The organism is Roseibium sp. RKSG952, assembly GCF_009711355.1.
In genome coordinates, this window is record NZ_SMMF01000916.1 from 1 (window position 1) to 56,795 (window position 56,795).

Annotated in this window: 47 protein-coding genes; 26 read left to right on the forward strand and 21 right to left on the reverse strand. The window is 57.6% G+C overall.

Going from position 1 to position 56,795, the window contains the following annotated elements; genetic code table 11:
- Positions 1-173: 173 nt before the first annotated feature.
- A complete protein-coding gene (locus E1297_RS20040; protein ID WP_155141556.1) occupies positions 174-1,721 on the reverse strand; it encodes a trimethylamine methyltransferase family protein in 1,548 nt (515 codons plus the stop codon).
- A gap of 449 nt (positions 1,722-2,170) precedes the next feature.
- Between E1297_RS20040 and E1297_RS20045 the strand changes: the two genes are divergently transcribed.
- From E1297_RS20045 to E1297_RS20060, 4 genes are all read left to right on the forward strand, one after another.
- Complete coding sequence (locus E1297_RS20045; protein WP_155141559.1) at positions 2,171-3,781, forward strand: ABC transporter substrate-binding protein; 1,611 nt, start codon at positions 2,171-2,173, stop codon at positions 3,779-3,781.
- A gap of 180 nt (positions 3,782-3,961) precedes the next feature.
- Entirely contained in the window at positions 3,962-4,918 is a 957-nt protein-coding gene (locus tag E1297_RS20050) for an ABC transporter permease (protein WP_155141561.1), read from the forward strand.
- A gap of 10 nt (positions 4,919-4,928) precedes the next feature.
- Positions 4,929-5,993: an ABC transporter permease gene (locus E1297_RS20055; protein ID WP_155141563.1), complete on the forward strand. Its 1,065-nt coding sequence runs from the start codon at positions 4,929-4,931 to the stop codon at positions 5,991-5,993.
- 2 nt (positions 5,994-5,995) lie between these two features.
- On the forward strand, positions 5,996-7,648 hold the full coding sequence (locus E1297_RS20060; RefSeq protein WP_155141565.1) for an ABC transporter ATP-binding protein: 1,653 nt from the start codon (positions 5,996-5,998) through the stop codon (positions 7,646-7,648).
- Between the two features lie 89 nt (positions 7,649-7,737).
- On the opposite strand, the gene E1297_RS50810 is transcribed toward E1297_RS20060, so the two are convergent.
- Positions 7,738-7,860 (reverse strand): hypothetical protein, encoded by a 123-nt coding sequence (locus E1297_RS50810; RefSeq protein WP_256372742.1) that lies wholly within the window; start codon positions 7,858-7,860, stop codon positions 7,738-7,740.
- Between the two features lie 616 nt (positions 7,861-8,476).
- Between E1297_RS50810 and guaD (E1297_RS20065) the strand changes: the two genes are divergently transcribed.
- The 4 genes from guaD (E1297_RS20065) to E1297_RS20080 all read left to right on the forward strand — a co-directional run bounded on the left by guaD (E1297_RS20065) (position 8,477) and on the right by E1297_RS20080 (position 13,875).
- Positions 8,477-9,835, forward strand: a complete 1,359-nt coding sequence (gene guaD / locus E1297_RS20065) for a guanine deaminase (RefSeq protein WP_155141567.1) — start codon at positions 8,477-8,479, stop codon at positions 9,833-9,835.
- A gap of 6 nt (positions 9,836-9,841) precedes the next feature.
- Entirely contained in the window at positions 9,842-10,798 is a 957-nt protein-coding gene (locus E1297_RS20070; RefSeq protein ID WP_155141569.1) for an antibiotic biosynthesis monooxygenase, read from the forward strand.
- 284 nt (positions 10,799-11,082) lie between these two features.
- Positions 11,083-12,363 (forward strand): Nramp family divalent metal transporter, encoded by a 1,281-nt coding sequence (locus E1297_RS20075; protein WP_196223369.1) that lies wholly within the window; start codon positions 11,083-11,085, stop codon positions 12,361-12,363.
- Between the two features lie 54 nt (positions 12,364-12,417).
- The gene (locus E1297_RS20080) at positions 12,418-13,875 is read left to right on the forward strand and encodes an MATE family efflux transporter (protein WP_209015884.1); all 1,458 of its coding nucleotides are present in this window, start codon (positions 12,418-12,420) and stop codon (positions 13,873-13,875) included.
- A gap of 79 nt (positions 13,876-13,954) precedes the next feature.
- Here E1297_RS20080 and E1297_RS20085 read toward each other — a convergent pair whose 3' ends face one another.
- The 3 genes from E1297_RS20085 to E1297_RS20095 all read right to left on the reverse strand — a co-directional run bounded on the left by E1297_RS20085 (position 13,955) and on the right by E1297_RS20095 (position 17,774).
- Positions 13,955-14,992, reverse strand: a complete 1,038-nt coding sequence (locus E1297_RS20085; RefSeq protein ID WP_155141575.1) for a YHYH protein — start codon at positions 14,990-14,992, stop codon at positions 13,955-13,957.
- A 311-nt stretch (positions 14,993-15,303) separates the two neighbouring features.
- Complete coding sequence (guaD, locus tag E1297_RS20090; RefSeq protein WP_155141579.1) at positions 15,304-16,614, reverse strand: guanine deaminase; 1,311 nt, start codon at positions 16,612-16,614, stop codon at positions 15,304-15,306.
- An 83-nt stretch (positions 16,615-16,697) separates the two neighbouring features.
- The gene (locus E1297_RS20095; RefSeq protein ID WP_155141581.1) at positions 16,698-17,774 is read right to left on the reverse strand and encodes a cation diffusion facilitator family transporter; all 1,077 of its coding nucleotides are present in this window, start codon (positions 17,772-17,774) and stop codon (positions 16,698-16,700) included.
- Between the two features lie 98 nt (positions 17,775-17,872).
- On the opposite strand from E1297_RS20095, the gene speB reads away from it, so the two are divergent.
- Positions 17,873-18,835: an agmatinase gene (gene speB, locus E1297_RS20100; RefSeq protein WP_155141583.1), complete on the forward strand. Its 963-nt coding sequence runs from the start codon at positions 17,873-17,875 to the stop codon at positions 18,833-18,835.
- A 9-nt stretch (positions 18,836-18,844) separates the two neighbouring features.
- Here speB and E1297_RS20105 read toward each other — a convergent pair whose 3' ends face one another.
- Positions 18,845-19,438 carry a DUF6653 family protein gene (locus E1297_RS20105; RefSeq protein ID WP_155141585.1) on the reverse strand — a complete coding sequence of 198 codons (594 nt, stop codon included), beginning with the start codon at positions 19,436-19,438 and terminating at the stop codon, positions 18,845-18,847.
- A 374-nt stretch (positions 19,439-19,812) separates the two neighbouring features.
- Positions 19,813-21,618 (reverse strand): alpha/beta hydrolase, encoded by a 1,806-nt coding sequence (locus E1297_RS20110; RefSeq protein WP_155141587.1) that lies wholly within the window; start codon positions 21,616-21,618, stop codon positions 19,813-19,815.
- Between the two features lie 794 nt (positions 21,619-22,412).
- Here E1297_RS20110 and E1297_RS20115 point away from each other — a divergent pair.
- The 8 genes from E1297_RS20115 to E1297_RS20150 all read left to right on the forward strand — a co-directional run bounded on the left by E1297_RS20115 (position 22,413) and on the right by E1297_RS20150 (position 31,436).
- Entirely contained in the window at positions 22,413-23,630 is a 1,218-nt protein-coding gene (locus tag E1297_RS20115; protein ID WP_155141589.1) for an LL-diaminopimelate aminotransferase, read from the forward strand.
- Positions 23,631-23,666: 36 nt separating this feature from the next.
- Positions 23,667-24,992 carry a homoserine dehydrogenase gene (locus E1297_RS20120; protein WP_155141591.1) on the forward strand — a complete coding sequence of 442 codons (1,326 nt, stop codon included), beginning with the start codon at positions 23,667-23,669 and terminating at the stop codon, positions 24,990-24,992.
- A gap of 56 nt (positions 24,993-25,048) precedes the next feature.
- Complete coding sequence (gene glpX, locus E1297_RS20125) at positions 25,049-26,044, forward strand: class II fructose-bisphosphatase (protein WP_155141593.1); 996 nt, start codon at positions 25,049-25,051, stop codon at positions 26,042-26,044.
- A 51-nt stretch (positions 26,045-26,095) separates the two neighbouring features.
- Complete coding sequence (gene recJ / locus E1297_RS20130) at positions 26,096-27,916, forward strand: single-stranded-DNA-specific exonuclease RecJ (RefSeq protein WP_155141595.1); 1,821 nt, start codon at positions 26,096-26,098, stop codon at positions 27,914-27,916.
- 81 nt (positions 27,917-27,997) lie between these two features.
- Positions 27,998-28,189 carry a hypothetical protein gene (locus E1297_RS20135; RefSeq protein WP_155141597.1) on the forward strand — a complete coding sequence of 64 codons (192 nt, stop codon included), beginning with the start codon at positions 27,998-28,000 and terminating at the stop codon, positions 28,187-28,189.
- A 93-nt stretch (positions 28,190-28,282) separates the two neighbouring features.
- Positions 28,283-29,182, forward strand: coding sequence for a nitrilase-related carbon-nitrogen hydrolase (locus tag E1297_RS20140; protein WP_209015885.1), 900 nt, complete (start codon positions 28,283-28,285; stop codon positions 29,180-29,182).
- Between the two features lie 122 nt (positions 29,183-29,304).
- Positions 29,305-29,799 carry an NUDIX hydrolase gene (locus E1297_RS20145; protein ID WP_155141599.1) on the forward strand — a complete coding sequence of 165 codons (495 nt, stop codon included), beginning with the start codon at positions 29,305-29,307 and terminating at the stop codon, positions 29,797-29,799.
- A 110-nt stretch (positions 29,800-29,909) separates the two neighbouring features.
- The gene (locus tag E1297_RS20150) at positions 29,910-31,436 is read left to right on the forward strand and encodes an inorganic phosphate transporter (RefSeq protein WP_155141601.1); all 1,527 of its coding nucleotides are present in this window, start codon (positions 29,910-29,912) and stop codon (positions 31,434-31,436) included.
- Positions 31,437-31,480: 44 nt separating this feature from the next.
- Here the strand turns inward: E1297_RS20150 and E1297_RS20155 are convergent, their stop codons facing one another.
- The 8 genes from E1297_RS20155 to E1297_RS20190 all read right to left on the reverse strand — a co-directional run bounded on the left by E1297_RS20155 (position 31,481) and on the right by E1297_RS20190 (position 40,112).
- A complete protein-coding gene (locus E1297_RS20155; RefSeq protein ID WP_155141603.1) occupies positions 31,481-32,317 on the reverse strand; it encodes an extracellular solute-binding protein in 837 nt (278 codons plus the stop codon).
- Positions 32,318-32,453: 136 nt separating this feature from the next.
- Positions 32,454-33,218, reverse strand: a complete 765-nt coding sequence (locus E1297_RS20160) for an ATP-binding cassette domain-containing protein (RefSeq protein WP_155141605.1) — start codon at positions 33,216-33,218, stop codon at positions 32,454-32,456.
- Complete coding sequence (locus E1297_RS20165) at positions 33,211-33,918, reverse strand: ABC transporter permease (protein ID WP_155141607.1); 708 nt, start codon at positions 33,916-33,918, stop codon at positions 33,211-33,213. Before E1297_RS20165 ends, E1297_RS20160 begins: the two co-directional genes overlap by 8 nt.
- Positions 33,919-34,043: 125 nt before the next feature.
- Complete coding sequence (locus E1297_RS20170; RefSeq protein WP_155141609.1) at positions 34,044-34,802, reverse strand: endonuclease/exonuclease/phosphatase family protein; 759 nt, start codon at positions 34,800-34,802, stop codon at positions 34,044-34,046.
- 172 nt (positions 34,803-34,974) lie between these two features.
- Positions 34,975-35,550: a sarcosine oxidase subunit gamma gene (locus E1297_RS20175; RefSeq protein ID WP_155141611.1), complete on the reverse strand. Its 576-nt coding sequence runs from the start codon at positions 35,548-35,550 to the stop codon at positions 34,975-34,977.
- Positions 35,543-38,545, reverse strand: a complete 3,003-nt coding sequence (locus E1297_RS20180) for a sarcosine oxidase subunit alpha family protein (RefSeq protein WP_155141613.1) — start codon at positions 38,543-38,545, stop codon at positions 35,543-35,545. The genes E1297_RS20175 and E1297_RS20180 overlap by 8 nt, the downstream gene beginning before the upstream one ends.
- The gene (locus tag E1297_RS20185) at positions 38,542-38,847 is read right to left on the reverse strand and encodes a sarcosine oxidase subunit delta (RefSeq protein WP_155141642.1); all 306 of its coding nucleotides are present in this window, start codon (positions 38,845-38,847) and stop codon (positions 38,542-38,544) included. The genes E1297_RS20180 and E1297_RS20185 overlap by 4 nt, the downstream gene beginning before the upstream one ends.
- A gap of 11 nt (positions 38,848-38,858) precedes the next feature.
- Positions 38,859-40,112 carry a sarcosine oxidase subunit beta family protein gene (locus tag E1297_RS20190; protein ID WP_155141615.1) on the reverse strand — a complete coding sequence of 418 codons (1,254 nt, stop codon included), beginning with the start codon at positions 40,110-40,112 and terminating at the stop codon, positions 38,859-38,861.
- Positions 40,113-40,499: 387 nt separating this feature from the next.
- Here E1297_RS20190 and E1297_RS20195 point away from each other — a divergent pair, with 387 nt between their 5' ends.
- On the forward strand, positions 40,500-41,612 hold the full coding sequence (locus E1297_RS20195; RefSeq protein ID WP_155141617.1) for an S-(hydroxymethyl)glutathione dehydrogenase/class III alcohol dehydrogenase: 1,113 nt from the start codon (positions 40,500-40,502) through the stop codon (positions 41,610-41,612).
- 112 nt (positions 41,613-41,724) lie between these two features.
- Positions 41,725-42,552, forward strand: coding sequence for an S-formylglutathione hydrolase (gene fghA, locus E1297_RS20200; protein ID WP_155141619.1), 828 nt, complete (start codon positions 41,725-41,727; stop codon positions 42,550-42,552).
- 63 nt (positions 42,553-42,615) lie between these two features.
- On the opposite strand, the gene E1297_RS20205 is transcribed toward fghA, so the two are convergent.
- The 5 genes from E1297_RS20205 to E1297_RS20225 all read right to left on the reverse strand — a co-directional run bounded on the left by E1297_RS20205 (position 42,616) and on the right by E1297_RS20225 (position 47,796).
- Positions 42,616-44,016 carry a cytochrome P450 gene (locus E1297_RS20205; protein WP_209015886.1) on the reverse strand — a complete coding sequence of 467 codons (1,401 nt, stop codon included), beginning with the start codon at positions 44,014-44,016 and terminating at the stop codon, positions 42,616-42,618.
- 62 nt (positions 44,017-44,078) lie between these two features.
- Positions 44,079-44,480: a DUF423 domain-containing protein gene (locus E1297_RS20210; RefSeq protein ID WP_155141621.1), complete on the reverse strand. Its 402-nt coding sequence runs from the start codon at positions 44,478-44,480 to the stop codon at positions 44,079-44,081.
- A gap of 47 nt (positions 44,481-44,527) precedes the next feature.
- The gene (locus E1297_RS20215; RefSeq protein ID WP_368669624.1) at positions 44,528-46,570 is read right to left on the reverse strand and encodes a M3 family metallopeptidase; all 2,043 of its coding nucleotides are present in this window, start codon (positions 46,568-46,570) and stop codon (positions 44,528-44,530) included.
- Between the two features lie 53 nt (positions 46,571-46,623).
- The gene (locus tag E1297_RS20220) at positions 46,624-47,178 is read right to left on the reverse strand and encodes an AAA family ATPase (RefSeq protein WP_155141623.1); all 555 of its coding nucleotides are present in this window, start codon (positions 47,176-47,178) and stop codon (positions 46,624-46,626) included.
- A 9-nt stretch (positions 47,179-47,187) separates the two neighbouring features.
- A complete protein-coding gene (locus E1297_RS20225; protein ID WP_155141625.1) occupies positions 47,188-47,796 on the reverse strand; it encodes a pyridoxamine 5'-phosphate oxidase family protein in 609 nt (202 codons plus the stop codon).
- A gap of 542 nt (positions 47,797-48,338) precedes the next feature.
- Here E1297_RS20225 and E1297_RS20230 point away from each other — a divergent pair.
- From E1297_RS20230 to E1297_RS20260, 7 genes are all read left to right on the forward strand, one after another.
- Complete coding sequence (locus E1297_RS20230) at positions 48,339-49,694, forward strand: substrate-binding protein (protein ID WP_155141626.1); 1,356 nt, start codon at positions 48,339-48,341, stop codon at positions 49,692-49,694.
- A gap of 100 nt (positions 49,695-49,794) precedes the next feature.
- Complete coding sequence (locus E1297_RS20235; protein WP_155141628.1) at positions 49,795-50,826, forward strand: branched-chain amino acid ABC transporter permease; 1,032 nt, start codon at positions 49,795-49,797, stop codon at positions 50,824-50,826.
- Between the two features lie 3 nt (positions 50,827-50,829).
- Positions 50,830-52,032, forward strand: a complete 1,203-nt coding sequence (locus E1297_RS20240; RefSeq protein ID WP_155141630.1) for a branched-chain amino acid ABC transporter permease — start codon at positions 50,830-50,832, stop codon at positions 52,030-52,032.
- 13 nt (positions 52,033-52,045) lie between these two features.
- Complete coding sequence (locus tag E1297_RS20245) at positions 52,046-52,801, forward strand: ABC transporter ATP-binding protein (protein ID WP_155141632.1); 756 nt, start codon at positions 52,046-52,048, stop codon at positions 52,799-52,801.
- Complete coding sequence (locus tag E1297_RS20250) at positions 52,798-53,577, forward strand: ABC transporter ATP-binding protein (protein ID WP_155141634.1); 780 nt, start codon at positions 52,798-52,800, stop codon at positions 53,575-53,577. Before E1297_RS20245 ends, E1297_RS20250 begins: the two co-directional genes overlap by 4 nt.
- 87 nt (positions 53,578-53,664) lie before the next feature.
- The gene (locus tag E1297_RS20255; protein WP_155141636.1) at positions 53,665-54,624 is read left to right on the forward strand and encodes an ornithine cyclodeaminase family protein; all 960 of its coding nucleotides are present in this window, start codon (positions 53,665-53,667) and stop codon (positions 54,622-54,624) included.
- A gap of 13 nt (positions 54,625-54,637) precedes the next feature.
- On the forward strand, positions 54,638-55,738 hold the full coding sequence (locus E1297_RS20260; protein ID WP_368669625.1) for a calcium:proton antiporter: 1,101 nt from the start codon (positions 54,638-54,640) through the stop codon (positions 55,736-55,738).
- A gap of 53 nt (positions 55,739-55,791) precedes the next feature.
- Here E1297_RS20260 and E1297_RS20265 read toward each other — a convergent pair whose 3' ends face one another.
- Positions 55,792-56,619, reverse strand: coding sequence for a GNAT family N-acetyltransferase (locus tag E1297_RS20265; protein WP_244327822.1), 828 nt, complete (start codon positions 56,617-56,619; stop codon positions 55,792-55,794).
- Positions 56,620-56,795 lie beyond the last annotated feature (176 nt).

Below are 56,795 nucleotides of genomic sequence, written 5' to 3' on the forward strand. Positions count from 1 at the left end.
TGAAAGGCGTTCCGTGACCACTTCATCTCCGTCCCAAACAGATGACAATGTGCAGAATTGGCGGGTTCAGCCGCACAGACCGGCAATATGCAGAGGTCTCATTATACCATTCGCAGACCCGAAAAGCGGGTAGATCGTAAGGATCTATCCGCCATACGTTCTGTCTCTCCAGCTCAGTATTCCTGGTTCAGGGCGTCCATTGCCGGGATTTCGCGTTCCCGCCGGGCGATGTAGTCAAGGAGCGCCTCGTTTCTGGCGTCGTCGAGTTTGGGTTCCTGATACTCGCTCAAGAGCTTTTTGGCCTGGTTCAGCGCCCGTTCGGTGATCTCCACTTCACCTTCCGCTTTCCATTGCTCGATCGAGTTGTTGTCGAACATGTCGGGCATGAAGAAAGCGCGCTGAAAGTTTGCCTGAGTGTGAGGGTGGCCGAGATAGTGGCCACCGGGCCCGACATCCCGAACGGCTGCAAGGGCTTCGTCAAAATCATCCCAGCGCGGCCCTTCTGCCATCCGGTAGACCATGGCACATTGTTCGGCATCGACGATGAATTTGGCAACCGAACAATGCATGCCGGCTTCGTTCCATCCGGCTGCATGCCAAATGTAGTTTGCACCGGCATGGACCACCGCATTGAGTGTCGTGGCGCTTTCATAACCGGCCTGGGCATCAAAAGTCTTTGCGCCGCCGAGTGATCCGGATGTGCGCCAGGGAATGTTGTAGTGCCTTGCCATTTGCCCGATCAGGAAGTTCATCAGGCTGATCTCGGGCGTTCCGGCCATGGGCGCGCCGGATTTCATGGAAACCGTGGACAGATAGTGGCCGTAAATCGCCGGAGCGCCCTTGCGAATCAATTGGGTATAGGCAAGAGCACTGAGGGCTTCGGCATTCAGCTGGACAACCGCCGGAACCACGGAAGCCGGTGTATTGGCACCGCCGAGAACGAAAGGCGAGCAAAGCACCGGCTGGTTGCGGCGGCAAAAGGCGCGCATGGCGCCGAGCATCGTCTCGTCCCAGACAAGGGGGGAATTGCCGTTGCAGTTCCCGGTCGTGACCGGATGATCTTCCAGATAGTCTTCGCCAAACAGGATCGCGCACATCTCGATGACGTCTTCGGCATTCTTGGGGCTTGTCGTCATGCCCATGAAGGTCTTGTCGGAGTGCTTCATCGACGAATAGGTGATGCGCAGATGCCGGTGGCTGATCGGATGATCATACGGTTCCACGATGTGGTGGGCGCTGGAATGCAGCGCCGGCAACATGTGGCTCAGCTTGTGAAACATCGCGAGATCTGCAAGCGTCGGGTTGCGCCGCTCGTTTTCAAGATCCCGGATGAAGGGAGCGCCGGTCATGGGCACAAACATCGAGCGGTTGCCGCCCAGCGGGATGTTCTTGTCCGGATTGCGGGCATGATAGGTGAAGCTTGACGGGATGGTACTGATCAACTCACGGATTAGACCCCGGTCCAGGTAAACCCGTTCACCGTCTACTTTCGCCCCCGCCCTGGTCCAGTCTTCAAGGGCAATCGGATCGCGGAAGATAATGCCGACATCTTCGAGAATGGTCATGGACGCATCATCGATCCGCCTGATTTGATCTGCGTCCAACGGCTCGCAGAGCGGCAGCTTGCGGGTGAGGCCGGGGAGCATTTCGTGATGGGGCGCGGTGCGTATGGCCCTGCGGCCGGCGCGTCCACCGCCACGGCTGCGCGTTGCGATATTCATTGCCACCTCCAGATCTTTAGGGAATTTCCATGAATATGCGCTTGGTGATAGTGTTTGCCCTGCCGGAAAGCGAACACAACCACCATTTTCCGACATTCCCCGGGGCCAAAACGAAAATAGGCGGCAATAGCATTGCCTATAATAGCTGCAAGGTGGCCGCACAAAGCCCGAGCCGTCTGTAAATGATCAAATAATAACAGAGGCCTTTCAATAATTTATAGAAATAATGTGCTGGTGATGAATTGTTTTGCTGCGTTGCGAAATATGTTTGCTCGAGCGCAAAAAAATTTAAGATTAAATTGATTGCCAGGGGGTGGCCGTGATCCATTGGTTCGTGTTTTGCTACGAATCTGTCGCAATAGATATTTGCCGGGCGGGAAAAACAAAAGAATCTACGCTTGGAAAACTGGCTGCGATGAAGCGAAACGGGATTCCGGAAGGGGAGAACAATGTCAAAGTCAAAAGATACCGAGTTGCTTAACCGTTTGGAGAAAGCCGCGCGCTCTGGCGGGATCACGAAACGGGACTTTATCCGCTATTCAGTGATGGCGGGCGTGACGGCTGCAACGGCGACCGGCGTATGGACCACAAAGGCGAGAGCCCAACCGAAGTCTGGAGGAACGTTCCGTTGGGGACTTCACGACGGCAACACCTCCGATACGCATGATCCCGGTACTTATGTGACACGCCAGATGATCTTTCTGGCTCACACGCATCGCAGCTATCTGACGATGATCAATGGCGACGGGTCGTTGGGGCCTGATCTGGCCGTGGCATGGGAAGCCAGTCCGGATGCATCCGAATGGGCCTTCAAACTGAACGAAAACGCCTATTTTCATAGCGGGAAAAAGGTAACGGCTGACGACGTCATAGCCTCCATCAATCACCATCGCGGCGATGACACCACTTCCGCGGCCAAGTCGCTTCTGCTCGATGTCGTCGATATCAGAAAGGACGGCGACTATGCGATTGTGGTCGAACTGTCCGGCGGAAATGCCGATTTCCCCTGGCTCATGACCGACTACCATATGGCGATTTGCCCGGCGAATGAAGATGGCTCGATCAATTGGCAAACCGGGGACGGTTCGGGTCCATACAAGATAGAAAACGGTGAATTCGGCGTTCAGTTCAACCTGAGCCGTCATGACGGTTGGCATGGGGAGGGAGCTTATTTCGACAATGTCGAACTCATTGTTCTAAACGACCCGAATGCGCGTCAGACAGCTTTGATGACCGGTGACGTCGATGCTGTGTCTTTGATCGAATTGAAAACGATGGCGTTGTTGCAGCGCAATCCGAACATCAAGATTCACAATATTCCGTCAGCCGGTGCCATCACAATGCCGATGCATTGCAATCGTGCGCCTTTTGACAATGTGGATGTCCGGAATGCGTTGAAACTCGCAATTGACCGCGATGAAATCATCAACAAGATCACCTTTGGAGCTGCAACGAAAGGCAATGACTTCCACCATTCTCCGGCTCAGCCTTATTGGCCGAATGATGTTGTTCAGCGGGAATACGACCCCGATCAGGCCAAGTCCCTTTTGAAAAAGGCCGGTATGGAAGGTCTTTCGGTGAGCTTGAGTGCGGCCGACAGTGTTTACGCCGGTGCCGTTGATATGGCTGTCCTTTATGCTGAACAGGCCAAGAACGCCGGGATCAACATTCAGGTCGTGCGGGAACCGAATGACGGTTACTATTCCGATGTCTGGCTCAAGAAGCCATTCTGCCTTGTCTCCTGGGGCGCACGCCCGACGCCGGATGTGATGTATACGTTGGCCTACAAGGACGGTGCCGCTTGGAACGAGTCATTCTGGCAAAATGAACAGTTCAACCGGTTGCTGCTGGAGGCCAAGGCCGAGCTGAACGATATCCGGCGGGCCGATCTGTATCGCGAAATGGCCATTCTGGCCCGCGATGACGGCGGCACGATCATCCCGTTCTTCAACAATTTCGTCTACGCCAACAGCGCAAGGATCGGGACGCCTGAGCAACTTGCTGCGAGCTGGGAAAATGACGGAGCACGGGCCGCAAGCCGCTGGTGGTTCGAAAACTAACAATATCAAGCTGCGGTAAAACAAACCGCGCCGTTAAAAATGGCTGTCCCGGGCTCCGGGGCAGCCTTGGGGATCATAACCGGGCACCGGGCGAGGCAAATACATGCAAGTGGAGCGGCGGAAAAAAATGCGCCTACAGCATGTCTAAAAGGGCCGGGCGTCCAAGTTCTGGAGGAATATATGGGGGACATCCTTAAGCTGGTCCTGAAGAGACTGGGCTTGGGTGTGATCACGCTTCTCGTGGTTTCAATCCTGATCTTTTTTGCTGTCGAATTGCTTCCCGGTGATATTGCCGAAGCGGTTTTGGGCCAGGGGGCGACACCGGAAACGGTTGCGGCTCTCAGGGAAAAACTGGGCCTCGATCAACCGGCAATCTGGCGGTATTTCCAGTGGCTTGGCGGTGCATTGACCGGCGATTTCGGAGTGTCCCTTGTCTCGGGTGAAAGGGTGAGCGCAGCCATCAATGACCGGTTTGTCAATACCCTGTTTCTGGCAGCATATGCTGCGGTGATCGCGGTTCCGGTCTCCATCATCCTCGGTGTTATTGTTGCATTGCTGCGAAACACGCTGTTTGACCGGGTCGCCAACGTTTTGACACTGACGTCCATTTCGTCGCCGGAATTTTTCCTCGGCTATATCCTGATCCTTTATCTGGCGGTCAAATCAAACTACTTCCCGGCGATCGCGAGCCTGAGTGCTGACATGAGTTTCGGCGAATTGTTGCACCGGACCTTCCTCCCGGCCCTGACTCTGGTGCTCGTGGTCACTGCCCACATGATGCGGATGACGCGGGCCGCAATCATCAATCTTCTGGCGTCGCCCTACATTGAAATGGCCCGGCTGAAAGGCGTGCCACCCTGGAAAATCATCGTCAGGCATGCACTTCCGAATGCATGGGCTCCGATCATTAACGTTGTTGCCCTGAACCTTGCTTATCTCGTCACAGGGGTGGTGCTGGTCGAGGTTGTGTTTGTTTATCCGGGAATTGGCCAGCTTCTTGTCGATGCCGTTGCAAAGCGGGATTTCCCGATCGTTCAGGCAGGATGTCTCATTTTTGCTGCGACCTTTATTCTGCTCAATCTGGCGGCTGATGTCGGGGCGATCCTGACCAATCCGCGTTTACGGCATCCGAAGTGAGGGCAGCGACATGAGCACTTTCGTAATAGGTTACTATGCGCTGCTGATCGGGGCGTCCTGTCTGGCAGCTTACTACAAGAAACGCAGCATATTTCTGGTCATCTTCTCCCTGACATTGATTTCGTTTGTCATGGGGATCATTGGCGGAACATCGGCCCTGCGGTTCATCACCATTGCGGCCGGGTTGCTTGCCCTGGCTGCCGGCATTTCGTTTGCTTTCCGTGAATTCCTGATCATCATCACGCCAACCGGTGTGGCCAAGGAGCTTAGAACCGCACCATTGACCGCTGCGTTTGGGTTGTTCGTGATCTTTACCTACGCAATCGCCGGTATCTTTGCCCCCATTATTGCACCGTTTGGCGAGGCACAGGTTGTATCGTCGGCGTTTGCGCCGCCGGACGACACGATGCTGCTGGGGGCCGATCAGCTCGGGCGCGACATGTTCAGCCGGATTATCTACGGTGCGCGCAACTCGGTAGGGCTTGCGCTTGTTGCCACAGCTCTGGCCTTCTTTGTTGGCGCTTTTTTCGGCTTGCTGGCAGCGACCAAAGGCGGATGGTTTGATCAGTTCCTCGGCCGCGTCGCCGATGTGATCATGTCAATTCCCTCGCTGATCTTCGCCTTGTTGATGCTTAGTATTTTTGGAACGAATCTGGCGGTGATCGTCGTCGTGGTGGCGGTCATTTATTCGCCGCGTGTGTTCCGTCTGACCCGTGCCGTGGCCGGAAACGTCGTGGTGATGGATTACATCGAGGCGGCAAAACTGCGGGGCGAGGGTACTTGGTATCTCATTCGCCGTGAAATCCTTCCGAACTCGACAGCTCCCCTCATTGCAGAGTTCGGTCTGGAGTTCTGCTTTGTCTTCCTGTTGATCGCTGGTCTGTCTTTCCTGGGGCTTGGTATTCAGCCACCGACTGCCGACTGGGGGTCGATGGTGCGCGAAAACGCGACGCTTATCTCATTTGGCGAGCTGACCCCGCTCATTCCTGCCGCCGCCATCGCGTTGTTGACGGTCTCGGTGAATTTTGTCGTCGACTGGATGTTGTTCCGGTCCTCCGGTCTGAAGGAGGTGTGATCATGGTTCCCAAAAAAGATATTCTGCTCCAGATCAAGGATCTGCGCATCGAAGGCTACTCCGATGAACAGTGGGTGGAAATTGTCCATGGCGTCGGCCTGACCTTGCACAAGGGAGAGGTTCTTGGCTTGATTGGCGAGTCTGGGGCGGGCAAGTCGACCATTGGTTTGGCCTCCATGGGCTTTGCCCGGGACGGCTGCCGGATATCCGGCGGCTCGATCGAGTTCGATGGCATGGAATTGACAACCACCCCGGAATCGGACCTTCGCGCCTTGCGCGGATCCCGGATCGCCTATGTGGCCCAGTCTGCGGCGGCATCCTTCAATCCGGCCCACCGCATTATCGACCAGCACACGGAAGCCCCGATCCAGTACCGGATTCAGAAGCGGGTCGAGGCGCAGGAAGATGCGATGGAGCTCTACCAACGCCTGCGCCTTCCCAATCCGAACGAGATCGGGTTTCGTTATCCGCATCAGGTCTCCGGTGGCCAGCTGCAGCGGGCCATGACCGCCATGGCCATGGCATGCCGTCCGGATCTCATCATTTTCGACGAGCCGACAACAGCGCTGGATGTGACGACCCAGATCGAAGTGCTCGCCGCCATTCGCGACATCGTCGATCAGTTCAACACGGCAGCGATCTATATCACTCACGATCTCGCGGTGGTCGCCCAGATGGCGGATACCATCAAGGTACTACTCAAGGGAGAGGAAGTCGAGGAGGCCCCAACGGAACAGATGCTGGACAGGCCGAAGGAAGACTATACCAAGAGCCTCTGGGCAGTCCGCAGTTTCAAGCGCCCTCAAAAACACCGGCCGTCCGGCGCAGATGCCGTGCCCATCATATCCGTCCAGAATGTCGATGCCGCCTATGGCAAGACCCGGGTTCTGGAAGATGTGTCATTCGACGTGTATCCGGGCATGACGGTTGCCGTGGTCGGAGAATCCGGGTCGGGCAAATCAACGACCGCCCGATGCATCACGGGCCTTTTGCCCCCGACAAAAGGGCAAATCCTGTTCAATGGCGAGCCGCTTCCGCCGCGCTATCAGGATCGGAGCAAGGAGCAGCTGCGGCAGGCGCAAATGATTTACCAGATGGCCGATACCGCCTTGAATCCCAAGATCAGGATCAGCGAGATCATTGGCCGTCCGGCAAGATTTTATAGCGGGTTGCATGGCGCCGCGCTCAAGAACCGTGTCGATGAACTGCTGGATCTGATCGAACTGGATCCGGCCCGGTTCTACAACCGCTATCCGCCCGAGTTGTCGGGAGGCCAGAAGCAGCGTGTCGGGATTGCGCGCGCACTGGCGGCAAATCCGTCCTTCATCATTTGCGACGAGGTGACCAGCGCACTTGATCAGCTGGTGGCCGAAGGAATCCTGAAGTTGCTGGACCGTCTCCAGGAAGAGTTTAATCTGGCTTACATGTTCATCACACATGATCTTGCGACCGTCCGCTCGATCGCGGATGAGGTGGTGGTCATGCAAAAGGGGCGGGTGGTCGAGCAGGGCCCGAAAGACGTGATGTTCACCCCGCCTCATCACGCCTATACGGATCTTTTGCTGTCGTCCGTTCCGGAAATGGACCCGAACTGGCTGACGACCTTGCTGGAGGAGCGGGGAACGGATGCAATCGGGGAAGCGGCCAAACTGTAAGCCGTAAGAACCGGATCTTTGAGAATGCAAAATGCCCCGGCAAGGTCTTGCCGGGGCATGGAGAAATTCCATCAAGGCCTGCTGCTTTTTCAGCCAACCATGAGATATCCGGTCAACGCCATGATCCCGACGATCAGGGCATACACACCGACGAGCGCGGGCCAGCTCGCGCTATGCTCCCGGTATTCGCGAATGAGATCATCCCGTGTCATTTGCCGTCCATGTCCACGTAATTTGCAGATACAAAGTAATTGCCGCGTAGGTAGCGAACACCGCTCGGGTTTTCAACAGGGGCCGCGCAAAAAAGATTGGTCCAGTCCCGCTGATCCGTGTGGAGCTGGTTTGGATAGGTTTGCTTCGTTCCAAGGATTGGCAAGAGAGTGAAAAGCGCAGAGCGGATCACTTTCATGGCTAACGCAAAGCAGGCCGGCAGGTGACGATTTCTTTTTAGAGGCGCGGCGAAGTGTCATTGGATGCTTGACCCGTCAGGTTCGCCAATCCCGTCAGTGCATCTGCTGTAATTAGTATTAATTAGCGATGATAAAATATTTCTCTTTCTTCTTCGTCGGTCAAAAAGTGCTGAATGGGCCTGTTGGACAGAATTATGTTCGAATTTTGCTTCTTTTTGATTTCAGGATTTAGGAAATTCGTGATCTGAGAATGAATTTTCGGAAGATTGAAAATTATTAATTTAATTTGGTTGTTTAATTATCTGTTTCAGTGCCCAACTATCTAAAGTTTGTGACTTCGGAAAACTTTTCAGTGCGCTTGCTTCAAATAATTACGCTGCGTAATCTTTTCCGACTGATTTGCTTGGAGACAATTATCATGAAGGGAATTAGAGGCACATTTTTGGATTTTCTGGCCGATCCTTATTACACGGATGAGACGGAGGCCATCCGATATCTCCGCGATGGATTGCTGGTCATTGATGGTGAAAAGATCAAGGATTTCGGGCCCTGGGAACAGTTGAGCCAACGGTATCCCGATCTGGAGGTCACCACTTACAAGGACCGATTGATTCTGCCCGGTCTGATCGACACCCACATCCACTACCCGCAGACGGAGATGGTGGCAGCCTATGGGGAACAGTTGCTGGAGTGGCTGGAAAAATACATCTTTCCGACCGAGCTCCAGTTCCGGGACAAGCTGCATGCGCGCAAAATCGCTGACGTGTTTCTGGATCTGCTTCTGGCCAATGGAACCACGACCGCGCAGGTTTTTACCACAACGTTCGCCCAATCCGTCGATGCGTTTTTTGAGGCCTGTACCGAGCGCAACATCTGCATGATCGCCGGGTTGACCGGCATGGATCGTCCAGGCCTGGCGCCTGAAGAGTATCTTGACACTGCGGAAACCTTTTATGTGAACAGCAAGGATCTGATCGAGCGCTGGCACAACAAGGGCCGAAACAAATACGCGATTTCACCAAGGTTTGCCCTTGGCAGCACGCAGGAGCAGCTTGATTGCTGCGGCAAGTTGAAAGGCGAGTATCCGGATACATGGGTCAACACCCACATGTCGGAAAACAGAAAGGAAATTGCCCAGGTCGCGGAGGTGTTTCCGGATGCCAAGGATTATCTCAATGTCTATGAACGGGCGGGTATCGTCGGGCCGAAATTCACTGCCGGACATTCAATCCATCTGGACAATGATTGCTGGCACCGGATGGCGCAATCGGACGCGTCGGTTTCCTTTTGTCCTGCCTCAAACCTGTTTCTCGGCAGCGGTCTTTTCTTGATCGAAAAAGCTAAGTCGGTGGAAACGCCTGTACGCACGGGTCTCGGGACCGACATGGGTGCAGGTGACACATTCTCGATCTTCCGTGTCTTGAACAGTGCCTACAAGGTTTCGGCCTTGCAGAACCAGAAAATGGGCGTTTTCAAGGGGCTTTATCTTGCGACACTCGGCGGGGCAAAGTCCCTTCATCTCGATCACGAAATCGGAAGTTTCGATCCGGGCAAATTTGCGGATTTTATCGTAACCAATCCGAAAGTGACGTCTGTTCTTGCGATGCGGGCGGCCCGGGCGGCAATCGATCCCGGGAGCTCGGAGGAGGAACAGGCCCGGGAGCGATTGGCGCATGAAGCCTTCGGGATGATGATCCTGGGTGACGAGCGTCCTGTCGAGGCCACCTATATCAGCGGCCAATTGCTTTACAAAAAAACTTCAAACTTGATCGGATAAGAAACAATGTCTGACTACGGAAGACGGGCAACCGTTGTGTTGTCCAGGGATGTGCCAGACGATCGGGATCTTGATTACCGGAACTGGCATCAAAACATCGTTCACATTGCCTCCGACAACGGAGGGCTTTTGGAAGCCAATCTCTATGAACCAATTACCGGCGTTCAGAAGGAGTGGATTCAGGTTTTCATTTTTGAAACCGAGGAAAATCTCCGGAAATTTATCGAAAATACAGACTACCAACAGCTTCTAAAGGACTCTGAAAAAGAATTCGGTACTGCCGCAAGCCAGCAGGTGATGATCAATCGGAAAGAAAGCAGTGTTCCGGTTACGGTTGTGGTGTCGCAAAAGGTGAAGGCGCAGCATGCCAGGGACTATCAGAAATGGCAGCTCGAGATCGACAAGGTCGCACGCACCTATCCCGGCTTCATGGGCACAGAGATGATCAAACCCATCAAGGGTATTCAGAAAGAGTGGGTCGTCGTGTTCCGCTTTGACAGCCCCGAGCATCTCGAAAACTGGTTTTCGTCTGACGACCACAAGCGTCTGATCAAGAAGGCTGAACCCTTTTTTGACAAGGTGAATTACAAGCGGATTGGTCGGGGTTTCGAGGACTGGTTCAATCACACCTACGGAGAGCAGGCAGCGGAGACATCACCGCCGCAATGGAAGATGGCGATGATCATCCTGTTGGTGCTCTATCCCTTGGTGATGATTATATCCGACTGGATTCTGCCATTCATCAAGGCCCTGCCGTTCGCCCATCAGATGTTCGTGTCGAACGTTATCAGCGTTGCGGTACTGACATGGTTCGTCATGCCGGCGATCACCTGGGCATTCGAATTCTGGCTGCGGGTGACGCCTCCGGTCAGCAGGAGGACGACATGGTTGGGAACGATCCTGATCCTCGTCCTTTATGTTCTCTCGGTGATTGTCTTTTCCATCATACCGACGCCTTGGTAGCCTGTTCAGGACTTGCTTGTCAGGAAATGGCATTTGTGCAGCGGCGGAGCGTGGCCGCTGCATAAATTTGAGTTCTGGAATTCCGCGTTGTGGCGGAAGGAGAAAAAGGCGCATGTGAGCCTTTCAGTTGCAGGTTTTCGCTGCAGTGGACTGAACGCCGCTGGCTCTTGGCAGCAATATGTCCTCAAATGCCTACAACTCGGATTGAAAATTCCTATTTGCAAGTGAAAATCAATTGCAAAAGCTGTTGTGTGCGGCTGTCCGGAGGGTGCGACGTGCAAAACATGACCCACAGGACCCAAGACGGCATCCGGGCTGTTCTTGCAGGTGAACGCAGAAGCTTGCGGGCAAGGCTCGTCTTCGCCGGGCCGGCGATCGTTGCCTCGATCGCCTACATGGATCCCGGCAACTATGCCACGAACATTCAAGCGGGCGCTGGCTACGGCTATCAGCTCCTGTGGGTGGTGTTGTTGGCAAATCTTATTGCGATGCTGTTTCAGGCGCTTTCCGCGCGGCTTGGGATCGTAACGGGCAAGAACCTGGCGGAGTTGTCGCGGGACAACTTCCCGAAATGGGTCGTCTGGGTCATGTGGGCAGTCAGCGAAGTGGCGGCCATGGCCACTGACCTTGCCGAGTTTCTGGGCGGAGCCATCGGGCTTGCACTCCTGCTGGATCTTCCCCTGATCGTTGGCATGGGGATCACGGCAATCATCACCTATGCAATCCTTGTGTTCGAGCGGCAGGGGTTCCGGCCGATCGAGCTTATCATCGGCGCGTTCGTGGGCATCATCGGGTTGTGTTATCTCGCAGAGATCCTGATTGCCCCGATAGACTGGAAGGCGGCAGGACTTGGTCTTGTTCAGCCCGTGATCGCAGACAACACGGCCCTTCTGATTTCAGTGGGGATTATCGGGGCCACGGTCATGCCACATGCGATCTACCTGCATTCCGGGTTGACCCAGTCCCGGGCTGTATTGCGTCACGATGACGACCGGAGGCGGGTGCTGCGTTTTTCCAACATCGAGGTCATCGTGGCGCTGACCGTGGCCGGTCTGATCAACATGGCCATGGTGATGATGGCCGCCAGCGCCTTTCATCAGGGGTATTCTCAGGTCGCCGAAATCGAGACCGCCTATCATACACTGACGCCTCTGCTCGGCGCGGCCGCGGCCGGCCTGTTTCTGGCTTCGTTGATTGCATCGGGTGTTTCGAGCTCGGTTGTCGGAACCATGGCCGGACAGATGATCATGCAGGGGTTCTTGCATTTCCGCGTTCCGATCTGGGTAAGGCGTCTCGTGACCATGGTGCCGGCCTTCGTTGTGGTTGCGATGGGGTACAATGCCACGGAAGCTTTGGTCATCAGCCAGGTCATTCTGTCCATCGCCTTGCCGGTGCCAATGATTGCGCTGATTGTCTTTATCTCGCGTAAGGACATCATGGGCGAGTTCGCGATTGGGCGGCTGACAAGCGGTCTTGCAATTATCGGAGCAGCCATTGTGCTGGGATTGAACTTTGTATTGCTCGCCCAGACGTTTGGCGTCCGGATCCCGTTTTTGCAGGGTTAGATGTACGCCTACCCGCTGTGCCGCCAGAAATGATTTGGCAGAGCCTGTGTGATCATGGCAAGAGGACCGGGGTCTTCCCTCGGCCTGCTCCGAAATCCTGCCCAATTGGTGATCATGAATCAGGCGAAATTTCTCACCGGCAATTTGTTCCGGCATGTGACCGTGATGTCCCTGACATCCTCGGTTGGCCTGATGGCCGTGTTTGCAGTCGACTTTGTCGACATGATTTTCATTTCGATGTTGGGCAAGGCCGAACTGGCTGCTGCCGTCGGATATGCGGGCGCGATCCTGTTTTTCACGACCTCGTTCAACATCGGGGTGGCGATCGCAGCGGGAGCCTTGGTTGCACGGGCTCTGGGGTCTGGCGATCAGGAGTTGGCACGGCAGAGGGCCTCCAATGCGCTGCTCGCCGGAACCATCTTTGCGGTGCTGTTCTCGTTGGTTGTTTGGCAGTTTCTGGACCCGCTGGTCACATTGATCGGTGCCAAGGAGCCTGCTCATGAGTTCGCGGTCGATTATCTTGCCATTGTCGTTCCGACCTTGCCGTTCCTGTTGTTGGGTATGGCCGGAGGCGCGGTCCTGCGTGCACATGGCAATGCAAAATGGGCAATGTTCGCAACTGTTTTCGGCGGACTGGTCAATGCGGTGCTCGATCCGATCTTGATCTTCGGGTTCGGGCTCGAGTTGACGGGGGCCGCTCTTTCGAGCGCGGCCGCGCGCGTAGCGATCGCCGCCTCGGCGCTATATCCGATCTTCCGCTTTCATGGTGGCTTGGCTTTTCCGCGATTGCCGGATTTCATCAGGGACCTGCCGCCAATCGCGGCAATCGCCTTCCCGGCGATCCTGACGCAATTGGCAACGCCGGTCGGACAGGCCTTCGTAACCCGCTGGATGGCAGGGTTCGGCGAAGATGCGGTTGCAGGTATGGCGATTGTTGCGCGTATGACGCCAGTGGCTTTCGGGACGATTTTCGCCTTGTCGGGAGCTGTCGGGCCGATTGTCGGCCAGAATTGCGGGGCAGGGCAGTTCGACCGGGTGCGCCGCACGCTTGCCGATGCGCTTCTGTTCACCGGTCTCTTTGTGCTCGGCATGACGGCGCTGCTGTTCGTCTTGCGCCAGCCCATTGCCGATCTCTTTGAGGCCGATGGGATCGCTCTGACGCTGATCTACCTGTTTTGCGGTCCGCTTGCGCTGGCGTTTTTCTTCAATGGCGCATTGTTCGTGTCGAATGCCTGTTTCAACAATCTCGGGCGTCCGTTTTACTCAACCTGGCTGAACTGGGGGCGCCACACACTTGGTACGATCCCTTTTGTCTGGCTGGGGGCAATGCTCTACGGCGCGCCGGGCGTTCTGATTGGGCAAGCACTCGGCGGCATTCTTTTCGGTGTGGCCGCCGTTGTTCTCGCCCGTTGGACAATCCGCGATGTCGAGTTGCATGGTGGTGCCCCGAAGGGGCCCGGCATATTCCAGCGTCAGGCCCGGCAGGTTATCCTGTTCTTCGCACGCCGCTAAGTCTGGCGGGTTTTGCAGGCGTCACTGGCAATTCTTTGACTTTGGTTCTGCCCGGTTTCCGCCTGAAGCGCCGGTCTTGTCACGGCGACGGGGGCGGAGGTGGGCGCCGGACCTGAGTGGCGTCACAGTTCTGACTGCCCGGTGACGAGGCGCAGCCCTGCTCTCCGGTCACGCATCCGATGATGCCGTTCACGCCGACAGGTGCCGCGTGATAGTGATAACCGAGTTCGACAGAGCTGTGCCCGCCGCAGTCGTCTAGGTCTACGGGCGGCTGGCGATCAACATTCAAGCGTTCGTAGAGTCCGTAGCCGTCCATGGCAATCCCGACTTGCGCGGCGTGCCCGCTGGGCTGCCCGATATTTTCGACGCAACTGGTGACGAAGTGATAGTGGTATCCCTCATACGGATTGACGTGGCCGCCGCAATCGTCAAATGGCGCAATGTTATAGGCCTTCAATATCGCCTGAATCGGGGCGGGGCCTTCGAACCGAACACCGTTGAGGGAGACGCCGGCACCTGGCTGATCCCGCAAGGGAGCAGGGCTTTCGGCTTTGACGGGATTGAGCGGGATGAAGAACGTTTTTAGCGGTGAGGTGACGGTCTGGTCCGTCTCGCACTGGGCGCAGTAGTAATAGTATTCTGCCCAGACATCCGGCCGCGCGGCACCGAAGCATGCGTCGAAGGACTTCGTGACAAGTACGTCACCAGTCTGCGGATCGTACATCCTCCAGTTCGGGTCGTCGTAGAAGGTGGCCAGGTTCTTGATGAAAGCGCCGTCTGCGCTGTAGACCTTGCCGTCCTTGATCCAGATGCCCGCGTCCTCGGATCCGCTGTCGACCGTTTCGGGGCACCAGGGACCAGGCTCATAGCTCGGGGATTGCTTGAGCACCAGTTTAACGCATTGGGTCCTGGTGCCACCGGACAGGGTGCATTCCACCTCTTCCGTGTCCTGCATGATGGCATCCGGGCTCACATGAGCGAGGAACGACTGAAGCGCTGGTGACGCATTGGGCGGTATGGTCAAGGGGCCGAAATCATGGGCCTCGACGGGCTCGAAGCCTGCAATGATGCCTGCTAAGAGTGCGAGACCGGCGAAACGCTTCACAAACCTGCTCATCAGCTCCTCCCAAAACCGAGGTTCAACCGGATCGGTGAAGAGTTTAAGTGAACACGATCACAGGTGATTATGAAACGGATTTTGTGACCAGTGAATGCATTTTGCGTGTTTGGCAGAAGAATACGGGGTCAAAAAGCGCTGGGTCGGTCACGACCCTTGTGTGTCTCGCTTTTAGTATCGGCATTTTGAGCAAGGAAGTGTGCAGATGTACCCTGGATCATCAACCGGCGTCAGGGACGTTCCGGGTCACAGGCAGCATATTGTTTCCTGGGCGAGGATCTCGCGCACCGTGACCCGGGAAGTCCCCAAACTCAGGCAGATGTCTTTGATGCCTGCCCTGCCACATATGTCTCGACAACCGACCGGTCGTCGCCAAGGGTTTGCAGGACAAAGAGTTCTTCGGACAGGGTTTCGACCGTCTCCATCCGCAAGGCCATCGCGGGTGTGGCCTTTGCATTGAGTACCACGATGTCCGCATCCGTACCGGCGTCAAGAGTTCCGATCCTGTCTGACAGGGACAGTGCCTGGGCGTTGCCGAGCGTGGCCCAGAAAAACGCGGTCAGGGGATGCAGGCGCTGGCGTTGCAGCTGCAGGATCTTGTAGCCTTCATCAAGGGTTCTGAGCATGGAATAGCTGGTGCCGCCGCCCACATCGGTCGCGACCGCCGTGCGGATACCTGCATTCTCAACTTCCGCCTTGTCGAACAGTCCGCTGCCGAGAAACAGGTTGGATGTCGGGCAGAACACCGCCACCGAACCGGTTTCGGACATGATTTCCCGTTCATGGGCGCTCAGGTGAATGCAGTGGCCAAAGAGACTTTTGGGGCCGAGCAGCCCGTATTTGTCATAGACGCCGAGATAATGGTCCTCTTCCGGATAAAGCTCCCGGGTGAAGGCAATTTCGTTATGGTTTTCCGAAAGGTGGGTCTGCAGGTGACAATCCGGATGTTCACGCAAGAGCGTACCTGCAGCTTCGAGCTGCTCAGGCGTCGAGGTAATGGCAAAGCGCGGAGTGATCACGTAGTGCGCGCGGCCCCTGCCGTGCCACTTTGAAATCAATGACTTGCTGTCGTCGTAGCCGCTCTGGGCTGTGTCGCAAAGCGCATCGGGCGCGTTGCGGTCCATCATGGTCTTGCCGCCGAGCATCAGCATGCCGCGCTGTTCCGCCTCTTCGAAATAGGCATCGACGGAGTTCGGATGGCTTGAGCAATAGGCGACCGCACTGGTGGTGCCGTTGGCAATCAGGGCGTCATAGAAGCCGTTTGCAATCCTCTTGCCATGCGCCTTGTCTGCGAAACGGATTTCAGCCGGGAAGGTGTAGTCGTTCAGCCAGTCCAGCAGCTGGTCGGCCCAGGAGGCAATCACTTGCGCTTGCGGGAAGTGAAGGTGGGTGTCGATGAAACCGGCGCAGATCAGATGGGGACGGTGATCGGTGACGGGTGTTTCGGAAGGGGCCTTTTTCACGACCTCGTCAAAACTGCCCGAGGCAAGGATTTTGCCATCTGCGATCAGAACCGCGCCATCTTCCTCATAGGTGAATGCGTGGCGATCTTCCGGGGATTTGGGCTCGGACCGGAAGGACAGGATGCGTCCACGCAGGATTTTTGTCTTTATTGTCGTCATGGTGTCCCCGGATGTCTTGTTCAGTTCTGGTCAGGCAAACCTTTGCCTTCTAGTCCGAACAAAAAGGGGAGGCAATCCATTGACTAGCCTGCAGGACGCTGCGCTGGGGATAGTGTTTCCACCTCGATGGTGGCATGGCCGACGCCATATTGATCTGCCAATCGTTGCCGGATCAACTTGACGGTCATTTTCGGGCAGGCTCCGTCCGCAATCGTGGCATGCAGGGTCGCGTTGACCTTGCCTTCCGCCAGTGACCACAGATGAACGTGGTGGATGTAGGAAATGCCCTGAATGTTTTGAACGAGATCTTCGGCCATGTCGGAACGGTCGATTTCCTCCGGCGCGCCTTCGAGCAGAATATGGGCCGACTGGCGCAGGACCGAAATGGCGGAGCGAACAATCAACAGACTGACGAAGACCGAAAGAATCGGGTCAACCGGGAACCAGCCCGTGAAATAGATAGTCACCGCCGCAACAATTGCGCCGACTGAGCCCAGAAGATCCCCCAGAACATGCAGAACGGCCGAGCGGATGTTCAGCGAGCCGTCGCCGCCACGGCTTAGAACCAGAAATGCAGCGATGTTCACAAACAGCCCGAGCACGGCAATGACAAACATGGGTCCGGCCAGCACCGTTTGCGGATTGAGAAACCGTTCCACGGCTTCAATCGCAATCCATGCGGTGACAGCCAGTAGGAAGATCGCATTGGCGAATGCAATCAGAACCGGCAAACGGTCTCGGCCATAGGTCAGACGCGCATCGGCCGGTTTCTTGGATTGCTGAAAGGCCCACCATGCCAGCCCGAGCGAGCCCGCATCCGTGATCATGTGCATGGCATCGGCAATCAGCGTCAGGGAACCGGCCAGCCAGCCGCCGATCAGCTCGGCAAACATGAAACCGGTGATCAGCAGGCAGGCAATACCGACCGCGCGGGCATTCCGGTCCGTGACTTCCGGCGTATGGGAATGCGCATGGCCGCCATGATCGTGGGAGTGGTTATGGCTATGGTGGTGCCCATGCTCCGCAGAATGCTGACGATGGTTGTCGCAGGCTGAAGGATTGCAGGAAGCAGCCTCGAAGGCGCTCCCGGTTTTGGCCTGATCATAGCAGCAACCGTCCGATGCGGCTGCGCGCCCGTCTTTGATGTCAGGATCTGCCATGCCACCAATGCCTTGAGATGTGAACAATTGACCTGATCACTTGTCTGTGGGACCTGTTTAGCAGGTTTTCAATGGTCACTCACAGGGTAATACGCTTGATGGATACCAAACTTCCGCGGCAAACGGACAATGCATTTCTCGGGCGCGATCTTAAGGGCGGGTCCCACGAGCCGACCTATGCGGGGGCTTTGAGTTTCATGCGCAGGCGCTACAGCCGCGACCTGAACGGGGTCGATCTGGCCATTTGGGGCATCCCGTTCGATGCGTCCGTGTCCAACCGCCCGGGAGCGCGGTTCGGTCCGCAAGGTGTCCGCCGTGCGTCGGCGATCTTCGACGGCGATCCGCAATATCCGTTTGAATTTGACCCGTTCGAAGTCTTGTCCGCAGTCGACTACGGGGATTGTGTCTTTGACTATGGCGAAAACCCCTCCATCCCAGGGCATATTCAGCATCAGGCAACCGGCATACTGGACGCGGGGACGCATCTGTTTTCCATCGGCGGGGACCATTTCGTCACCTTTCCATTGCTGAAGGCTCATGCCGCGAAACACGGCCCCCTCGCGCTGGTGCAATTCGATGCCCATCAGGACACCTGGGATGACAAGGGCAACCGGATCGACCATGGCACGTTTGTGGGCCGGGCAGTCCGTGAAGGGCTGATTGATCCTGACCGGTCGATCCAGATCGGGATCCGGACCCATGCGCCGGAGACTTGCGGAATCGAGATGATCTACGGCTATCAGATGGATTCACTGGGCATTCAGGGCGTGATCGACAGGATCGTGGACCGGGCAGGCGCAGGGCCTGCCTATATGACCTTCGACATTGATTGCCTCGACCCGGCCTTCGCACCTGGTACCGGCACGCCGGTGGCCGGAGGCTTGTCTTCCCGGGAGGCCCTGTCGATCCTGCGCGGACTGGGGGAGGTCAATTTTGTCGGCGGAGACGTGGTCGAAGTTGCACCCGCCTATGATCATGCCGACATCACATCCATTGCCGGCGCTTCTGTTGCCCTGACCTATATCGGTCTTCTGGCCGAAAAGCGCCGGATGAGTGACTAGAGGCAGTGTTCAGGCGCTCTTGCGTTTCCGCTTTGTGTTGTCGTTATCGGCCGCGACCGCCCAGAACCTGTAGAGCGGATGGGCGGTTTCCATCTTGTTGAAGACCTTTACCATACGGTCCTGAAAGCTGATGTGGGCTGCCATCGCGATTACGAGGCCTGGCACTGCGATCACGGGGAGGGCCTCAATGCTCCCCCAGATCATGACGCCGGTGCCGATCATCCAGGTAAAGAACATCGCCAGCGCGTTTCCAGCATCGTCATTCGGGATTGGCAACTTGGCCCTGTTGAGCCAAATGCGTTCGCCATAGACTGATTTCGCCGCCCATCGCAGGTTGCCTTTTGGTCTTCCGAAGAGACGTGGCGCGAGCATCATGATCACAACGGTTGCGCAAGTCAGCAGGAACGCCGGGCCAGTGCCGAGCGCCACGTGCGACCAGATGGCGGCAGAGAGTGCAGGCAGTCCGAGGATCCGGAAATAGACCGTGGCCGGATAAACCTTCTGTTGCCAGAGCGGTCCGCGCGCCAGAAAGGGTTGGAGTCGACTTCTCTTGACCGGGCTTGCATCTGCCCTGTTTGCCGGCTTGATCCGCTGCGCTTGCATGGAAAATCGCTCGCCTCTGTTTTCTGGCAGCTTATACCGCAGTCAGTGTCAGGCAAGCAAATCGGGTTCTGCAATTGTAGGTTTTGACGATGTTCGAGGCCAATGCGTTGAAAACCTGGTTCCCGGCTGGCTGAGTGACATGAAAAAATTATTATTTCCAACCAATTAGGCAAATCAGTTGTCTAGCAAGTTTATATCAGTCCTCGTCAGTGGTCCAAAAACTGAATAAAGCGGGAAAAACCCGTTAGACAACAGGATTTTTCCGGCATCGGCTCAAGCTGCAAACAGAATTGCTTTTGGCACAAGATCTGTTTGATGTTTCGGCCTGCAGCAGAAGGCTTGTGGATCATCTGCTGCAGGCAGTCTGACGGGCCTCAGATGCGCGTCATGACATAAGAGCCCGGCGCATCTTCGAGCAGTTTTGTCCTGTAGGCTCCGGGCTTGCGTGCCTTTGCCAGCGTGTCATCCTGCTTCCGGATCCAGGCATCCCAATGGGGCCACCAAGATCCCGGATGTTCGGTCGAGTCGCGGATCCAGTCTTCCAGTTCGCCTTCGGGCTTGCCGTTGACCCAGTACTGGTACTTGTTCTTGTGTGGCGGATTGACGACGCCGGCAATGTGACCTGAACCGGACAGGACGTATTCGACTGGGCCACCGAAGAAGCTGCAGCCCAGAAACACGGACCGAGGCGGTGCGATATGATCCTCACGGGTGGCCAGATTGTAGATCGGAATGGTCACTTTCTTCAGATCCAGCCGCTCGTTGTCGATGATCATGTCACCCTTAGACAGTTTGTTGTCCAGATAGCAATTACGCAGGTAAAATGAATGGTTGGCGGCCGGCATTCGGGTGGAGTCTGAATTCCAGTAGAGAAGGTCGAACGGAAATGGATCCTTGCCCTTCATGTAGTTGTTGATGACATAGGACCAGATCAGGTCGTTCGAGCGCAGCATATTGAAGGCGGATGACATCTTGCTGCCATCCAGATAGCCGTTTTCGGCCATGCGCCGTTCCAGCAGGCTGATCTGTTCGTCGTCGACGAAGACCTTGAGGTCGCCCGCGTAGGTGAAGTCGACCTGTGTTGTGAAGAAGGTCGCTGTCTTGATCCGGTCATCGCCTTTCTGGGCCATATAGGCGAGGGTCACCGCCAGAAGGGTCCCGCCGACACAATAACCGATCGCGTTGACCTCCTGCTGACGTGTCGTGCGCTTGATCACGTCGAGGGTGTTGAGAATGCCCTCCTTCATGTAGTGCTCGAAGCTTTTTTCGGCTTGCCGCTCGTCCGGGTTGACCCAGGAGATCACAAAAACCGTGTGGCCTTGATCCACTGCCCACTTGATAAAGGATTTCTCGCGCGTCAGGTCCAGAATATAGAACTTGTTGATCCAGGGTGGCACGATCATCAAGGGGCGCTTGAGGACGTCTTCGGTCGTGGGGCTATATTGTATGACTTGGCAAACGTCGTTTTCCGCAATCACCTTGCCGGGCGTTGTTGCGAGGTTCTCGCCAAGCTGGAACTTGGACGGGTCTGTTTGCCGGATTTTCAATTCACCGCGGCCGGAGCGCAAGTCCTCGACCAGGAACTCCATACCCTTGACCAGATTCTCGCCATTGCTCTCCATGGTCAGGCGCAGAAGTTCAGGGTTGGTCAGCAGGAAATTTGACGGCGAGATCGCATTGGAAATTTGCGTCACATAGAATTCAGCCTTGTGGCGGGTGTGTTCATCCAGCCCTTCGGCCTCCAGGACCAGCTCCTCCGCCCATTTGCTGGTGATCAGGTAAAGCTGCTTGATAAAGTCGAAGAACTGGTTCTGGTTCCACTCCGGATCGGCAAACCGTTTGTCGCGCGGTTCCGGCTGGACAGTCGGCTCGCAAGGCTCGCCGAGCATCCGTTTCAGGGAGCTGTTCCACAGGTTGATGTAGCCCGACCACAAGCGTGACTGTGCCTCGAAGGCGCGCTGCGGGTCCGAGACCCAGTATTCACCGACCTGCGCAAGGGTCTTGATGACGCCGGACAATTCGTCGGCGCCGCTGTCCTTGATCTTGCCCTGTTCGCGCGGCTCGATGTAGGCCGCCATGGCCTTGCCAGCTTGTTCAAGTGTCTTCGCCAGATTTTGCGCGAAGGCTTCGGGGTTATTGATAATGTATTGCAACATTGGATGCTGGCGATCGTCAGCCATCTCAGCAGATTCCCTCCGACATTTTGAACTGCGCTTGCGGCAGGCTGCCCGGTATACGCAGTGTTTGCGCAATCCCGGTCAGTGACGCGGTTAACTCCCGGCAATATCAGCAATTTATGACACAACTTCTGCCGTTGCGTCGAATGCGAAAAAACGCCTACACTTCTTTCGTTCGGTTGCAATTTGGATTGGCGGCAGAGCGCGACGGCAATGACACCTCTTTCAATCGGGAATTGCTCATTGAGAATCATCCTTTTAATTAACTTGTGTTTTATAACAGGTATTATCTCAGGTTGCGCGTCTGATCCAGCAACTTCTGTCGCTGATGTGTTTCGCAGGTCATCCTCTCAGGAGCGGCACAAGACCGAAAACATTCCGGTGGCCGAAACAACGGAAAAACCGCTTGGGTTGCTCGATGAAAGTCAGCAACAGGCGACGATAGACTATCTTCGGTCATTGTCTCAGGCGTCGGGTGCGCAATAGTGGCTGCTAAAAAAGGCTGCGATGCGCGTGCGATCGGGGGTCGTTGGCTTTCTGGCTTTCTGGCTTTACGTTGTAATTTTTCCGAATGCAGGTGTTTGAAGCCCGCTGAGCGTACGTGCCTCCCGATGGAGGGCTATGCGCAAGTTTAAATCGGTTCGTATTCATCCTCTGCAAATTTAGGTGGCTAGGCGCGGAAAGCGGGTGCGTATCGTTGAAGAGGCTGTTAAAAGGGCGCCGCGTGTGTGCTCCCATGATCACATGTGGGGTGCGCTTACTTGATATGAATTCTTGAGATTGCAAGGACCCGCGTCATGGAGCAATTCCATAAAACCCGGCGGCTTCCGCCCTACGTCTTCGAACAGGTCAATCGACTGAAGGCAAAGGCGCGAGCGGCGGGCGCGGACATCATTGATCTCGGAATGGGGAACCCGGATCTGGCAACCCCGCAGCATATCGTCGACAAGCTGACAGAAGTCGTTCAGGATCCGAGAACGCACCGGTATTCCGCGTCCAAGGGCATTCAAGGGCTGCGAAAGGCGCAGGCTGCCTATTATGACAGGCGGTTCGGTGTGAAACTCAATCCGGATACCCAGGTTGTGGCCACGCTTGGCTCCAAGGAAGGCTTCGCCAATATGGCGCAGGCAATCACGGCGCCCGGGGATGTGATTCTCAGTCCGAATCCGAGCTATCCGATCCATGCGTTCGGATTCCTGATGGCGGGCGCTTCAATCCGCTCGATTCCTGCCGAGCCCGGGCCCGAGTTTTTCCATGCGCTTGAACGCGCGGTGATTCATTCGGTTCCGAAGCCGATTGCTATCATTCTGTGCTACCCGTCTAATCCGACCGCCTATTGCGCGGATCTGGAATTTTACCGTGACGTTGTGGCTTTCGCGCGCAAGCATGAGATCTTCATCCTGTCCGATCTGGCTTATTCCGAAATCTATTTTGGCGATACGCCTCCGCCGTCCGTCCTGCAGGTTCCCGGCGCGATGGATGTAACGGCAGAGTTTACCTCGCTGTCGAAGACATTCTCGATGCCAGGGTGGCGCATGGGCTTTGCGGTTGGCAACGAGCGTCTGATTTCGGCTCTCGCCCGGGTGAAGTCCTATCTGGATTATGGGGCCTTCACGCCGATTCAGGTGGCGGCCACGGCCGCTCTCAATGGTCCGCAGGACTGCATCGAGGAAACCCGCGCCCACTACAAGAGACGGCGCGATGTTGTGGTTGATTCCTTTGGCCGGGCCGGCTGGACCGTGCCAGCTCCGGAAGCCAGCATGTTCTGCTGGGTGCCGATCCCGGAAAAGTTCAAGCCGTTGGGCAGTCTGGAGTTTTCCAAGCTTCTGCTTGAAAAGGCAGAAGTGGCTGTTGCACCCGGAATCGGTTTTGGCGAGCACGGTGACGACTATGTCCGCATCGGTCTTGTTGAAAATGAGCAGCGCTTGCGCCAGGCCGCAAGGAATGTCCGCCGGTTCCTTGAAAGTGCAGATAAAACATTGCACAACGTGGTCCCGATTGGGGCCTCCGGATAAGAACCGCCAAAGACAAGAGACTGGATCTTCGAACACATGAGTGATGCGTTGAGAGTAGGGGTCGCGGGCCTCGGGACGGTCGGGTCGTCCGTGGTGCGCCTTCTCACCAAGCATGGCGCAAGGATTGCCCGTAACAGCGGCCGGGATGTTGTGGTGAGCGCAGTCAGCGCCAGAGACCGCAACCGGAATCGTGGGGTCGATCTGTCGGCTTACACTTGGTTTGATGATCCGGTCGACATGGCGCAAACCGCCGAGATCGACATTTTCGTGGAACTGGTTGGCGGCGACAATGGTGCAGCGGAAGAAAGCGTGCGGGCCGCATTGAAGCGCGGCATTCACGTGGTGACCGCCAACAAGGCGCTTTTGGCGAAACACGGCGTGGCGCTTGCTGGTCTTGCGGAACAAAATGATGCCTGCCTCAACTATGAAGCGGCCGTGGCCGGTGGCATTCCGATCGTCAAGACGCTCCGCGAGTCACTGGCTTCCAATGAAGTCAGCCGCGTCTATGGTATTTTGAACGGAACCTGCAACTACATCCTGACGCGGATGGAGACAGACGGCATCGGCTTCGAGGAGTGTCTCGCGGATGCGCAGCGGCTTGGTTATGCGGAAGCCGATCCGACCTTTGATATTGAAGGCAATGATACCGCCCACAAGCTTGCCATTCTGACCAGCCTGGCTTTCGGGACAAAAATCTCGAGCGATTCAATCTATCTCGAAGGCATCACGTCGATTACGACAGCAGACATTCAGGCGGCCGACGAACTCGGCTACCGGATCAAGCTCTTGGGCGTCGCGCAGCGTACCGAAACCGGAATCGAGCAACGGGTTCACCCCACGATGGTTCCAAAAACCTCGGCAATCGCGCAGGTGGATGGCGTTTTGAACGCGGTTGCGGTCGACGGCGATTTTGTGGGTGAAATCGTGCTGGTCGGACCAGGCGCCGGCGGCGATGCCACGGCTTCATCGGTTGTGGCCGATATTGCGGATATTGCCAGGGGCCATGCCGTGCCGGTGCTCGGTATGCCGTCCCATGATCTGGAAGACTATACCCGTGCAAGGATGCGCCTGCACGAGGGAGGGTATTACATGCGCCTGTCGGTCCTTGACCGTCCGGGCGCCTTTGCCGAAATCGCGATGACAATGGCGGATGAAGGCATCTCGCTTGAGTCGATTGTACAGCGGCGGGGTGCGGCGACACCTGGCGGTCCGGGAACCGGCGAGGAACAGACACCTCAACCTGTCATCCTGATTACCTATGAAACTACGGAGGTTGCCGTCAACAGGGCCTTGGAGACGATCATCTCGAAAGGCGTCGTTTCGGGACGTCCGCAACTGATCCGTATTGAGAAGCTTAAGTAATTGAACTGGGGGCGGCCGCATTTCTTGCGGGCAGCCGGGAGAAACTGGAGAATTTGATGTCGAACACGGATGTAGCCGCCTCCAGCGGTCTTGATCGGATTCTGACGCTTGAACTTGCACGCGTCAGCGAACGGGCTGCGGTGTCCGCAGCGCGTTTGCGGGGCCGCGGTGATGAAATGGCGGCAGATCAGGCTGCTGTGGATGCGATGCGCCGTGAGCTGAACCGCCTTCCGATCGACGGAACGGTCGTGATCGGCGAAGGCGAGCGTGACGAGGCGCCGATGCTCTATATCGGCGAAAACGTTGGCACCAAGCAGGGGCCCAAGGTCGATATTGCCCTTGATCCTCTGGAAGGCACCACGATCTGCGCCAAGAACCTGCCGAACTCCCTTGCCGTCATTGCGCTTGCGCCGGAAGGGGATCTTCTGAATGCTCCCGACAGCTACATGGACAAGATTGCCATTGGCCCGGGCTATCCGGCGGGATTGATTGATCTCGACGCGCCGATCGCTGACAACCTGGCAGCCGTTGCCAAGGAAAAGGGCGTGCCGATCAATGAAGTCACGGCCTGCGTTCTGGACCGTCCGCGCCATGCCCGGCTGATCGAGGATATCCGTGCAACGGGTGCTGCGATTCGTCTGATCGGTGACGGCGATGTGGCTGGTGTCATTCACACCACCGATCCGGAGGAAACCGGGATCGATCTATACGCCGGGATCGGCGGCGCGCCGGAAGGTGTTCTGGCGGCAGCTGCCCTGCGGTGTATCGGCGGGCAGATGCAGACACGATTGGTGATCACTCGTGACGAGCAGGTCGAGCGCGCCCATCGCATGGGAATTGACGATATCAAGAAGAAGTATACGCTTGAGGAAATGGCCGGGCCGGACGTCCTGTTCGCGGCAACTGGCGTGACTGACGGCAATTTCCTGCAAGGCGTGCGCTTCGGCCGCAATGACATCACGACCCACACGGTTGTGATGCGTTCGTCGACCGGGACGGTCCGCTACATCAAGGCCAAACATAGCGATCTCGAGAAGTTTCATCTCGACTGAGTAAAAGACGGAACACCGTATGGGCCTTTGCCCGTTAAACCGGAGTGCGACATGAACGGCCCCGCTGAAAATGACGGCGCGGGCCGTCTTGTGTTGGGTGTGCAACGCTCGGCCAATGATTTTGCCTGGCGGGAGCGGCTGACTGTTGCCCAGAGCCGAAATGCGATGGCGATTGCGCAGCGCCATGAGCTGCCCGATGTGCTCGCGCGCGTCATGGCTGCGCGTGATGTGCAGCCCGAAGAGGCTACCGAATTTCTTGAACCCTCCCTGAAAAACCTGATGCCCGACCCTTCCGGTCTGGTCGACATGGATGCTGCGGTTGCGCGTGTCGCGGATGCGGTGCAGGCGGGAACGAAGATTGCCATCTTTGGTGACTACGATGTCGACGGGGCGACATCCTCCTCGATCCTGTCGCGCTATCTGAGCTGGGTTGGGCTGAAACCGGTCATCCACATTCCGGACCGGATCATTGAAGGCTACGGTCCGAACGGGCCTGCAATCGAGGCATTGCACGCCGATGGTGCGCGGCTGTTGATCACCGTGGATTGCGGCAGCACCTCGTTTGAAGCCTTTGAAACAGCTTCCCGGCTAGGTCTTGATGTTGTGGTGATCGATCATCACCAGGTCGGCGAGACACTTCCCGAGGTGCGCGCCCTAGTCAATCCCAACCGGCAGGACGACCTTTCCGGCCAGGGGCATCTGGCAGCTGTCGGGGTCACCTTTCTGTTTCTGGTCGGGCTGAACCGGGAGCTGAGGAACCGCGGACTGTTTTCCGGACGGCAGCAACCCGATCTGATGGCACTTCTGGATCTTGTGGCGCTTGGCACCGTTTGCGATGTGGTGCCGCTTCTGGGGTTGAACCGGGCCTATGTGACGCGCGGGCTGGCGGTGATGCATGGCAGGCGCAATTCCGGCCTGTCCGCTCTGGCGGACGCGGCACGGGTGGCGGGCAAACCCGCGCCTTACCACCTCGGATTTCTGCTTGGGCCAAGGATCAACGCTGGCGGCCGGATCGGCGATGCAGCTCTTGGTGCGCGCTTGCTGACATGTGACGACCCCGCCATGGCCCGTGATATTGCCGAACGTCTCGATCAACTCAACGCCGAGCGGCAGGCCATGGAAGCGGTAATGCTTGAGGAGGCTGGTGCTCAGGCGTTTCAGGCGATGGAATCCGAAAACCCCGCGGTCTTGATCACCGGATCAAGCGATTGGCATCCGGGTATTGTCGGGCTGATCGCCTCACGTCTCAAGGAAGCAAACCGACGGCCGGCCTTTGCCATTGCTTTCGATGAGAGCGGCAAGGGGACCGGATCGGGGCGTTCGATCAATGGTGTCGATTTGGGCAAGGCCGTCCGCGAAGCCGTCGATCTTGGTTTGCTGCTCAAGGGCGGCGGCCATGCCATGGCGGCTGGCCTGACTGTACTCAAGGAAAAGCAGCCGGAATTGCAGGCCTTCCTGAATGAGCGCCTCGCGGAAGATGTGGAACGCGCTGCCTCCATGAGGGATTTGAAGGTGGACGCAGCACTCACGGCGACCGGCGCGACCCTTGATTTGATGGAGCTTCTGGAAAAGGCGGGGCCTTATGGCGCCGGACATGCGGAACCTGTCTTTGTTCTTCCTTCCCATCGCATTTCCTTTGCCGATGTGGTCGGCAAGGGGCATGTCCGGGCGAGCCTTTCGTCGTCGGACGGAAGCAGCATCAAGGCAATTGCGTTCAAGGCGGAGGACAAGCCGCACGGCAAGATGCTGCTCGAAAACCGGGGGCGGATGCTTCATGTGGCGGGCTCCTTGTCGATCGATACCTGGCAAGGCGCGCCACGGGTCCAGATGCGCATCATCGACGTGGCGGACCCGCAAAAGACCCGCTTGTAGCCATCATTTTCAGGTGTTTACCTTTCCGCAAGCGATCAACCTTAGAAAAGGTTGGCTGACATGTGCTGGCGGAGGGGAAGCATGGCTGATCGCGACGAGCTGAAACCGATGTTTCGCAACATAGATCGTCACACCGGTCGTGCGCTCAAGCATTTGACGAAGGTGAAAAGACAGCCGAAACTGGCGTTGATGCCGGACAATCACATTGTTCAGCGTGTTGGCACCGGCTTTGTTTTCGCGCTTGCGGCATTCGGTGTGCTGCTGATCGGCTGAGTGCCTCCATTGACTTCCTGGTCCGAGGCTGCCAAGTGCTCGCGCATCAAGATTGCCGCAGCCCCATGAATGCGGTTGCCGGATAGTTGGTGCATGCGGATGGAACGTTACGATATCGCCCTGTGGTCACTCAATCTCGGGTTTGCACCGCGTTCTGCCGAGGAATTTGCCGCTCACATAGCCGGACGTCTGGAACAGGCCGCCGCAGCCGGTGCCCGGCTCATGATGATGCCGGAATATGCGATCGAGGCAGCGCTTGCCTTCAAACCCGAAGGACTCAAGCCGACCGAAGAAATCGCGTATTTGGCTGAAACCGGTGAAAAGCTGGTTGATCTGGTCAAGGGGCTGCCTGTCCGGCATGGTGTCTCCCTGTTGCTGGGCACGATGCCGGTCCGGTCAGGGCAGGGGCATACCAACACGGCGATCCTGTTGACAGCCGACGGCCGGGTTATCCGGCAGGACAAGCTGTGCCTGACGCCCTTCGAGAAGGATCCCCAGAGCTGGAAGCTCGAGCCGGGGACGGAATTGCATGTTTTCGAGCTTGATGGCTTGAAAATGGCGATCCTTGTCTGCCTCGACGTCGAAATGCCAGCCTTGTCCTGCCTGCTGGCTGCCGGGGAAATCGATCTCTTGCTGGTTCCGTCCATGACGGAAATGACTTCGGGTTATCACCGTGTCTATGGCTGCGCCAAGGCGCGTGCCGTGGAGCTGATGACTGCAGTCGCAGTCTGCGGCACTATCGGGGTGGCCAAAGGGACCACGCAAAATACCGCCAATGTGTCAGGGGCGGCACTCTTCATGCCCTGCGAAGAAGAACTTGGCTTTGACGGGGTGGCGTTGAACCTGCCGCCGATCAGCGGAGAAAAAGGTGCCGAGTATTTTTCAGTAGTACCTGTTGAGGTTGAAGTAATGCGAAGATTGCGTCGCGGCGGGGCTGAGGTATGGCCAGGCGGATGGTCAGCATCCCATGTTTGCCTCACCAAATTGAATTGATATTTATTACCAGGATTTAATTTGATTTGAGTGCACATTGTGCATGTTTTTTATGGACATGAATATTTTTGGGCTTATATTGCCGACGCATATCAAACCGCCGGATTCCATAGGCAAGCCTCATGACATTGCTGGAATACAATCGGGCGCCCGGCGCCCGGTGGCTGCGTGGTCTCGTCGATTTACTCCGCCGGCCTGCGCGCCTACAAATTGCAGCACTTTGCTATCGTGAACCGGCAACCGGCACGGAGCCAGAGATCCTGCTTGTGACAACCCGAGATACCGGCCGGTGGATCTTGCCGAAGGGGTGGCCGGAGCCGGACAAGCCGGCCTACGAAACAGCGGTGATTGAAGCGTTTGAAGAAGCCGGAGTGATGGGAAAGGCGGAACGTCGTGCCTATGCTCATTTCCGGTCTTTCAAGGGGCTGGCAAATGGTCTGACCCTCAGGACGCGCGTGCTGGTTTTCAAGATCCGTGCGACGAAGCTTCTCGACAGTTTCCCGGAAAAAGGCCAGCGGCAAGTGGCCTGGCTGCCGGTTTCGGAAGCCATTGAAAAAGCCGACGAGAACGGCGTAAAGAAACTGCTTCGCCGTTTCAGCTCCGAACACACATCCTAAAACCAAGCGGGATCGAGACAATGCGCCCGCTCATGGTGGTGAGCCGGGGCGGCTGCATCATTCCGGTCATAGTCAACGTGCAGTCTGTGAAGCGGACCAAGGATATTTGAATGCCGTCATCACGGAAGGCAGGCTATAAAGGCCCTGCGCTCGACAAGGACCTGGACAAGATCACCTTTGTGGGGGAGGCTGCCGAAAGCCTTGGCCGGCGTCTGCTCCTGCCGGGCCTTGCGGTGATTGTCATTGCGTTGTGCGTATTCGTCGCGGCTTTCGAAGTCGCGCCAAACACGATGAGCGATACGTTGGTTATTGCCGCCGCTGCCGCTGTCGGGGCCTATATGGCCTTGAACATCGGTGCGAACGATGTTGCCAACAATGTCGGCCCCGCCGTCGGGGCAAAGGCGTTGAGCCTTGGAACAGCTCTTGTGCTTGCCGCCCTATTCGAGAGTGCCGGAGCTCTTCTTGCTGGCGGCAATGTCATGAGCACGGTCTCGCAAGAGATCCTGCAGGTCAACCGGGTCACGGACCCGGTACTTTTCGTGACGGCCATGATTTCCGCACTGGTGGCGTCTGCCGCGTGGATCAACATTTCGACATGGATCGGGGCGCCCGTCTCTACAACGCACACAATCGTCGGAGGTGTCGTCGGTGCCGGAATAGCCGCCGCAGGCGCGTCCGCTATCGATTGGGGAACAGTTGGGGCAATCACCTTGAGCTGGGTCGTGTCTCCTGTCCTGGGCGGTGTCGTGGCGGCTTGTTTCCTGGCGTTCATCAACCGGTTCATCACCTATCGCACCGACAAGACGCAGGCAGCTTGCAAGCGGCTCCCGATTCTGATCGGGCTTCTGGCCGGATCCTTCACCGCCTATCTGGCACTCAAGCTTCCACCGGCGATCATGAATGTCCCGGACTGGCTGATTGCGCCGGTCGTCATTGTAATCGGAGGACTGGTTTGGGCTGCGTATCGCGCATATCTCGGGCGGCGAATTGCGCGGTTCCATGATCAGGCCCAACCCTTGCGCAGGCTCTTCACAATCCCCTTGATGGTCGCGGCCGGGCTGTTGTCATTTGCCCACGGCGCCAACGATGTTGCCAACGCAGTTGGTCCACTGGCCGCGATTGTCGGTGTCAAATCGGTCGATACCGGGCAAATGGACACTTGGGCGCGGGAGGTCATGAGCTACCCGGTTCCGGTTTGGGTAAGTGCGGTCGGTGCTTTCGGCATCTCGGCAGGACTTTTGCTTTTCGGACGGCGTCTTATCAAGGTCGTTGGCTCGCGGATCACGAAACTCAACCCGATCCGCGCCTTCTGTGTGACATTGTCGGCATCAATTACGGTTCTTCTTGCCTCCGGCTTGGGAATGCCGGTGAGTTCCACTCATATTGCTGTCGGAGCGGTCTTTGGGGTCGGCTTTTACCGGGAATGGTATCGCGGCAGGTATCTTTTGAAAGCAGGCGGGACCGTGGACGGCCGTCAGAAAAAGCGGGTTTTGAAGAACAGGGAAGAGCACCGCCGGCGCAAGCTGGTGCGCCGGTCCCATGTGTTCACGATCATCGGGGCCTGGGTGGTAACCGTTCCCATGTCCGCGCTTTTGTCTGCGGGGGTTTTTTATGTGCTCAGATTGGCGCCGCTGTAGGATTTCGGAGCAATTGCTCATTAGCGACGCTATTAGCCTTGCCGTCAGTCGGTGACCTTGCTGGCATTCGGGAAGAACAGCTGTTTTCCGCCGACCTTGTAGTGCGTGATTGCTGCCTGGCCTTCAGGTCCCGTGAGCCAGTCGATAAATGCCTGTCCTTCGGCTGCCTTCACGTTCGGGTGCTTGTCCGGGTTGACCAGAATGATGCCGTACTGATTGAACAGGCGATCGTCTCCTTCGGCGAGAATCTGAAGAGCGCCCTTGTTTTCAAATGCAAGCCAGGTCGCGCGATCACTGATCGTGTAGGCGTTCATACCGGCTGCAATATTCAGGGTTGCGCCCATTCCTGAGCCGGTTTCCCGATACCAGTTTCCCGAGCCCTGCAACGGATCCAGACCGGCCAGCGCCCAAAGGGCCTGTTCTTTCTTGTGGGTTCCGCTGTTGTCGCCACGCGAGGCGAAAACCGCCCCGCTCTCCGCGATTTTGTGAAAGGCCTCGGGGGCATTTGTCATGCCCTTGATCCCGGCAGGATCATTGGAGGGGCCGATCAAAACGAAATCATTATACATCACGTCATGCCGCTCGACGCCCATCCCATCGGCGACGAATTTTTCCTCGGCCGGTTTGGCATGCACCAGAAGAACGTCGCCGTCGCCATTGGCTGCGTTTTTAAGGGCCTGACCGGTTCCGACCGCAACGACCCTAACATCAATACCGGTCTTGGCTTCGAAGTCCGGCAGGATCGCATCCAGCAGTCCGGAGTTCTGAGTCGACGTGGTTGATTGAACAACAATGAAATCTGCAGCTTTTGCCGGTGCAAAAGCAAAGAGACTGATTCCAAGTCCAAGCGCGAGTCCTGCCAGTGATCTTGCAAACTTCATTCGGTTTCCCCTGTTTGGATTGGTTTTTGTTTCAGATTGATCAGCCAACAGATTGGCCCTTTTCGTCGTGCCCCAGATACCGAACGCGGATGGCCGGATTTCAATTGGCAATGACACAACCTGAGCAACAATGACCCTAGATGAGAATGTCGCCAGCCAGATAGGCACGCGCCTCTGGCGTTTCGGCCTTGCGGAAAAAACGGTCTGCCGGATCATGCTCCAGCAGACGTCCCTTGTGAAGGAAGACCACTTCTTCACCCAGACGCCGCGCCTGGTTCAAGTCGTGCGTGACGAGAATGATTTTCATCCCCTGCCTGCGCACCTGACCGACGGTCTGTTCGATCATGAAGGTGGAGGCCGGGTCCAGGTTGGCGGTTGGTTCATCCAGAAAAAGAACCTTCGGCTCCAGGATCAGGGCGCGTGCCAGGGCCAGGCGCTGTTGCTCGCCGCCGGACAGGACATGGGCCGAGCGGTCGGCCATGTCCGTCAAGCCTGCCTGCTCCAGCGCAAGGTGCAATCGTTCCCGCCGGTTGCGGCCTCCGCGCAAGCCGAGTGCAAACTTCAGGTTTGCCTTGACCGACCGCCGCAGCAGGACGGGCTTTTGAAACACGAGGGCCTGCTCCTTGCGCACCGCTTCGCCCGGAGGCATGCCATTCCACAGGATCGCCCCGGATGTCGGGCGCAACAAACCGTGCAAGAGGCGGAGAAACACGCTTTTGCCCGCACCGTTCGGTCCCAGCAGCACGGTGAGGGCATCTGTTTGCAAGGTGAGGTTCAGCCCCGCCAAAATCGTGGCGCATTCGGAGCGGTAGGCAAGGTCCCGGACTTCCAGCACCATTGGCGAGTGCGCAGTGCGCTTTTCCCGGGACGGGCGCTGGGGGAACGGGAGGATTTCAGGCATGAACCGTCTTTCCCTCCACGTTGCGCAGCAGGGAGACGGCTGCGTTTACCGAAAGAGCGATCAACAGGAGAACGAGCCCGAGTGCGAGGGCCAGTGCCAGCTCGCCCTTGGAGGTTTCAAGGGCGATTGCGGTCGTCATGACCCGGGTCACGTGATTGATGTTGCCGCCCACAATCATGACCGCGCCCACTTCGGCGATGGCCCTGCCGAAACCTGCAAGCATGACCGTTAGAAGCGAGAACCGCGCATCCCAGACCAGTGCGAGCATGACCTTGTGCGCAGGAACCACGAGGGACCGGAAGGTTTCTTCGTAATCGCGGTTCAAGTCGGCAATCACCTGACGTGTGAGCGCTATGATGATCGGAACGATCAGAACCGACTGGGCGATGATCATCGCAGCCGGTGTGTAGAGCAGCTGCAGGACGCCGAGCGGGCCGGCATTTGACAGCATCATGTAGACAAGCAGCCCGACAACAACCGGCGGCAGGCCCATCAGTGCATTGGCGATGACTGTCAGGGCAGTCCGCCCCGGAAAGCGGGCGACCGCAAGCAAGGCACCGAGCGGCAGACCAATCAGCACAGACATAAAGAGAGCGGTCAGGGTCACCTTGATGGATAAAAGGACGATTTCAGCCAAGGCCGGATCGGCACTCAAAAGGAGCTGTCCGGCCAGTATGAAACTGTCAGCAAAATCCCCCATCGTCTTCCGGTATCTCCAAGAATTGCTTTTCCTTAGCATACCCTGCCGGGTCGGCTGTGGGTAGAAGGCGACCGACCTCCAATGGTTCAAAACCAACGGCCTTTGGCAATATGGATGCGCGCCGACTATGTGTGGAGAAGCACCGCTTCGTCCAGTTCTGGTACCGTTTTGGGGCGGGCGTGCCGGGCATGCTCGAGGCGCATGCGCGCCCAGACCGGCAGGTGATCCGAGGCTATCCGGGACGTGCCTGACCGGTGTACGCCGGAATCGAGCACACGGAACTCCGGGCTTGTGATGATCCGGTCAAGGCTCGCGACCGGCAGCGGCGAGGGAAAACTGCGCCCGGGTGTTGTCACGTGATACTTGGTTTCCAGCAGTTTCAGGCTTTGGGCCGTGTCCCACCATTCGTTAAGATCGCCCACCAGCACGGTTGGCAAATCATAGGGGTGACCGTGAAGCTGTGCCATGACCGATGCGATCTGGCGCTTGCGATAGGTGCCGACTACGCTCAAATGCATCGCGGCAACACGGACGAGAGAACCCTTGAACTTCAGATCCGCCATGACCGCGCCGCGTGCTTCAAGTGTCGGCAATTCAAGGCGCTTGAAATCGAGAATGCTGACCGTGTTGCGAACAAGAATGGCGTTGCCATGCCACCCGATGCTGGCTTCCCGCGTCGCCAGCGGAACTGCCTTGTAGTCGGTCATTTCGGCAATGAGTTCCGGACTGATGGTCGTCTCGCGGGGCCCAAAGCGCTTGTCGGCTTCCTGAAGTGCGATGATGTCGCAATCCATCTCGGACAGGACCGTCAGGATCCTGTCAGGGCGCCGCCGTCCGTCCAGACCGATGCTCTTTTGAATGTTGTAGGACCCGATCTTCAGCATGAGCATATTTGTGCGTTAGTGCGGCGAAACGGCAAGGGCTAAGCTTACTTTTATCGTGCTTTGAACCATAAAAAATGCGCGATCTGTCACAGGACGGAGAGAAAAGAAAAACGGCGCAGGTTTCCCGCGCCGTCTTTTCCTGTGTTTTGTGCCGGGCGGAGCGCCTGTCAGACTAGGCCGCCTTCAGCTCCTCGGCTGATTGTACCAGAAGTCCGGAGACATACTCCATGAAGGAGACCCAGGCTTCGATGACAAAGGTGTCCTTGCCCGTGCGCCAGAGAACGACCGGCACCTTGTGGAACAGGGTGCGTGTGATTGTTCCGACCGGAAGCGCGCTTTCGTGCAGGTCGATCGGAAGACCGGAGTTCATGAGCCATTCGGCCTTGCTGCCCGAGACGATGATCGCCAGCTGACGGTCTGAAATGTCGACCAACGCATGCGGATGATCGGCAAGGGCCGTTTCAAGCGCATCCCAGACGGGCTTCAGATCAGTTTCCGGTGCAAGCAGCGTCCACTCATCCGGGCCCAGCCATTGAGCGACCCTTGTGTCTGTCACGCTTGCAGTCAGCGCGGTCACGGGCAGGTCTGCACCAAAGGCCTTTCCGGCAATATCCCGTGCAGCTTCCCGGCCACGGAAGGATAGCCGCGTGACAGGAGCCGCCAGCCGGATCGACACGGTGTCAAGCGCCAGCAGGGCGTCCTTGGTCTCGTCAGGCGCGTAGATCGTGGACGTCAGGTGATCAGCCATTGAGCCGCGTTCCTTCCTTGTCAAAGAATACCGGCTCGACAACTTCGACCGGGATGGCGCCGTCCGGCATCGGGATGTTCAGGGTCTCGCCCATCAAGGCGCGGCCGTTCTTGACGATTGCCATGGCGATGGAACGGCCGGCGGCCGGGCTGTGGTAAGACGAGGTGACATGGCCTTCCGCAGGCGTTCCGACCGGCGGGTCGGCAAGCTTGGTCACCTGCGCGCCTTCTTCCAGCACCACTTTCGGGTCCTTGGTCAGCAGGCCCACGAGTTGCTTGCGGCCCTCGGCCACCAGATCCGGGCGAGCCAGACCGCGCTTGCCGACAAAGTCGGCTTTCTTCTTGCCGATGGCCCAGTTCATCCCGACATCATCGGGCGTGACCGTTCCGTCGGTTTCCTGACCGACGATGATATAGCCCTTGTCGGCGCGCAGGACGTGCATGGTTTCAGTGCCATAGGGCACGCCATTGTGCTTCTCGATTTCCTTCGCCAGCGTTTCCCAGACCATCTTGCCGTGGCGGCGCGGGACGTTGATTTCGAAGCCGAGTTCACCGGTGAACGAAATCCGGAACAGACGGCAGGGAACGCCGCAGAATGTGCCGGTGGCGACACTCATATGCGGGAAGGCGTCCGGGGACAGGTCGATGCCTTCAACGAACGGTGCGACAACCTCGCGGGCTTTTGGCCCTTGAACGGCTGCAACCGCAAATTCTTCCGTTGTCGAGGTGATCCAGACGTCGAGGTCCGGCCATTCGGTCTGCAGATAGTCTTCCATGGACGCAAAGACGCTTGCAGCACCGCCTGTCGTGGTCGTGACGTGGAAACGGTCTTCGGCCATGCGTCCGACGACGCCGTCGTCAATGATGAAACCGGCATCGTTCAGCATCAAGCCGTAGCGGCAGCGGCCCGGCGCAAGTTTCTTCCAGGGATTGGTGTACATCCGCTCCAGGAATTCGGCCGCATCCGGCCCGACGACCTCGATCTTGCCGAGTGTGGAGGCATCGAACAGACCGACGCTTTCGCGCACGGTCGCGCATTCACGGGCAACAGCGGCATGCATGTCTTCGCCGGATTTCGGGAAGTACCATGCCCGTTTCCACTGTCCGACATCCTCAAAGGCAGCTCCTTTGGCCGTTGCCCAGTCATGGGACGGTGTCTTGCGGACCGGGTCGAAGAAGTCGCCGCGCGATGTGTTTGCGAATGTGCCGAAGGTCGTCGGCGTAAATGGCTGGCGGAAGGTTGTCAGTCCAACCGAGGTCAGCGGCTTGCCAAGCGAGGCCGAGGCGATCTGCAGCGCGTTCATGTTCGACAGACGGCCCTGATCGGTCGCCATGCCTGTGGTGGTGTAGCGCTTGATGTGCTCGATCGAATGCATGCCTTCGCGAACCGCCAGCTTTACGTCCTTGGCGGTGACGTCGTTCTGGTAGTCGACGAAAGCCTTGACCTTGGAGGCGTTCCGGTCGTGCGGCAGATCACCAAGCGTTCCGCCGGTTCCGGCTTCAGCACCGGAAGCCGATGCATAGGTCACCTTGGCGGTCTTGCCGGTGGCAGCCTTTGCGGCATCCTCGCCTGCGGCATAGCCGTCGGCAAGGGTTTCGCTCAAACCGTAGAGACCGCGGCAAGCACCCGCAGAGCGTTCGTTCTGGACGTGAACACCCGGAATGAATGCGCCCAGCTCCTCGTTCCAAACGACCTTGCCACGCGATTGCGAGTAGAGGCTCACCGTCGGGGTCCAGCCGCCGGACATCAGGATTGCATCACAGGTCACATCCCCGGCAGGGCTGACAGCCCCATTGGGCGACAAACGGCCAAGGAGGGCACCGGATACTCTGCGGCGTCCCTTGGTGCCGGTGACGACGCAGGCCGCTTCCACCCGGATGCCGCGTGCTTCTGCAATTGCCTTGAGGTTTTCCGGCGGGTTTGGCCGCATGTCGGCAATCGCGACGATTTGTGTGCCATGGTCGGCCAGATCAAAGGCTGCCTGCCATGCCGTGTCGCAGGCCGTGGTCACCAGAACCTTGTGGCCGACCTTGACGCCGTAGCGGTTGAGATAGGTCCGGCCCGCATCGGCGACCAGAATGCCCGGACGGTCGTTTTCCGGGAACACCATCGGGCGCTCGATGGCACCGGCGGCAATGACGACTTCTTTAGCGCGGACCTGCCACAGCCGCTCGCGCGGCAATTTGGGATCCGGGTCGCTCAGGTGTTCGGTCACCCGTTCGGCAAGCGCGACAAAATTCTGCGCGAAGTAACCGAAGGCGGTCGTGCGCGGCAGTAGGGTCACGTTGTCCCTGGCGTCCAGGGCCGTAATCGTATCCGCAACCCACTGCGATGCCGGTTTGCCGTCGATGGTGGCGTTGGCTTCCGACAGAAGCGAGCCGCCGAATTCCGCCTGCTCGTCACACAAAATGACCCGTGCGCCGGATTCGGCAGCGGCAAGCGCAGCTGCAAGACCAGCTGGACCGGAACCTACCACCAGCACATCGCAATGGGCATAGAGATTGGCGTATATGTCGTGATCCGGGTTCTTGGGCGGCTTCCCGAGTCCTGCGGCGGAGCGGATGATCGGCTCGTAGACCCGGTCCCAGAATGCTTTCGGCCACATGAAGGTCTTGTAGTAGAAGCCGGCCGGAAACAGGGGCGACATCAGGTCATTGACGGCACCAACATCGAATGAAAGCGAGGGAAAGCGGTTCTGGCTGATCGCTTTCAGGCCCTCGTAAAGTTCGACCTGGGTTGCGCGCAGGTTCGGCGTCTGGTCGCCCTGCCGGTAGACGCCGACAAGCGCATTCGGTTCTTCCGATCCGGCGGTGAGGATGCCGCGCGGACGGTGATACTTGAACGAACGCCCCACGAGATGAATGCCGTTGGCCAACAGGGCCGAGGCGAGGGTATCCCCGGTGTGCCCGTCCAGACGCTCGCTGTCGAATGTGAAGGAGTGTTTCTTGCCGCGATCAATGCGGCCGCCTTTTTCCGTACGGAATGGCTGGCTCATTTACCGGCCTCCTTGGCAATCTGGTGAAGATCCGGCTTGGGTTCCCCGGTCTTGTAAACTTTCAGGAATTTGTCGCTTACGGTTTCGCGCACGGCATTGAAGAACCGTCCGCAGCCGTGGATATGGCGCCAGCGTTCCGCGTAGACACCCTTCGTATTGGTCCGCAGATAGAGGTACTCCTCCCACTCCTCGTCGGTGGTGGCAGAGGGGTCCATCGGGCGGGCAACATGCGCTTCACCCCGGCAGCTGAATTCCGTTTCAGGGCGTTCGACGCCGCAATACGGGCAATAGATCAATAGCATCATAAACCCCTTTAGTGTGCCACGGCGGCGGCGGCCGCTTCATCGATCAAACGCCCGGTGCGGAACCGCTCCAGTGTGAAGGGGGCGTTAATTCTGTGCGGCTCGTCCTTGGCGATCGTGTGTGCAAAGACGTTCGCGGACCCGGGCGTTGCCTTGAAGCCACCGGTGCCCCAGCCGCAATTGACATAGAGCCCGGGAACCGGCGTCTTGGCGATGATCGGCGAGCGGTCGGGCGTCACATCCACGATTCCACCCCAGTTGCGCAACATCCGCATGCGCCGGAACATCGGGAACAGTTCGCAGATCGCGTCGATCGTGTGGTTGGTGATATGGATGCCGCCGGTCTGGCTGTAGGAAACGAACTGGTCCGTACCGGCCCCGATCACCAGCTCGCCCTTGTCCGACTGGGAGATGTAGGCGTGGATGGTGTTGGACATGACCACGCAAGGGAAGGCCGGTTTGACAGGTTCGGAGACAAGGGCCTGCAACGGGTTCGATTCCAGCGGCATGCGCACACCGGCCATTTCCATCAGAACGGACGTGTGCCCGGCGGCGACGATGCCGACCTTCTTGGCCTTGATAAAGCCTTTCTGGGTGTCAACGCCTTCGACGGACCCGTCCGCTTTGCGCCGAATACCGGTCACGGCGCAGTTCTGGATGATATCGACGCCGAGGTCGTCGGCAGCCCGGGCATAGCCCCAGGCAACCGCATCATGGCGCGCGGTGCCTCCGACGCGTTGCAGCGCGGCACCGACCACCGGATAGCGGATGTTCTTCGAGATATTGAGCGGCGGGCAGTATTCCTTGGCCTGCTCGGGCGTCAGCCATTCGTTCTGGACGCCGGCCAGCCGGTTGGCATGGACGTGGCGTTTGAACACCTGGATGTCGTGAACCGTGTGCGCCAGCATCATGACCCCGCGCTGGGAATACATGACGTTGTAGTTCAGGTCCTGGGATAGGCCTTGCCAGAGATTGATCGAATGGTTGTAAAGCGCCGCACTTTCTTCCCAAAGATAGTTTGAGCGCACAATGGTCGTGTTCCGGCCGGTGTTGCCGCCACCGAGCCATCCCTTTTCGATGACCGCGATGTTCTTGAGGCCATGTTCCTTGGCAAGATAGTAAGCCGTGCCGAGGCCATGCCCGCCTGCGCCGACAATGACGATGTCATATTCCGGCTTGGGCTCGGGTGCGCGCCATTGGCGGCCCCAGTTCTTGTGCGCGGAAAAGGCGTTTTTCGCCAGTTCCAGAAAGGAATATCGCTTCATTGAGCAGCTCTTCCGACCGTCCAGAGGCTGATCTTCCACGCCAAAGCGCAGCCGATCTTTTTCATGCTATCCTTGGGTAAAGGGCGTTGTGTCTCGAAATCAAGACAGCCTGCCCCATCCAGTTGCGGGCATCATCACGATTAGGCCTTCAAATGCCTACCGGTTTTCAGTCGCTTGCTTGCTTAAATGCGACATGATGCAAACCAGTGGACAGGAGCCGGGGCAATGGCCTTGTTCAGCCCTGATAGAATTACAAAACCAAGAGACGTTTCTGCGGTGATCCCTGACGTATTTTGCGGGGTTTCCACCCGGTCGCGTCCCATATATCAATCACCTTCGAGATATTGTTTTATCTTTGATTTTCAAGAATGATGGGAGCCCCGACAGATGGAAGTACGTGCAGCGGTCGCCGTGGGTGCTGGCAAGCCCCTTGAGGTGACAACGGTCAGACTGGAAGGTCCGCGCGCCTTTGAAGTTCTCGTTGAGGTCAAGGCGACAGGGATCTGTCATACGGACGAATTTACCCTCTCAGGTGCAGACCCCGAAGGCCTGTTTCCGGCCATTTTGGGTCACGAAGGGGCCGGTGTTGTCGTGGAAGTCGGCAAGGGTGTGACAACCTTGAAGCCGGGCGATCACGTGATCCCGCTTTACACGCCCGAATGCCGCAATTGCGAATATTGCCTCAATCCGAAAACCAATCTTTGCCAGGCAATCCGCTCGACCCAGGGGCAGGGTTTGATGCCGGACGGGTCTTCGCGGTTCACCACACTCGATGGCGACCCGATCCTGCACTACATGGGAACGTCGACTTTCGCCAATTATACGGTAGTCCCTGAAATCGCGCTGGCCAAGATCAATCCGGACGCACCGTTCGACAAGGTCTGCTACATCGGTTGCGGCGTCACGACCGGCATTGGCGCCGTGATCAATACGGCAAAGGTGGAGATCGGATCCAAGGCCATCGTTTTTGGTCTGGGCGGCATCGGCCTTAACGTCATTCAGGGGCTGCGGCTTGCGGGTGCCGACATGATTGTCGGTGTCGACCTCAACCCGGCCAAGAAGGAAATGGCGGAACGCTTCGGCATGACCCATTTCGTCAACCCCTCTGAAGTCGAGGGCGATCTGGTTCCCTATCTCGTCAACCTGACCGGCGGTGGCGGCGACTATACGTTTGACGCCACCGGCAATGTTCAGGTGATGCGCACGGCGCTGGAATCGGCCCACAAGGGCTGGGGCGAATCCATCATCATCGGTGTTGCACCCGCCGGGGCGGAGATCGCCACCCGGCCGTTCCAGCTGGTCACGGGCCGTGTCTGGAAGGGGACCGCATTTGGCGGCGCGCGCGGGCGTACAGATGTTCCAAAAATCGTCGACTGGTATCTGGAAGGCAAGATCGAGATCGATCCGATGATCACCCACACCATGCCGCTTGAGGACATCAACAAGGGGTTCGACCTGATGCATGCAGGCGAATCGATCCGTTCGGTTGTGGTCTACTGATTCCGGCCCTGACCTGATGCCACGGCCCTGTTGCCTGCTCATGCCCTGAGCCGGCGGCCGGGCCGTTCGCCTGTCAGGTTTCATTGATCCAAGAGTCCAAGAGGAAATTGTGATGGAAACCGTTTCGGAGTCGCGCGCCTTTGATGGCGTTCAGGGTGTTTACCACCATGCCTCCAGCGTCTGTTCTTGCGACATGACCTTCGCAGTCTATCTGCCGCCGCAGGCCAAGGACGGTCCCGTCCCGTGCCTCTGGTATCTATCCGGGCTGACATGCACCCATGAAAACGCAATGACCAAGGCAGGCCTTCAGGCGCATGCGGCCGAATTCGGTCTGGCGCTGGTGTTTCCCGATACCAGCCCCCGGGGAGAGGCGGCCGCCAATGACGAGGCATACGACTTGGGGCAGGGTGCGGGCTTTTACGTCAATGCAACTGAAGAACCTTGGGCAAAACACTTCCGGATGGAAGACTATATCGTCAAGGAGCTGCGCGATCTGGTTCTTGAGGAATTCCCGGTTTCCGATTGTCACGGGATCACCGGCCACTCAATGGGTGGGCACGGCGCACTGACATTGGCAATGAAGTATCCGGATCTGTACCGGTCGCTATCGGCCTTTGCTCCGATCGCCAATCCGTCGGAATCGGATTGGGGCCGCAAACAGTTCCTCGCATATTTCGGCAAGGAGGAAGTCCTCTGGTCGATACATGACGCCACCAAACTGTTGAAGGACAAGGGATGGTCCTCCGATGTCCTGATTGATCAGGGCACCAATGACCAGTTTCTGGATCTTTTGAAGCCGGAGAGCCTCGCGGCCGCACTTGCCGAGACGCGCACACCCTCAAGCTTCCGCATGCAGGAGGGCTACGATCACTCCTACAATTTCGTCTCGACCTTTGGCTGGGATCACGTGGCCTGGCATGCCGAGCGATTGATCGGCTAAGGCGTCGACCGATATCTATTGAACAGGGGTTTATCCAATGAACCCCTGTTCGGGTACACCGTGTCATGCGGCGCGTGGATGGAGTGTCATCGGCAAGGTTTCGCCTGGACGAAGGGTCAGACGGGCGACCGGTTGCACGTCCGTCCCGGGCTTGAGTTTCAGCTCGAAAGTGCGTGCGAGAATGGCGAGACTCAGGATTGCCTCGGTCATCCCGAATTGCAGACCTGCGCAGATGCGTGGACCGATGCTGAACGGCACATAGCCATATTTGTTCGGCTTTTTGGACTTGGGATTGAGGAACCGCTCGGGCAGAAAAACATCGGGCTTGTGCCACAAAACCGGATTGCGATGCATCAGCCAGGGAACGACCATGACGAGTGATCCCTTGGCAAACGTCTTTTTGCCGATGGTCGTGTCTTCCATCGCTTCGCGGGCCAGGATCGGCACGGGCGGGTAAAGCCTCAGCGTCTCCTCGACCACGGCTTTGGTGTAGGGCAGGGACCGGACATCCGCGAATGTCGCGGTGCGGCCGCCGAGAACCTGATCGACTTCGGCTTGAAGCTTTTGTGCAATCCGGGGCGACTGGGACAAAAGATACCAGGCCCATGCCAGCGTGTTGGCAGTCGTCTCATGGCCTGCCATGAAGATCACGGCAGCCTCATTGCGGATGGCTTCCCGGCTGAGCGGGTTCCCGTCGTCGTCGCGCGCCTCAAGCAGTCCGCCGATGACCGAAGTCTCTCCGGACTGTTTTTGCTCGCTGTAGCTGTCGATGATCTTGTCCAACACGGAAAGGATGCGTTTCACGGACTTTCGGATTGCACCGTTGCGGTATCGCGGCAGCCATTCGGGCAGTCCGAGCATCGAGATCAGGTCGATCTGATCAATGTGACGCTGGTAATCGGTGAACCCCTCGACAACTTCGCCGGCATAGTTCTTGCCCAGCGTGCGGCCGAAAATCGTCCGGCAAATGATTTCGGCTGTCAAATGCGCCATATCCGCAAGGGCGTCGACTTCGGCGCCTCGGCCTTTTGCCAGCCAGTGGTCGCGCGTTTCCTCAATGGTCTCCACCATGATCGGCGCGAACCCGGGGACGCGGGAACCGTGAATGATCGGTGCGACAACCTTCCGCCGTTTCGTCCATGTTTCGGTATCGCTGACAAACAGGCCGTCGCCGATCAGCGGTTCCAAAGCATGGCGCATCTGCGGGCTCTTGCGTTGCAAGCTGGCATGATTTGTCTGAAATGCCTCCCGCACAACGTCGGGCCGGTTGCAGATCACAAGCTCACGGGACATCACCTTCTTGGAGCGCAATCGGCCCTGAAAGTCGTCTGCTCCCCAGATCGACAGGAAATTGCGCTTGGCAAGTCCAACCAGCTTCCAGACGGGCGGCATTGTTTCGTGGCGAAAGGGATAAGGCGGGACAAAGTCCTGACATTCGGCAGAAACATCAGACGAAACAGACAAAAGAAGGTTCCTTGATTGTTTTTCGATCACCTTCTAGCGCCTGATCCCTGCACAAAAAAGATCTATCTTTCCTTTAACCTTAAGGCGGAAAGGGCAGTGGCGAGCCATCCGGCAATCAAAAGCATGCCGCCTGTCGGTGCGGAATTGGCGAAAAGCCGCTGATCCGTCAGGGCACGACTTGCGAGATCTCCGCTGAAAAGGCCAAGTCCGGCGACTAGCAGCAGGATTGCAATTGGCGCGAACGGGGCACGCCGCACTTGGGTCAGCACTCCCAATCCAATGATGACGGGTGCGTGGAAAAGCAACATCTGAGCGGCTGTGGACAACAGGCCGGTCGTGTCCAGATGGGCTGCCAGTGCCATCAGGGTCACGCCGCAGGCACCGGAAACGCCGCCAAGGATCAGGGAAAACCGGAGTATTGCGGATGTGGGAGACTGAATGGCAGGGGGGATGGGGTCGCTCATGTCCGTCACCAGAGGGAAAAGGGCCGGAATATCCCGGCCCTTGTGGCTTAGGACGCCAGCCCGCGCCGTTCAAGCAGAGAATCGATCTTCGGAGCACGCCCGCGGAAGGCGGTATAGGCCTCTTCCGGATCGGGCAGTCCGCCAGCCGAATAAATGTTGTCATGGAGACGTTTGGCCGTTTCCGGGTGAAAGATGTCGCCAGCTTCCTCAAAGGCGCCGAATGCGTCCGCGTCCATGACCTCCGACCACATGTAGCTGTAATAGCCTGCCGAATAGCCGTCGCCTGCAAAGGCATGAGCCAGATGGGGCACGCGGTGGCGCATGATGATCGCATCCGGCATCCCGATCTCCTCGAGCGTTTTTGCCTCGAAGGCGATCACGTCCAGGTCCGATGGATCTGACAGCTGATGCAGCTTCATGTCCATCAGCGCCGTTGCGGTGTATTCGACCGTTGCAAAGCCCTGGTTGAAATTTTCCGCTGCCAGCAGTTTGTCGAGCAGTTCTTTCGGCATCGGCTCGCCCGTCTTGTAGTGGACGGCAAAGCGGGACAGGACTTCAGGCTGTGACAGCCAGTGCTCATAGAGCTGGGAGGGGAGCTCGACAAAATCGCGCGCAACATTGGCGCCTGAAATCATTGGATATGTGACATTCGACAGCATGCCATGAAGCGCATGTCCGAACTCGTGGAACAGGGTGCGGGCATCGTCAAACGTCAGCAGAGAGGCCTCGCCGGGCGCGCCTTTGGAGAAGTTCATGACATTGACGATGATCGGGGCGACCTCGCCATCCAGTCTGTGCTGGGACCGGAAACCGCTCATCCACGCACCCGAACGCTTGGAACTGCGGGCAAAATAATCGCCCAGGAACAGCGCAACATGTTTGCCCTGGCTGTCGGTGACCTCGAAGGCGCGCACATCCGGATGATAGAGCTCCAGCCCCTCGATTTCCCGGAAATTCAGACCGAATAATTTATGGGCCGTGTCAAAGGCCGCCTCGATCATCCGGTCGAGCTGCAAATAGGGCTTCAGCTCGGTCTCGTCGAGATTGTGCTTTTCCTTGCGAACCTTTTCCGAGTAGTAGCGCCAGTCCCAGGGGGCAATCGCCGCATTGCTGCCTTCGCGCCGGGCAAGATCTGCCAGATCGGCCTCTTCTTCGCGGGCACGTGCAATAGCGGGCGTCCAGACATTCATCAAGAGTTCTTCCACGGCAAGCGGCGTCTTTGCCATGGTGTCGTCAAGCTTGAATTCGGCAAACGAGTTGAAACCGAGCAGCTTTGCCTTTTCGCTTCGCAAGTTCAGCGTTTTTGCCACAAGGCCGCGGTTATCCGTGCCGCCTCCATTTTCACCCCGGCTGGCCCAGGCCTTGAATGCTTCCTCGCGCCGGGCCCGGTTTGAGGAGAACTGCAGGAACGGTTCGATCGAGGACCGGGACAGTGTGATCACATGCTTGCCGTCAAGTCCGCGCTCTCTCGCCGCTTCTGCGGCGGCGGCCATAAGAAAGTCGGGCAATCCGGCGCAGTCTTCTTCCGTTTCCAGAACGAGCTGATAGTCGGCCTCGTCTTTCAGGACATTTTGCGCGAATGTGGTCCCGAGCTTGGCAAGCTCCTGCGAGATCTCGGCCATCCGGGTCTTGTGTGCGGCATCAAGACCCGCTCCCGCACGCTGGAACATCGTGTGATAGCGTTCCAGAACCCGGGTCTGCTCTGCATCAAGGCCCAGGTCGTCCTTTTGCGCCCATAGAGCAGCGATCCGGTCAAACAGTTTGGTATTCAGAAGTGTTTCGGATGAATGCCGGGCAAGTCGCGGCGTGATGTTGCGCTCGATTTCCTGCAGTTCCGGGCTGGTGTGCGCGCCGGTCAGGTTGAAGAATGTGCGCGCCACTTTTGTCAGGGCCTTGCCCGATGTTTCCATCGCTACGATGGTGTTTTGAAAACTTGGCGCGTCCGCGTTGTTCGCGATGGCCTCTATCTCCGTGCGGGCATCCTTCATGGCCGCGTCGAAGGCCGGTTCAAAATGCTCCGGACTGATGTGTGCAAATGGCGGCAACTCAAAGGGCGTGGACCAGTCGGCGAGGAGGGGATTTGTTGACACGCTTGTCTGTCCTTCTGATCAGGGGGTATTCGTGGATATGGGGATCAGGGCCTTCAGGTCAAATGTCCGGAGTGCCCGCAAAAATCTAGAATGAATCGAACTCTTGCCTCTATCGGGGCTTGTGGAACCTGAACGAGGTTGAAACCAAGGCTGCCGTAGAACTCAATCAAGTGCTCATATTCGCGCCTTGCCTCATCAAAGTCGTGGCGGCGTTCCATGTCTGTTTTATAGATGTGTGGCCAAGGCGCATAGATGAAAGCCGTCGTCGAATAGTGGTTCTCATCCAGAAGCCGTTCAAGCCTGCCGGGGACAGTTATGCCTGAGCGAACCAGAAAGGCGATCAGGTCGATCAGTGATCTGTCCGTAAACGATGTCCCGCCCGTGAGGTCGAGGCAGGAGAGATCATTGAGGCAAGTCTCAACGGCTTTTTCAACGAATTGCAGCGGGTTTTTCCAAGGCAGCGCCTCACCGCCAGAGGCAAGTTCGGTCTCGACGACGCGGCGACCGGCTTCCGGGAGCGTCTGATACCCGGCGCAGGCAAGTTCTGCCAGTGTGCTGGACTTGCCGGCTCCGGAGCAGCCGGTCAAAATAATTGGGCGGGAGGACATGGAACGCGGTTACCACATTGTTTTGGCAGCCCGCTCGGGCCATTCCCGGTCATAGGTCTTGCCGTCGAAATCAGCGGCGATCTCCTGCATGATCATGCCGGGGGACGGCAGTTTTTTCGGGTCGTGCTGAACCGAAGGGTCCCAGAGTTGCGCGCGCATCAGGGCGCGGGCGCACTGGAAATAGACCGCATCGATCGTGACCCGGACGACGGAGCGGGGCGGATGGCCTTTCATCTCCAAACGCGCAAGCAGCTCCGGGTCGATGCTGATCGTAGCCGTTCCATTGACCCGGAGGGCGCTGTTCACGCCCGGGATCAGAAACATCAGGGCCACCCGCGGATCGCGCACAATGTTCCTGAGGGAGTCGATCCGGTTGTTGCCGCGCCGGTCCGGCATCAGCAGCGTCTTCTCGTTCTCAATCACCACGCAAGTCCCGGCATCGCCGCGCGGTGAGCAGTCCAGCCCTTCCGGCCCGGCAGTCGCCAGGGCGCAAAACGGCGCGTGCTCGATGATCTTCCGGTAGGCAGGAGTCAGATGGTCCAATTCCTTGGTCAGGGACGCCTGGCCCGGTGTGCCGTACAGCGCCTCCAGTTGCTCGATGGTGGTGACTTCATGCATCAGGTGTCTCCGAATCTTGCGGGCGGCCGTGGGGGCGAGGCGGTGCGTTTCGACCAAAGGCACATGTTCAAAAAAACGCAATTGGTTCATTGGCCTAAGGGGGAATGCGTATCTATTTCAATACTTAGGCTGGTTGCAGCTTCTGCCGCAACAAAAGCGGGTGTTTCCCACCTATAACTTTCGGCTAACAGGGTGTCTCGGGAAAATGCACAAAGCTTCGTCAGCGAATTTATGTGCATTGCAAATAGGCAAAAGCCATCCTGCTGAAATGTTAAAGATAATTAAATTTTTGCGCTGCGGCAAAATATACATTACGTTTACGTAATTATCTGCTCATATACATGCAATTCCCAAAAATGCGCAGCAGTACCGCGCCGATAGTCGTATTGCGGCAAATAAACGGGCTTTTCTACAGTCTCCAAAGCTTGGCTGCCCCAGCGCAGAGGGACCGTCAAATCGGTCGGGGAAAATGCGCGGGGTTTGCCGGCTGACTGCATTCGGGCAGTCATCATCAGGCTTTTGGGCCTTTCTGGGAGGAAAGTATGACCCTGATACACAAACCGCTTAGCCGTCGTTCGATCCTGCGCGCAGGCGCAGCTGGCGGCGCTTTGCTGGCAACTCCGACGATTTTCACCAGCCGTGCCTGGTCGCAGAGTTATCTCAACGAGCCAACCGGCTCGACCGTGACGCTCGGCTTCAACGTTCCGCAGACCGGTCCCTACGCGGACGAGGGTGCCGACGAACTGCGCGCGTATCAACTCGCTGTTGAACACCTCAATGGTGAGGGTGATGGCGGCATGATGAACACCTTCTCATCCAAGGCACTCAAAGGGAACGGCATCCTCGGCAAGAAGGTCGAGTATGTTACGGGCGACACCCAGACCAAGTCCGATGCAGCGCGTGCGTCGGCGAAATCCATGATCGAGAAAGACGGTGCGATCATGATTACCGGCGGATCGTCCTCCGGTGTTGCAGTGGCCGTTCAGGCTCTGTGTCAGGAAGCCGGTTGCATCTTCATGTCCGGCCTGACGCACTCCAACGATACGACCGGCAAGGACAAGCGGGCCAACGGCTTCCGGCATTTCTTCAATTCCTACATGTCGGGGGCAGCGCTTGCTCCGGTGTTGAAGAATGCCTATGGCGATGACCGCAAGGCCTACCACCTGACGGCCGATTACAACTGGGGCTACACCACGGAACAGGCGGTGCGGGAATCGACCGAGGCCATGGGCTGGGAAACAGTTGAAACCGTCAAGACCCCGCTCGCCGCGACCGACTTCTCCGCCTACATCACGCCGGTTCTCCAGTCTGATGCCGATGTGCTGGTTCTGAACCATTATGGCGGCAACATGGTCAACTCGCTGACCAATGCGGTCCAGTTCGGCCTGCGCGACAAGGTCGTGAACGGCAAGGACTTCGTGATTGTCGTTCCGCTCTACTCGCGCCTGATGGCGAAGGGGGCAGGCGAAAACGTCAAGGGCATTTTCGGCTCCACAAACTGGCACTGGACGTTGCAGGACGAAGGCTCAAAGGCCTTTGTACGCTCCTTCGGAGAGAAATACGGCTTCCCGCCGAGTCAGGCAGCCCACACCTGCTACGTTCAGGCTCTGCTTTATGCGGATGCCGTCGAGCGTGCCGGAACCTTCAATCCCTGCGGTGTTGTTGCGGCTCTGGAGGGCTACGAGTTCGATGGTCTGGGCAATGGCAAAACCCTCTACCGTGCCGACGACCATCAGTGCTTCAAGGACGTTCTGGTCGTGAAGGGGAAGGAAAACCCGACCTCCGACTTCGACCTTCTGGAGATCGTGGAGGTCACCCCGGTCGAGCAGGTCACCTATGCACCCGATCATCCGCAGTTTGCGGGCGGCGCGCTGGGTACATGCAATCCGGGCGCCTGACCGAAAATACCGGGCAGGGCAGCGTGAGTTGCCCTGCCTTTCTTTTAATTGGACGCGCGGGGGGCACAGGCTTTCGCGCTCATGATCCGAGCTGAGAGCTATGGACGCGATATTTCTTCAAATCTTGAACGGTCTCGACAAGGGGTCGGCCTATGCGCTGATTGCCCTGGGCCTGACACTCATCTTCGGGACGCTCGGTGTCGTGAACTTTGCGCATGGGGCGCTGTTCATGATCGGGGCGTTCTGTGCCGTGATCCTGTCCCGGATACTGTCGCTGTCTTACACCAGCATCGATCCGAGCCGGACGGATTTCCTGGGAAATCCGCTCAAGGTGGAAACACCCTATGTCGAGGCCTGGTTCGGACAGAATGTCGGTTCGGCGATCATCGACTGGTCGGTGCCGCTGGCGATTCTTTTCACCATTCCGGTCATGGCGATCATTGGTCTGGCGATGGAACGCGGACTGATCAAGTATTTCTACAAGCGTCCCCATGCGGATCAGATCCTGGTGACCTTCGGGCTGGCGATCGTGCTTCAGGAGATCATCAAGCTGTTCTTCGGGGCAAACCCAATCCCGACACCGGCGCCGGACGTGTTTTCCGGCAGCTTTGATTTCGGCGCGATCATCGGCATGGATCCGAATGTCATCATCTATCCGTACTGGCGGATCGTGTACTTCCTGTTTTCGGCCGTGATCATCGGCGGCGTCTTCGCCTTCCTGCAGTTCACCACATTCGGCATGGTGGTCCGGGCCGGCATGGCCGACCGGCAGACCGTCGGCCTGCTCGGCATCAATATCGACAAGCGTTTCACGGTCATGTTCGCGCTTGCAGCCGTTGTGGCAGGGCTGGCAGGCGTCATGTATGCGCCGATCAACTCCCCCAACTATCACATGGGCATGGACTTTCTGGTTCTCAGCTTCGTCGTGGTGGTTGTTGGCGGCATGGGTTCGCTTGGCGGCGCGGTTCTGGCGGGCTTTGTTCTCGGTATCCTGGAGAGCTTTGCGTCCATGGCCCAGGTCGTCGCCATCCTGCCGGGCATCAACCAAATCATCATCTACCTCGTTGCCATCGTCATTCTGCTGACCCGTCCGCGGGGATTGATGGGCCGCAAGGGCGTCATGGAGAGCTGAGCAATGTTGGGTCTCGACAAAAAAGACACGTCCATTTTTCTGCTGGTTCTTCTTCTGGTGGCGTTTGCCCCCTTCCTGCTGAACCCGTTCCCGGAAAGTTCGGACCTGGCACAGTTCAATGCTGGCTATCCGGACCTGATGCAGCGCTTCCTGATCTTCGGGATCTTCGCCATCGGCTTCAACATCCTGTTCGGCTTGACCGGATATCTGAGCTTTGGCCATGCCGCCTTTCTGGGCGTCGGGTCCTATGCCGGGGTCTGGATGATGAAGCTCCTGACCATGAACGTGCTGCCTGCAATCATCATCTCGGTGATCTTTGCCGGACTGTTTTCGCTGCTGGTCGGATATATCTCGCTGAGGCGGTCAGGGATCTACTTCTCGATCCTGACACTCGCCTTCGCGCAGATGTCCTTCTCTCTCGCCTATTCGGTTCTGACCCCGATCACCAACGGGGAAACCGGCTTGCAGCTCGCCCTTGATGATCCGCGCATCCTTGGCGTCAGCCAGACGCCGGAAGGGTCGATCCCGCTGGCCAACTTCTTCGGCATTCCCATGCGTGAGAGCTTTGAACTGTCGCTGGGAGGCTGGTTGTTCACTTTCAATGCCGGATACTATCTGTGTGCCGTGATCATGATGATCGCCTTTTACATCGCAATCCGGATCTTCCGCTCTCCTTTCGGTATGATGCTGCGGGCGGTCAAATCCAACCAGAACCGGATGAATTTTACCGGCTTGAACTCGCGGCCCTACACGTTGGCAGCCTTTGTCATCTCCGGCATGTATGCGGGGCTGGCCGGTGGCCTGATGGTGGCGATGGACCCTTTGGCCGGGGCCGAGCGCATGCAGTGGACCGCCTCCGGTGAGGTCGTTTTGATGACCATTCTCGGCGGTGCCGGGACGCTGGTCGGTCCGGTGCTTGGGGCCGGTTTCATCAAATATTGCGAGAACATCTTCTCCAAGATCAACGACACCATTCTGTATGACTGGTTCTCGACCCTTCCGGCATTTGTTGCCGATACGCTGGTCTTCGTCATCCATCCGTTTATCGGCAAGGGCTGGCATCTGACCCTTGGCCTGATGTTTATGCTGATCGTCATCTTCCTGCCCGGCGGCATCATGGAAGGTTTCGAGCGGATCGGCAGGCTGTTTTCCCGCAAGAAACCAGTCCGCGGCTCTAAGCAATCCGCTCCCGCACCGGCAGAGTAAGGACACGAAACATATGGAAATCTTGCGCGTTGAAGGTGTCAACAAGTCGTTCGGCGGCCTGAAAGCACTCAATAATGTGAACTTCTCTGTTGAACAGGGAACGGTGCACGCGATCATCGGACCCAACGGGGCGGGCAAGTCCACCTTCCTGAACTGCATGATCGGGCGCCTTGTGCCCGATACCGGCACGGTGATGTTTGGCGATATCCCGCTGACCGGCAAGAAGCCGCACGAAATCAACCAGGTCGGGGTGTCGCGGGTGTTTCAGACTCCGGAAATCTTCGCGGATCTCACATTGCTCGAGAACATCATGATCCCGGCACTGGCCAAACGCGACGGTGATTTCGCCCTGCATGCGTTCCGCCGTGTCGATGAGGATATGGAAATCCGCGACAAGGCGCTGCACATGCTGGAGGACGTCAATCTGGCGGACAAGAAGGACATGCTTGCAGGCAGCTTGTCGCGTGGCGACAAGCGGCGGCTGGAATTGGCCATGTGCCTGTCGCAAGACCCCAAGCTGCTGTTGCTCGATGAGCCGACCGCCGGAATGTCGCGGGCGGACACCAACAACACCATCGACCTTCTGCAGCGGATCGGTGACCGGGGGATCACCAAGGTGATCATCGAGCACGACATGCATGTGGTGTTCTCTCTGGCGAAGAAGGTCACGGTACTGGCTCAAGGCACGATCATCGCCGAGGGCAAGCCTGAAGACATCAAGGGCGACCCGCGGGTACAGGAAGCCTATCTTGGAGGAGCGCATCTATGAGCATTCTGGAAGATCAGTTCGAAGGGCGCTCCGCACCGGCTGTTCCCCCGAAAACCGCGCGCGGCGGCGCCCCGGCATTCTTCTCCGCCTGGGATCTGCACGGTTACTATGGCGAGAGCTATATCGTTCAGGGCGTGAAGTTCGACATTCGCGAGGGCGAAATCCTGGCGTTGCTCGGCCGGAACGGGGCTGGCAAGACGTCCACATTGCGCTGTATTGCGCGAATGGACGACCCGCAGCTCACCCATGGTGAAATCTGGCTGGATCACAAGCCCCTGCATCAAATGAAAAGCTATGAAGCGGCCTGCAACGGAGTCGGTTTGGTGCCGGAAGACCGGCGCATCATTCAGGGTTTGACAGTTCAGGAAAATCTGGAACTCTCCCAGATTGCGGAGCCGAAAGGCTGGTCGATCGAGCGGATTTACGATCATTTCCCGCGTCTTGCCGAGCGCCGCGCTCAGGATGCCGTCACCATGTCGGGTGGCGAGCAACAAATGCTGGCGGTGGCGCGGGTGCTGGCCCGCGACATCAAGCTTCTGCTGCTTGATGAGCCATATGAGGGTCTGGCGCCGGTCATAGTTCAGGAAATCGAACGTATTCTTGAAGGCGTCAAGGAGCTTGGTATCACCACGATCATCGTCGAGCAAAACGCAATTGCAGCACTTCATCTGGCAGATCGTGCTGTCATTCTTGACATGGGTGAAGTGGTGTTTGACGGTACGGCTCAGGAAGTGCTCGACAATGCAGAGTTGCGGCAGGAGTATCTGGCGATCTGATACGCGGATGCCCGGCAAATCAGCGGACCGGCGTTCTATGAGCGCCGGTTTTTTGTCGGGCGGATGTAATCGGGAGACTGCCATCGCATGCTGTTGCTGTCCGAAGCTGAAACAAAGGAAGCTCTGCCGTTTCCGGCCCTGATTGCGGCCTTGGAGGACATGTTTCGAACCGGCTGCGACATGCCGGTGCGCCATCACCATGACATAAAGGTACCCGGCGAGCCCGACGCGACACTCCTGTTGATGCCTGCATGGGTTCCCGGACGCTATTCCGGGGTCAAGATCGCGCATGTCGTACCGGGAAATGCAGACCGCGGACTTGCTGCCGTTTCCGCCTCCTATCTCTTGTCGGATGCAAGGACCGGTGCGGCACTGGCTCTCATTGACGGAGGTGAGTTGACCGCGCGCAGAACAGCGGCAGCGTCGGCTCTCGCAGCAAAATATCTGGCCCGTGAGGAGAGCTCCGAATTGCTTGTGGCAGGGACCGGGCGCTTAGCCTCGAATTTGATCGGGGCTCATGCGGCAGTTCGACCGATCCGCTCGGTGAAGGTCTGGGGGAGGTCCCATGACAAAGCGCAAGGAGTGGCTGACAGAGCAAAAGCCGAATACGGCCTTTCAGTCGAGGTTGCCGACAATCTCGAAGAGGCTTGTGCGACAGCCGACATTATTTCTGCTGCGACCCTGTCCATAGACCCTTTGATCAAAGGGGCCTGGTTGAAGCCCGGAACCCATCTCGATCTGGTTGGGGCCTTCAGGCCGGACATGCGCGAAAGCGATGACGAGGCCGTTTGCCGCGGACGCGTTTTTGTGGATACCAGAGAGGGTTGCTGCAAGGAGGGGGGAGATATCGTACAGCCTCTTAAATCCGGAGTTTTAACGCCGGAGCGCATTTTGGCAGATTTATACAACCTCACCCGCGGTAGCCACCCTGGGCGAACGGCTCCCGTCGAGATAACGCTCTTCAAGTCGGTTGGCGCTGCTCTTGAAGATTTGGCCGGTGCGGTGCTCGCTTACCGCAGTGTCAAGGCAAGCATGGTGTGGAAATGAAAGGGACGGGCGCGTGCCAATTTTGAGATCGGAATTTGCGTCGATTGCCGGTTTTGGGCTGTTTGGCCTGTTCATGGCCTTCGGAAGCCTGATCTATCCCGCTGATATCGGTTTGGCGGGGTCGGGTCTGGCGCTGTTGATCTTGTTCTGCGTCATGTCGTGGTGCGCATTTGCAGTTGTGAGACATGCGGAATGCCTTGCCACTTTGCTTGGAGAGCCTTACGGAACCCTTATTCTGACCCTAGCCGTCATCGGTATTGAAGTGGCCCTGATTTCCGCTGTGATGCTTGCGGGTGATGCCAGTCCGACCATGGCGCGGGACACCATGTTTTCTGTCGTCATGATTGTTCTGACCGGACTGGTCGGTTTGTGTCTGTTGCTGGGCGGACTGCGGCACAAAAACCAGGACTACAATCTGATGGGGGCCAATGCGTTCCTCTCAGTGCTTGTGCCATTGGCCATTTTTGCGCTCGTCCTTCCAAGGGTCACTCAATCGGCGCCGGGTGGTCAGTTGTCACCGCTGCAGGCCGGTTTCGACATCTTGATGTCGATGGTACTTTACGGCGTGTTCCTGGCAATCCAGACGCGCACGCACAGTGATATTTTCAAGCAGCCGGGGGTGAAAGACGGAGGAGATCATCATGATGTTGTGGTGCGTAGCCTGCCGTTTCATGTCGTTGGGTTGATTGCGGCGCTGCTGCCTATCATCTTGCTGTCCAAAAAACTGGCGCTTTATGTCGATTTCGGAATTGCCGGAGTCGGAGCTCCTGTCGAACTCAGCGGTTTTCTTGTGGCAGCTCTGATTTTGATGCCCGAGGGAATGAGTGCGGTTCAAGCGGCGCGCGACGATATGCTGCAAAGGGCTGTCAATATCTGCCTTGGGTCCGCGGTGGCGACGATAGGCCTGACAGTGCCGGCTGTCCTGATCATCGGGTGGGTGACGGGGCAGAGGATTGAACTTGGTCTCGACATTCCGGACATTACTCTTCTCGTCTTAACGCTGTTTATCAGTTTGCTGACCTTCGCCAGCCCCCGCACCAACTATTTGCAAGGCGTCGTGCATCTCGCCTTGTTTGCAGCATACGTGATGATGATTTTTGACCTTGCCGGCTAGCCGTTTCCCGGCCCGGATTGTTTGCTCCAGACCAGGAATTTGGATGTGAGCTTTCAGCCAAGTTCGAATGTCGTGATGCCGAAAATGCGTTCCAGAGGCAAGGTAGGGGCGTTGCCCCGGTACATGCGTGCGGTCTCGAAGCTTGGTGATAGTTCATAACGCTCCGCCAGCGCCAGCGCTGGTGCATTCGGTTCAGGGGTATCCAGAATGACTGTTTGCCCCTCTACCTGTCCGGCCAGAGCCCGGAAAAGAATGTCAGCGGCCTGTTCGGTCTCGGCAAAAAGCGGTCCGATCTTGTAGCCTTCGGAGCATTTTCGGATGACGCCGTAGCCGGTTATGGTCCCGTCCTCAACAAACGCGAATCCCCGGCGGGTCGGGTGTCCGGGGCTGGCCCAGCCTTCGAGAAAGCGATGCCGCGGCTCTGGAAAGAACCCGTCATCATAGGCGCGCAGGGATGGAAGCAGTCCTCGTCCGAGTGGTGAAATACGCGGGTCAACCGGAGTGTCAACCTGCGAGATCCCCTCATTGCGAATATTGCGATGGGCGAACTCGAAACCCGATTTTGCATAATTGGCCTGCTGGTCGATCACACCATCAAGGCCGATCGTACGTCGGTCGAGAAAGGTCATTGCGTGCTGCCAGATGGCCCAGCCATGGCCACTGCCACGATGATCCGGATGGCAGATGTAAAATCCGATGAACCCGAAACTATCGCCATAACGGACGGCCGATATCACCGAGACCGGGTTCCTGTCCTGATCCTCCCGGATGAAAAAGCCGTCGGGGTCAACGGCGTGAAATGCGTCCAGATCATCATCGCCAGGGTTCCACCCTTCCCGAGCCGCCCAGCTGATCGCGGTGGCAAGGTCGGTCCTAGTCATTGTGCGGGTTTTGAAGCAGGCGAGCATGATCAACATCCGGAAAATCGAAAAGTAGAATCAGGAACTTATCGATATATTCGCGAAAAACACAATGCATCAAACGATACTATTTTGTGTTTTCTGTCGGTAACAATGTGCCGGGAAAATTGGCACGCCCAACGGGACTCGAACCCGTG

Bases quoted from the DNA above. Each gene is read 5' to 3' on its own strand.
- E1297_RS20040 (WP_155141556.1), bottom strand. From the start codon at position 1,721: ATGAATATCGCAACGCGCAGCCGTGGCGGTGGACGCGCCGGCCGCAGG.
- E1297_RS20045 (WP_155141559.1), top strand. From the start codon at position 2,171: ATGTCAAAGTCAAAAGATACCGAGTTGCTTAACCGTTTGGAGAAAGCC.
- E1297_RS20050 (WP_155141561.1), top strand. From the start codon at position 3,962: ATGGGGGACATCCTTAAGCTGGTCCTGAAGAGACTGGGCTTGGGTGTG.
- E1297_RS20055 (WP_155141563.1), top strand. From the start codon at position 4,929: ATGAGCACTTTCGTAATAGGTTACTATGCGCTGCTGATCGGGGCGTCC.
- E1297_RS20060 (WP_155141565.1), top strand. From the start codon at position 5,996: ATGGTTCCCAAAAAAGATATTCTGCTCCAGATCAAGGATCTGCGCATC.
- E1297_RS50810 (WP_256372742.1), bottom strand. From the start codon at position 7,860: ATGACACGGGATGATCTCATTCGCGAATACCGGGAGCATAGCGCGAGC.
- guaD (WP_155141567.1), top strand. From the start codon at position 8,477: ATGAAGGGAATTAGAGGCACATTTTTGGATTTTCTGGCCGATCCTTAT.
- E1297_RS20070 (WP_155141569.1), top strand. From the start codon at position 9,842: ATGTCTGACTACGGAAGACGGGCAACCGTTGTGTTGTCCAGGGATGTG.
- E1297_RS20075 (WP_196223369.1), top strand. From the start codon at position 11,083: ATGACCCACAGGACCCAAGACGGCATCCGGGCTGTTCTTGCAGGTGAA.
- E1297_RS20080 (WP_209015884.1), top strand. From the start codon at position 12,418: ATGGCAAGAGGACCGGGGTCTTCCCTCGGCCTGCTCCGAAATCCTGCC.
- E1297_RS20085 (WP_155141575.1), bottom strand. From the start codon at position 14,992: ATGAGCAGGTTTGTGAAGCGTTTCGCCGGTCTCGCACTCTTAGCAGGC.
- guaD (WP_155141579.1), bottom strand. From the start codon at position 16,614: ATGACGACAATAAAGACAAAAATCCTGCGTGGACGCATCCTGTCCTTC.
- E1297_RS20095 (WP_155141581.1), bottom strand. From the start codon at position 17,774: ATGGCAGATCCTGACATCAAAGACGGGCGCGCAGCCGCATCGGACGGT.
- speB (WP_155141583.1), top strand. From the start codon at position 17,873: ATGGATACCAAACTTCCGCGGCAAACGGACAATGCATTTCTCGGGCGC.
- E1297_RS20105 (WP_155141585.1), bottom strand. From the start codon at position 19,438: ATGCAAGCGCAGCGGATCAAGCCGGCAAACAGGGCAGATGCAAGCCCG.
- E1297_RS20110 (WP_155141587.1), bottom strand. From the start codon at position 21,618: ATGGCTGACGATCGCCAGCATCCAATGTTGCAATACATTATCAATAAC.
- E1297_RS20115 (WP_155141589.1), top strand. From the start codon at position 22,413: ATGGAGCAATTCCATAAAACCCGGCGGCTTCCGCCCTACGTCTTCGAA.
- E1297_RS20120 (WP_155141591.1), top strand. From the start codon at position 23,667: ATGAGTGATGCGTTGAGAGTAGGGGTCGCGGGCCTCGGGACGGTCGGG.
- glpX (WP_155141593.1), top strand. From the start codon at position 25,049: ATGTCGAACACGGATGTAGCCGCCTCCAGCGGTCTTGATCGGATTCTG.
- recJ (WP_155141595.1), top strand. From the start codon at position 26,096: ATGAACGGCCCCGCTGAAAATGACGGCGCGGGCCGTCTTGTGTTGGGT.
- E1297_RS20135 (WP_155141597.1), top strand. From the start codon at position 27,998: ATGGCTGATCGCGACGAGCTGAAACCGATGTTTCGCAACATAGATCGT.
- E1297_RS20140 (WP_209015885.1), top strand. From the start codon at position 28,283: ATGCGGATGGAACGTTACGATATCGCCCTGTGGTCACTCAATCTCGGG.
- E1297_RS20145 (WP_155141599.1), top strand. From the start codon at position 29,305: ATGACATTGCTGGAATACAATCGGGCGCCCGGCGCCCGGTGGCTGCGT.
- E1297_RS20150 (WP_155141601.1), top strand. From the start codon at position 29,910: ATGCCGTCATCACGGAAGGCAGGCTATAAAGGCCCTGCGCTCGACAAG.
- E1297_RS20155 (WP_155141603.1), bottom strand. From the start codon at position 32,317: ATGAAGTTTGCAAGATCACTGGCAGGACTCGCGCTTGGACTTGGAATC.
- E1297_RS20160 (WP_155141605.1), bottom strand. From the start codon at position 33,218: ATGCCTGAAATCCTCCCGTTCCCCCAGCGCCCGTCCCGGGAAAAGCGC.
- E1297_RS20165 (WP_155141607.1), bottom strand. From the start codon at position 33,918: ATGGGGGATTTTGCTGACAGTTTCATACTGGCCGGACAGCTCCTTTTG.
- E1297_RS20170 (WP_155141609.1), bottom strand. From the start codon at position 34,802: ATGCTGAAGATCGGGTCCTACAACATTCAAAAGAGCATCGGTCTGGAC.
- E1297_RS20175 (WP_155141611.1), bottom strand. From the start codon at position 35,550: ATGGCTGATCACCTGACGTCCACGATCTACGCGCCTGACGAGACCAAG.
- E1297_RS20180 (WP_155141613.1), bottom strand. From the start codon at position 38,545: ATGAGCCAGCCATTCCGTACGGAAAAAGGCGGCCGCATTGATCGCGGC.
- E1297_RS20185 (WP_155141642.1), bottom strand. From the start codon at position 38,847: ATGCTATTGATCTATTGCCCGTATTGCGGCGTCGAACGCCCTGAAACG.
- E1297_RS20190 (WP_155141615.1), bottom strand. From the start codon at position 40,112: ATGAAGCGATATTCCTTTCTGGAACTGGCGAAAAACGCCTTTTCCGCG.
- E1297_RS20195 (WP_155141617.1), top strand. From the start codon at position 40,500: ATGGAAGTACGTGCAGCGGTCGCCGTGGGTGCTGGCAAGCCCCTTGAG.
- fghA (WP_155141619.1), top strand. From the start codon at position 41,725: ATGGAAACCGTTTCGGAGTCGCGCGCCTTTGATGGCGTTCAGGGTGTT.
- E1297_RS20210 (WP_155141621.1), bottom strand. From the start codon at position 44,480: ATGAGCGACCCCATCCCCCCTGCCATTCAGTCTCCCACATCCGCAATA.
- E1297_RS20220 (WP_155141623.1), bottom strand. From the start codon at position 47,178: ATGTCCTCCCGCCCAATTATTTTGACCGGCTGCTCCGGAGCCGGCAAG.
- E1297_RS20225 (WP_155141625.1), bottom strand. From the start codon at position 47,796: ATGCATGAAGTCACCACCATCGAGCAACTGGAGGCGCTGTACGGCACA.
- E1297_RS20230 (WP_155141626.1), top strand. From the start codon at position 48,339: ATGACCCTGATACACAAACCGCTTAGCCGTCGTTCGATCCTGCGCGCA.
- E1297_RS20235 (WP_155141628.1), top strand. From the start codon at position 49,795: ATGGACGCGATATTTCTTCAAATCTTGAACGGTCTCGACAAGGGGTCG.
- E1297_RS20240 (WP_155141630.1), top strand. From the start codon at position 50,830: ATGTTGGGTCTCGACAAAAAAGACACGTCCATTTTTCTGCTGGTTCTT.
- E1297_RS20245 (WP_155141632.1), top strand. From the start codon at position 52,046: ATGGAAATCTTGCGCGTTGAAGGTGTCAACAAGTCGTTCGGCGGCCTG.
- E1297_RS20250 (WP_155141634.1), top strand. From the start codon at position 52,798: ATGAGCATTCTGGAAGATCAGTTCGAAGGGCGCTCCGCACCGGCTGTT.
- E1297_RS20255 (WP_155141636.1), top strand. From the start codon at position 53,665: ATGCTGTTGCTGTCCGAAGCTGAAACAAAGGAAGCTCTGCCGTTTCCG.
- E1297_RS20265 (WP_244327822.1), bottom strand. From the start codon at position 56,619: ATGACTAGGACCGACCTTGCCACCGCGATCAGCTGGGCGGCTCGGGAA.